The 57671-nt window shown below is 46.5% G+C and carries 39 protein-coding genes and 1 pseudogene; 21 read left to right on the forward strand and 19 right to left on the reverse strand.

Annotated features, from left to right (window positions below):
• Nucleotides 1-588 precede the first annotated feature (588 nt).
• On the forward strand, nt 589-1569 hold the full coding sequence (locus QUB14_RS05810) for a DALR anticodon-binding domain-containing protein (protein ID WP_333215806.1): 981 nt from the start codon (nt 589-591) through the stop codon (nt 1567-1569).
• Between the two features lie 362 nt (nt 1570-1931).
• Nucleotides 1932-3455: an MFS transporter gene (locus QUB14_RS05815; RefSeq protein ID WP_333215808.1), complete on the forward strand. Its 1524-nt coding sequence runs from the start codon at nt 1932-1934 to the stop codon at nt 3453-3455.
• A 77-nt stretch (nt 3456-3532) separates the two neighbouring features.
• Here QUB14_RS05815 and QUB14_RS05820 read toward each other — a convergent pair whose 3' ends face one another.
• From QUB14_RS05820 to QUB14_RS05830, 3 genes are all read right to left on the reverse strand, one after another.
• Nucleotides 3533-4693 carry an ATP-binding protein gene (locus tag QUB14_RS05820; protein ID WP_333215810.1) on the reverse strand — a complete coding sequence of 387 codons (1161 nt, stop codon included), beginning with the start codon at nt 4691-4693 and terminating at the stop codon, nt 3533-3535.
• Nucleotides 4690-5061 (reverse strand): response regulator, encoded by a 372-nt coding sequence (locus QUB14_RS05825; protein ID WP_333215812.1) that lies wholly within the window; start codon nt 5059-5061, stop codon nt 4690-4692. Before QUB14_RS05825 ends, QUB14_RS05820 begins: the two co-directional genes overlap by 4 nt.
• 462 nt (nt 5062-5523) lie before the next feature.
• Nucleotides 5524-6987, reverse strand: a complete 1464-nt coding sequence (locus QUB14_RS05830; protein ID WP_333215814.1) for an ATPase domain-containing protein — start codon at nt 6985-6987, stop codon at nt 5524-5526.
• Nucleotides 6988-7084: 97 nt separating this feature from the next.
• On the opposite strand from QUB14_RS05830, the gene QUB14_RS05835 reads away from it, so the two are divergent.
• Nucleotides 7085-8500 carry an FAD-binding oxidoreductase gene (locus QUB14_RS05835; protein ID WP_333215816.1) on the forward strand — a complete coding sequence of 472 codons (1416 nt, stop codon included), beginning with the start codon at nt 7085-7087 and terminating at the stop codon, nt 8498-8500.
• Between the two features lie 180 nt (nt 8501-8680).
• Here the strand turns inward: QUB14_RS05835 and QUB14_RS05840 are convergent, their stop codons facing one another.
• On the reverse strand, nt 8681-8842 hold the full coding sequence (locus tag QUB14_RS05840) for a hypothetical protein (protein ID WP_333215818.1): 162 nt from the start codon (nt 8840-8842) through the stop codon (nt 8681-8683).
• Nucleotides 8843-8844: 2 nt separating this feature from the next.
• Here QUB14_RS05840 and QUB14_RS05845 point away from each other — a divergent pair, with 2 nt between their 5' ends.
• Complete coding sequence (locus QUB14_RS05845; RefSeq protein ID WP_333215820.1) at nt 8845-10254, forward strand: heterodisulfide reductase-related iron-sulfur binding cluster; 1410 nt, start codon at nt 8845-8847, stop codon at nt 10252-10254.
• A gap of 196 nt (nt 10255-10450) precedes the next feature.
• A pseudogene (locus QUB14_RS05850) lies at nt 10451-10558 on the forward strand (Uma2 family endonuclease); the annotation flags it as partial.
• A gap of 262 nt (nt 10559-10820) precedes the next feature.
• On the opposite strand, the gene QUB14_RS05855 reads toward QUB14_RS05850, so the two are convergent.
• Nucleotides 10821-13061, reverse strand: coding sequence for a hypothetical protein (locus tag QUB14_RS05855; RefSeq protein WP_333215958.1), 2241 nt, complete (start codon nt 13059-13061; stop codon nt 10821-10823).
• 693 nt (nt 13062-13754) lie between these two features.
• On the opposite strand from QUB14_RS05855, the gene QUB14_RS05860 reads away from it, so the two are divergent.
• On the forward strand, nt 13755-14270 hold the full coding sequence (locus tag QUB14_RS05860; protein ID WP_333215821.1) for a phycobiliprotein lyase: 516 nt from the start codon (nt 13755-13757) through the stop codon (nt 14268-14270).
• 25 nt (nt 14271-14295) lie between these two features.
• Here QUB14_RS05860 and QUB14_RS05865 read toward each other — a convergent pair whose 3' ends face one another.
• The 4 genes from QUB14_RS05865 to QUB14_RS05880 form a co-directional block, all read right to left on the reverse strand.
• Entirely contained in the window at nt 14296-14967 is a 672-nt protein-coding gene (locus QUB14_RS05865; protein ID WP_333215823.1) for a hypothetical protein, read from the reverse strand.
• Nucleotides 14968-15169: 202 nt separating this feature from the next.
• The gene (locus QUB14_RS05870) at nt 15170-17701 is read right to left on the reverse strand and encodes a DUF3769 domain-containing protein (protein WP_333215825.1); all 2532 of its coding nucleotides are present in this window, start codon (nt 17699-17701) and stop codon (nt 15170-15172) included.
• A 293-nt stretch (nt 17702-17994) separates the two neighbouring features.
• On the reverse strand, nt 17995-18111 hold the full coding sequence (locus QUB14_RS05875) for a photosystem II reaction center protein I (RefSeq protein WP_039887172.1): 117 nt from the start codon (nt 18109-18111) through the stop codon (nt 17995-17997).
• Between the two features lie 78 nt (nt 18112-18189).
• Nucleotides 18190-20163 carry a hypothetical protein gene (locus QUB14_RS05880; protein ID WP_333215827.1) on the reverse strand — a complete coding sequence of 658 codons (1974 nt, stop codon included), beginning with the start codon at nt 20161-20163 and terminating at the stop codon, nt 18190-18192.
• A gap of 182 nt (nt 20164-20345) precedes the next feature.
• On the opposite strand from QUB14_RS05880, the gene QUB14_RS05885 reads away from it, so the two are divergent.
• The gene (locus QUB14_RS05885; RefSeq protein ID WP_333215829.1) at nt 20346-23927 is read left to right on the forward strand and encodes an alpha-mannosidase; all 3582 of its coding nucleotides are present in this window, start codon (nt 20346-20348) and stop codon (nt 23925-23927) included.
• 15 nt (nt 23928-23942) lie between these two features.
• On the opposite strand, the gene QUB14_RS05890 is transcribed toward QUB14_RS05885, so the two are convergent.
• Nucleotides 23943-24530, reverse strand: coding sequence for a cytochrome b (locus QUB14_RS05890; RefSeq protein ID WP_333215831.1), 588 nt, complete (start codon nt 24528-24530; stop codon nt 23943-23945).
• 147 nt (nt 24531-24677) lie between these two features.
• Nucleotides 24678-24872, reverse strand: coding sequence for a hypothetical protein (locus QUB14_RS05895; protein ID WP_333215832.1), 195 nt, complete (start codon nt 24870-24872; stop codon nt 24678-24680).
• A gap of 296 nt (nt 24873-25168) precedes the next feature.
• Between QUB14_RS05895 and QUB14_RS05900 the strand changes: the two genes are divergently transcribed.
• Nucleotides 25169-29119 carry a PAS domain S-box protein gene (locus QUB14_RS05900; protein WP_333215834.1) on the forward strand — a complete coding sequence of 1317 codons (3951 nt, stop codon included), beginning with the start codon at nt 25169-25171 and terminating at the stop codon, nt 29117-29119.
• Nucleotides 29120-29555: 436 nt separating this feature from the next.
• Here the strand turns inward: QUB14_RS05900 and QUB14_RS05905 are convergent, their stop codons facing one another.
• On the reverse strand, nt 29556-34007 hold the full coding sequence (locus tag QUB14_RS05905) for a tetratricopeptide repeat protein (protein ID WP_333215836.1): 4452 nt from the start codon (nt 34005-34007) through the stop codon (nt 29556-29558).
• A gap of 215 nt (nt 34008-34222) precedes the next feature.
• Here QUB14_RS05905 and rpiA point away from each other — a divergent pair, with 215 nt between their 5' ends.
• From rpiA to QUB14_RS05920, 3 genes are all read left to right on the forward strand, one after another.
• A complete protein-coding gene (gene rpiA / locus QUB14_RS05910; protein ID WP_333215838.1) occupies nt 34223-34939 on the forward strand; it encodes a ribose-5-phosphate isomerase RpiA in 717 nt (238 codons plus the stop codon).
• 330 nt (nt 34940-35269) lie between these two features.
• Entirely contained in the window at nt 35270-36454 is a 1185-nt protein-coding gene (locus QUB14_RS05915; RefSeq protein WP_445251818.1) for an aldo/keto reductase, read from the forward strand.
• A gap of 214 nt (nt 36455-36668) precedes the next feature.
• Nucleotides 36669-37424 (forward strand): Fe-Mn family superoxide dismutase, encoded by a 756-nt coding sequence (locus QUB14_RS05920; protein WP_333215840.1) that lies wholly within the window; start codon nt 36669-36671, stop codon nt 37422-37424.
• Nucleotides 37425-37605: 181 nt separating this feature from the next.
• On the opposite strand, the gene QUB14_RS05925 is transcribed toward QUB14_RS05920, so the two are convergent.
• The 3 genes from QUB14_RS05925 to QUB14_RS05935 all read right to left on the reverse strand — a co-directional run bounded on the left by QUB14_RS05925 (nt 37606) and on the right by QUB14_RS05935 (nt 39931).
• On the reverse strand, nt 37606-38391 hold the full coding sequence (locus QUB14_RS05925; RefSeq protein WP_333215842.1) for an SDR family oxidoreductase: 786 nt from the start codon (nt 38389-38391) through the stop codon (nt 37606-37608).
• A gap of 25 nt (nt 38392-38416) precedes the next feature.
• Nucleotides 38417-39145: a 16S rRNA (guanine(527)-N(7))-methyltransferase RsmG gene (gene rsmG, locus QUB14_RS05930; protein ID WP_333297112.1), complete on the reverse strand. Its 729-nt coding sequence runs from the start codon at nt 39143-39145 to the stop codon at nt 38417-38419.
• Nucleotides 39146-39265: 120 nt separating this feature from the next.
• A complete protein-coding gene (locus QUB14_RS05935) occupies nt 39266-39931 on the reverse strand; it encodes an ABC transporter ATP-binding protein (protein ID WP_006633111.1) in 666 nt (221 codons plus the stop codon).
• Nucleotides 39932-40305: 374 nt separating this feature from the next.
• Here QUB14_RS05935 and QUB14_RS05940 point away from each other — a divergent pair, with 374 nt between their 5' ends.
• From QUB14_RS05940 to QUB14_RS05955, 4 genes are all read left to right on the forward strand, one after another.
• Nucleotides 40306-41322 carry a Sll0314/Alr1548 family TPR repeat-containing protein gene (locus QUB14_RS05940; RefSeq protein WP_333215846.1) on the forward strand — a complete coding sequence of 339 codons (1017 nt, stop codon included), beginning with the start codon at nt 40306-40308 and terminating at the stop codon, nt 41320-41322.
• A gap of 126 nt (nt 41323-41448) precedes the next feature.
• On the forward strand, nt 41449-41901 hold the full coding sequence (locus QUB14_RS05945) for a DUF3531 family protein (protein ID WP_190659407.1): 453 nt from the start codon (nt 41449-41451) through the stop codon (nt 41899-41901).
• A gap of 218 nt (nt 41902-42119) precedes the next feature.
• The gene (locus QUB14_RS05950; protein ID WP_333215848.1) at nt 42120-42551 is read left to right on the forward strand and encodes an NUDIX domain-containing protein; all 432 of its coding nucleotides are present in this window, start codon (nt 42120-42122) and stop codon (nt 42549-42551) included.
• Between the two features lie 223 nt (nt 42552-42774).
• A complete protein-coding gene (locus QUB14_RS05955) occupies nt 42775-43689 on the forward strand; it encodes an Rpn family recombination-promoting nuclease/putative transposase (RefSeq protein ID WP_333215850.1) in 915 nt (304 codons plus the stop codon).
• 142 nt (nt 43690-43831) lie between these two features.
• Here QUB14_RS05955 and QUB14_RS05960 read toward each other — a convergent pair whose 3' ends face one another.
• Entirely contained in the window at nt 43832-48952 is a 5121-nt protein-coding gene (locus tag QUB14_RS05960) for an nSTAND1 domain-containing NTPase (protein WP_333215852.1), read from the reverse strand.
• 119 nt (nt 48953-49071) lie between these two features.
• Here QUB14_RS05960 and QUB14_RS05965 point away from each other — a divergent pair, with 119 nt between their 5' ends.
• Complete coding sequence (locus tag QUB14_RS05965; protein WP_190737057.1) at nt 49072-49473, forward strand: CU044_2847 family protein; 402 nt, start codon at nt 49072-49074, stop codon at nt 49471-49473.
• Nucleotides 49474-49761: 288 nt separating this feature from the next.
• Here QUB14_RS05965 and QUB14_RS05970 read toward each other — a convergent pair whose 3' ends face one another.
• Nucleotides 49762-50127, reverse strand: a complete 366-nt coding sequence (locus QUB14_RS05970) for a phage holin family protein (protein WP_006633107.1) — start codon at nt 50125-50127, stop codon at nt 49762-49764.
• 21 nt (nt 50128-50148) lie between these two features.
• Nucleotides 50149-51240, reverse strand: coding sequence for a redox-regulated ATPase YchF (ychF, locus tag QUB14_RS05975; RefSeq protein ID WP_333215854.1), 1092 nt, complete (start codon nt 51238-51240; stop codon nt 50149-50151).
• Nucleotides 51241-51361: 121 nt separating this feature from the next.
• Between ychF and QUB14_RS05980 the strand changes: the two genes are divergently transcribed.
• The 5 genes from QUB14_RS05980 to QUB14_RS06000 all read left to right on the forward strand — a co-directional run bounded on the left by QUB14_RS05980 (nt 51362) and on the right by QUB14_RS06000 (nt 56121).
• A complete protein-coding gene (locus QUB14_RS05980; protein ID WP_190737053.1) occupies nt 51362-51718 on the forward strand; it encodes a hypothetical protein in 357 nt (118 codons plus the stop codon).
• A 184-nt stretch (nt 51719-51902) separates the two neighbouring features.
• Entirely contained in the window at nt 51903-52172 is a 270-nt protein-coding gene (locus QUB14_RS05985; protein WP_333215858.1) for a hypothetical protein, read from the forward strand.
• Nucleotides 52173-52457: 285 nt separating this feature from the next.
• The gene (locus QUB14_RS05990) at nt 52458-54020 is read left to right on the forward strand and encodes an aminotransferase class I/II-fold pyridoxal phosphate-dependent enzyme (protein ID WP_333215860.1); all 1563 of its coding nucleotides are present in this window, start codon (nt 52458-52460) and stop codon (nt 54018-54020) included.
• 102 nt (nt 54021-54122) lie between these two features.
• On the forward strand, nt 54123-54716 hold the full coding sequence (gene cbiT / locus QUB14_RS05995) for a precorrin-6Y C5,15-methyltransferase subunit CbiT (protein ID WP_333215862.1): 594 nt from the start codon (nt 54123-54125) through the stop codon (nt 54714-54716).
• Nucleotides 54717-55203: 487 nt separating this feature from the next.
• Nucleotides 55204-56121, forward strand: a complete 918-nt coding sequence (locus tag QUB14_RS06000; protein WP_333215864.1) for a phosphatidate cytidylyltransferase — start codon at nt 55204-55206, stop codon at nt 56119-56121.
• A gap of 145 nt (nt 56122-56266) precedes the next feature.
• On the opposite strand, the gene QUB14_RS06005 is transcribed toward QUB14_RS06000, so the two are convergent.
• A complete protein-coding gene (locus QUB14_RS06005) occupies nt 56267-57058 on the reverse strand; it encodes a DUF2993 domain-containing protein (protein WP_333215866.1) in 792 nt (263 codons plus the stop codon).
• Nucleotides 57059-57671: the final 613 nt, after the last annotated feature.

Consider the following 57671-nt stretch of genomic DNA (forward strand, 5'->3'; position numbering starts at 1 on the left):
CATTTTTGTTAACGGTGGTTCAGACGTATCTTTGCTTTTGCTACGCATGGACTCTTGCTCGACAGTTACCGGATTTGACTTCTAGTAGTTCTGCCTTTTAGCCCCGCTTTAGTTTAATGGTTGCTACCCATCCAACTAGGGGTTATGCTTTCACCTCTGCACTTGAGGGGAAGGACTTACCGCACGGCGGTTCACCTCCAAATGTAATCAGTTATCACCAGTCTTATTAACTGGGCTAACCGTCCCATAAGCCTTTCAGCTTATTTTAGGTTAAACGAATCGCACGTACGATACAAAGTGAGACCACCAACCCCCGATCGAGCTTGCACGCTTCTTAACTGTGCTAACTTTTCTTAGTTTTACCGAAAAATTCAATGTAGCAAAAAATACATCAAAATGGTAGAGTTGAGCAAAACATTTGTCGTAAATTATTGTATAGTTAGCAAACAAATCGCTAGAAAGCACATTAATGCGATGTAGCCCCGCCCGGGGGAGGCGATCGACTATCTCTGACCTCAGCAGTTTAACGTACAAGAACAGTGCAAGTGGTAACAGTCGATCGTCGCTGTTACCGTAGGACCGGCCGATATGGATACAGCAAATATCTCGCAGTGCCCGGAAGTTACAGTGAAGTGTTTCTTGCTTTCCAAGTTCCAAAGCGCGATCGCCCAGCAAGAGACACTAGGGGAAATTCCATTAAATCTCATAGGTTGCACCATTCTCAACAATAGGCAAGATGCCTGTTCCACAAAAAGTGAATTTGATTGTGGGGTAGGCATCCTGCCCGCCCATAAAAAACTTATGGAGAATGGTGCAATATTTCCCTTAAATCGGAGTAAAGATAGCGCGCGGGTGCTGTACGTGTCTGCGATCGCCCTGAAATTGGCTAAAACTTGGCAGCAGACACCGCAGACAATCGCGGCACAGTTGGCCGAAACACTCGAACCGCTGTGCTACCCAGATTTCGCCGTTAAAGTAGCGCCGGCGGGAATTATCGAGATGGAGTTGACTGATGCAGGTTTAGCCGTTTGGTTGCAGCGTTTAGCCCAAACGAACCTCCCACTTCCAGAATCTCGAATATTATCTCCTGTTGTGTCAGCCGATCGACTGTTTCCCATTCAGTACAGCCACGCGCGCTGCTGTTCCCTGCTGCGAATGGCCCACCGCGATCGGATAATTGCGATCGCCCAGCCCGATGTGACTACAGCGCCGCAAATTTGGTCCCTAGCGAGTCCAAATCCTATCCCTTGGATTGACGAGGGCGATCGACTGCGGTTAGTGCATCCAGCAGAACGCAGTTTAATATCGCAACTGTTAACAGTGCTAGACAATTTATATCCTACTTTTGATGTAAAGAACCGCGAAAAACCTGTCAATTATTTCAAATTAGCCAATAGTTTGAGCGAAGCATTTCAGATTTTTTACAGCCAGTGCCGAATTTGGGGTAAAGTTAAAATAGAACAGCCCCAACTCGCCCAATCCCGCTTGGGCTTAATATTAGCAACTCAATCTTTGCTGCGATTTATCCTAGAAGAGTTATTGAACGCTCTTGCTCCTTTAGAACTTTGATTTTGTTCCCATTTTTAGCAACCTTTATTCATACCCATAGGTGGGTTTCCGAAAGTTCCCTTAACTTCTTTTATCTGAAAAGCTCTCTATTTGATCTGGTTCACCCTGAAAAATCCAGTAACCTACTGTCGCATATAAAATTTATAAAAACTTAGCTATTTATGGATTAACTATTAATAATGCAATTAAGAACTCTTCTCTAATTTGGGCATTCTTATTTTCCCTAATTTATTTAAGTAATCTTTCTTTTGGCTTTTTAGAGAGGTGATTTTTAGCTTGCCTCTCTGGCTGTCTTACTTAAAATATTTAATCTTATATTATACAATTAAGCTGCGTAGCAGCTCATCTATTGCCTATCCAGTATGCTCGAAACACAAGAAGAAGATTACAGAACGAGTCCTCTCCCTCTTCAGGAAATCCAAGAGGATATAGCCTTACCAGAGACGGTACTTCTGACCACTCCGCCTCTAAAACTTTCCAAACCGGAAACTCGGTCAAGCCTCAGAGCACTAACTTTGGAGAGTGTCTTCGCTACGCTTTTTTACAGCATCATCGGCGGCGCGTTGCTCAGTAATTTCTTGCTGGATTTAGGGGCTGGCCCAGTCGAAATTGGTATGCTCGCCTCCATTCCTCAACTGGTAAATCTGCTCCAACCGTTCGGAGCTTATATAGGAGACCGACTGCAGAGCCGCCACTGGTATTCCCTCTGGATTTTCGGAGTGTCGCGAGTGCTGTGGCTGATTCTCGTGCCAGCAATGTGGTTGGGAGGCTCATTTCAGCTCGCTGGACATCAGGTAGTGCAGTTGACATTGGCAATCATCTGGGTAACTCAAGTCTTAGAATCTTTAGGTCGTGCTTCCTTCTTGAGCTGGTTGGCGGTTTTAGTACCTCAGCGGTTGCGCGGGCGGTATTTTGGCTTTCGCAATAGTGCTGTCAGCTTGACGAATCTCATTGGTGTGCCGTTGCTGGCTCTAGTGGTATCGAACTGGCCCGGTGGAAGGCTCCAAGGTTACAGTGCCATCTTGGTTTTAGGAATTGTGCTTGGCATCATCAGTCTAGGTTGTCAGTTCTTTATGACCGATGTGAACCCAAAGCTTGTACACGTCACGCATTCAGATATAGGCGAAAAATCATCCATAGGGGCAATTTTTAGCTTTCTCAAGGAAGCCAATTTTTTAAAGTTTTTGCTTTACTCTGGCCTATGGAGCTTTGCCGTTAACGTCAGCGCTCCCTTCTTTAACCTTTACTTGCTCGATGACATAAATATAGATGTCAGTGTGGTAACGCTCTACAACAGCTTAGGAGCGGGTGCTAACTTACTGATGCTGGTTTTTTGGGGGAAGCTGGCTGACCGGGTTGGGAACCGCCCGATCATGATAGTAGTGGGAATCTTGGTGGCTCTGACCCCTCTGCTCTGGCTAGAAGCTGGAACGGCTCCAATTTTTATATGGGTGTGGTTCCCGCTGTTGCACATCATCGGCGGTGCAACGTGGGCGGCGATCGACCTGTGCAGTGGTAATCTGATGATGTCGGTGACACCACTACGCAATCAGTCCCTTTACTTTGCGATCGCGGCGGCGGTTCCTGGTGTCACTGGGGCAATGGGAATCACCCTTGGTGGCTTTATCGCCACTTTGACCAATCTCGGTGGCTTGCCAGGGGTGTTTGCCCTCTCAGCCGTCTTACGACTGGCGGCTCTCCTGCCCTTGGTTTTTGTTCGCGAGCAGCGTTCTGTCTCTTTGGGTAAGTTTTGGCTGCTTTTGTTGCCAGCTTGGTGGAGAAGAGTGGCAATTGAACCTGGAGACATCAGGTTTCAACCATTAATAGTTGAACAGTTGGACTGTCTGCCTGAAAGCTCAGGCGATCGGTCTTCAACAGTTGATTGATTGTACGGCACAAAAGGCGCGCCTTAGCTCAGACAACTGCATAGTCTGTAAATTTTCGCATAATCCCTGCATCTAGTTTAAGGCGTTGCAGGCGAGATTTGCTTTTTTCCAGGTTTTGCGATCGGCAGCGTTACGGTAAATGTACTGCCGACGCCTTCTTCACTGATCAAAGTAATTTCGCCACCGTGCAAGTCCACGCATTTTTTAACAATGCTCAGCCCCAGTCCTGTACCGGGAATTCGACCGACATTTTTAGCCCGGTAAAATGACTCAAACAGCCGTCCTTGGTCGGCGACAGGTATGCCAATTCCTGCATCCTGTACTGAAAAAATAGCCTCGGTTTCAGTAACTTTTAATTCAAAGATTACTTCGGTATTTGGGGGAGAATACTTAATAGCATTTGACAGCAAATTGCCCAGAATGCGCCGGAGCAAGCTTACTTCCAAAGACACCATCGCCGATTGACTGTGATTCACAAAAATTAGCGTCACCGGATCGCTTGGAGGTTTCAACTTCAGGCTGCTCTGAAATTCCCCTACCAACTCATTACAAAACTTTGCTAAGTCTAGCGGTACCAAGCAAAACCCGGCTTGTCCTGACTCAACACGGCCCAGCAGCAGAACATCGTCTAATAACTGATCGATACCTTTGGCGGCTGCTTGAGTTTTGTCTAACAGTTCTTGTGTTTTCTCCTCTGTTAAGGTCAACTTGTACTTGGTAAGAAGTTGTGTAGTGCCGATGATGAAATTCAAAGGATTGCGAACATCATGGGCAATCATGTACAGCAAAGATGTTTTCATCTCATTGAGTTCTTGGGCTGTTTGCAGAGTGCGATCGAGTTGGTCGTGAGACAATTTAAGAGTTAAAGACAACTGGCGCGATCGCAGCAAAATCTCCACCCGCGCTTGCAATTCTATCTTCTCGATCGGAGCGATAATCAAATCGTCAATACTTTGCCAAATAAATTGCGTTGCCATCCCTACATCCGAGCGGGATGTAATCAAAAGAAAAGGCAAGCATACCGGGTGTTCTGCCTGTTTTTGGGCTGCTACCCATTGCCAGTGGCGTTTCAGCGAAATACCGTCAATTATCGCCAGGTCAAAAGATTGATTAAATGGTAAAAACTCCTCACTATTTTCTGTTGAGTGTGGCAGCAATACCTCATAGTAAACAGCTAGCCATTCTAACAACAGGCGGCGATTTTCTTTCTGTTCGACAAGCAATAAAATTTGACTCACGCAGGTTCTCCTAGCAAGCTGTGAACAATTCCCAGCAAATCTCTAACGATTAAAGGTTTTACCAACATATTCCGAGCCCCGTGGCAGAGGCTTTCGTGCTGAATGGCAGCGCTTTGTTTAGGCGAGAGTATCAAAAAAGGGATTTGGTGATTTCGCAGTTGTTCGCAGCACTCCCAAATCCGGCGGTCGAAACCAGAAATATCTACTAAAGCCATCCCGATCCTAGCAGGCTGACTGATAGCTTGTGCAACATCTTCAAAGTTATAAGCCGCGATCATCTGGTATCCTTCTTTATTGAGAAATTGTGCTAATAGTTCCAAGTTTCGCTGATTGCGGTCTACGGCTAAAATTATTGAGTTGCCAGTCATTTATCAGCTTCCTGTGAATACGGGTTATACCATTTTAGATTTTAGATTTTAGATTTTAGATTTTAGATTTTAGATTTTACAAGGGGGAGTGACTGATTATATATCGGTTGGGAGGTGGCATAAAGTTGGCTTCTTTTTTGATCTGGTATTAGCTTACTTTTCGGCGAGGGATTACATCGGTTTTCACTTAAGTGAAGTACAGATGATCTGACACAGGACACGGCCGCGTGCCCTGTGCCCCTACTGTATTTCATAGAATTGAAAACTACACTACGATAAAAGTCGAAAAATACACAAATTTACCAATATATTTAAGTTTTCCAGGACTTAGGCTAGTGGTGAGGTGCGCGGTGCGCCCCCTACAGCTAGTGGTGAGGTGCGCGGTGCGCCCCCTACTCATTAGTAGATTCACGACTGCAAAATTAGCTGCACTTGCCCAAAAACAACACGACAAACCCCGATTCAATCTTCATCCGCTCCCCCCTCACTCCACACCGGCGCCGAACCCAAAATGCCGCGCAGCCCCCGTATCGGTTTGCTGACTTTGATGCCGTAGCGAGTAATCTCGAGTTCTCGCAGAGTTCTCTCGAAATTGCTGACTCGTTTTTTAATTACTCCGATCGCCTTGCGGATTTCTGTCCTATTATGCAGTTGGCGTTCCAGATAGCGTATAAACAGAAGATTATCCGCCAAATAGCTAATTCCGATCTCGGTCAGGCGAAAATCTCCGCTAATGGCTTCTACCTCATTAATCAAGATAACGGTGACTCCCATATTCTTCAGATACTTACACAAAGCGTGCAAATTGTTCACCAAATCTTGCCCCTGCATCGAAAGCTGATAGCCAGAAATACTGTCAATCATCACAATCCGCGTCTTTTCCTGCTCCACCTCCTGGCGTACCATACAGGCAAACTGATCCGGCGAGTAGAGCAAAGGTTCCACGGGTATCACCGAAAGACTTCCTTGCCCAATCATCGCCCCAACCGGGATGTTAACTGATTCGCAGCGGCGCAGCAGAGTGGAACTTGACTCCTCAAAAATGTAAACTACCGATCGCTCCCCCCTTCCTGCAGCTTCCTTCATAAACTGAATCCCCACCGTCGTTTTACCCACGCCGCTAGGCCCGCTAATCACCGTCACAGTCCCCCGTTCTAGTCCCCCGTGCAGCAGTTCGTCGATTTCTGGAACCCCAGCAGAAATCGCTTCAGCAACAAAATCCTGTTGAAAGTTGTCCGGAAGCAGTCGCGGAAATACCTCCATACCAGCCTGAGTCAGGCGCAGCGAATGGCGGCCGCTGCGGAAGTTGGAGCCTCGCAGCTTGGTGACAGACATGGTGCGTCCTTCAGGGCGCAGTTCTAAATAAATTACTCCGTCGCTGATGAATTGCAAATCGTCGTCGGGAGCACTTGAGGTGCCTTCGGAGGTAAACACCACCGTCGCCCCCCCTTCCACCAAAAACCGCAGAAAAGACAAAACTTGCTTGCGAAACTGAAACTCATCCGCAGCTAAGTAGCGAAATTGAGTGATTGCGTCCAAAAACACCCGTTGTGGCTTGACAGCTTGGACTCGCTCAATAATCTTTTGTGTAGTCGGTTCTCGCTCAACCTCGGAGGGGGAGAAAATGTCATAAGTCTGAACTTCTGTAAAGAATTCTGAGGATGGGCTCAAATCGAGGAACGCCATCGCTTCCATATCAAAACCGAGACTTGCGGCATTGGCCCGCAATTGCGCTTCGGGTTCTCCTAAAGTAATAAACAGGGGCGTTTCTCCCACAGCCACACCTGCTGCCAAAAAGTGAAAGCCCAGTGTCGTCTTGCCAGTACCCGGGCCGCCGCGCACCAGATAAGAGCGTTGAGAAATTAGGCCGCCACCAATCACTTCGTTGAGACCGGTAATTCCCAGAGAAATTCGGTTTTGAGACATTTGTTTGTTCATCTTTTGAATATCGGGCCCGTATTAATATTTAATGGTTTTAGGCACTGTTTTGATAATTTTTTTTACCGGGCGTCTGATAACCTTCATGAAATCTTTTTCTACCGAAAATTACGTAAGCACACAAGAATTAGAAAGTATTGTTGGGACTGCTGGCATCTGTCGCTGGCAAGATACAGAGCCATTTTGGCAAGAACGGGTAGAAAAAGCAGTGGCCCCCGACACGAAAATAGATTGTACCGTTTACCCGAATACTCAGGAAGAACTGGCGGCTGTCATTGCTTGGGCACAGCAACGTCGCTGTGCAGTCTTGCCTTGTGGTAGCGGCAGCAAACTTGATTGGGGCGGTTTAGTAAAATTAGACTCCGATCCCCCCCAGCCCCCCTTAACAAGGGGGGAGCAAGATGTTGTCAAAGTGGGTCTTTTTAAGGGGGATTTAGGGGTATCTCCTGATGCAGCGGGGCTTGTGGCTGTCAGCACTTCGCGTCTGAACCGGCTTGTAGAACACGCTGTGGGCGATTTAACCGTGACTGCGGAAGCGGGAATGAAGTTTGCCGATTTGCAGCAAATTTTAGCAGCAGCAGGTCAATTTTTGCCGATCGACCCCGCGTATCCGCAACAGGCAACCTTGGGTGGCATTGTCGCTACTGCTGATGCGGGTTCCTTGCGGCATCGCTATCGGGGGATTCGCGATTTGCTGTTGGGAATTACCTTTGTGCGATCGGACGGTAAAATTGCGGTAGCCGGAGGTCGAGTTGTTAAAAATGTCGCCGGCTACGACTTGATGAAACTGTTTACTGGTGCTTACGGCACTTTAGGTGTTATCAGTCAAGTAACTTTCCGAGTTTATCCGCTGCCTGAGTCCTCGGGAACGGTAGTGCTGACAGGGGAAACTAATGCTTTGTCCCAAACGGCTCAAATCTTATTGTCTTCTGCTTTGACTCCGACGGCCGTTGATTTGGTGTCACCTGATTTAGTAGCACAATTAGGTTTAGGAAAGCGCCAAGGATTGATAGTAAGATTTCAAAGTATCGCAGAGAGCGTTAAAGAACAATCAGCCCGCTTGCTGGAAGTTGGCGAAAAGTTGGGTTTGCAAGCAAATATCTGTGGCTGCAATGATGAGCATCAGTTATGGCAAAGATTGCCAGAAACAGTCTGGAATTCTGGCACAAAGTCCGCAATTATTTGCAAAATAGGGATTAGACCGTCGGAAGCTGTAGCGGCAATTAACGAATTGCCGGTACAGGACGCTTTGATTCATGCAGGCAGCGGTTTAGGAGTTTTGCGGTTTGAGGGTGCGACTGCGGCAACGCTGTTGCAGGTACGCAGGGGGTGCGAAGCGAAAGGCGGTTTTCTGACTGTTTTAGCAGCGCCGACTGACATCAAGCAAGAGTTAGATGTTTGGGGCTATACTGGAAGTGCGATCGATTTAATGCGCCGGATTAAACAGCAGTTTGACCCGGAAAATATTTTGAGTCCACATCGTTTTATAAGCGGTATTTAGTTTAAACTTTATAGTCCGGAGTTCTGTTTTTTTTAATTCCGAGTCTGAATTATTGGTGAACCACATTTGTTTTTTAACGAACCGCGAAGGCGCGAAGACCGCGAAGGAAGAGAAATGAAGAGAAGTGTTTGTTTTTTTGACGGATTTAGGCTTGCTATGAATAGCAACCGCGCCTGACTGTTAGGAAGTTCTTTTCTTAATTGCTGAAATATAAGCGGTCGATTGCTTCTGACTTCTCTCATTGATAACTAAATCCTTTTTTCTTCTTCCTTCTTCCTTCTTCCTTCTTCCTTCTTCCCTCTTCCTTCTTCCTTCTTCCTTCTTCCCTCTTCCTTCTGCCATATATGCAAACTTCAGAAAAATCTCCAGTTCCCAGCGACGATTTAAGACCTGCCAAAGAAAGCAATTTTCTAGCACAAAATCCCCACTTAGAAACCCTCGAAATTCCAGGTTTCGATGCCAAGAACCCGCCAGACCCGAAATTAATCGATACTTGCGTACATTGCGGCTTTTGTTTGTCAACTTGTCCGAGTTATCGCGTACTTGGCAAAGAAATGGATTCGCCTAGAGGCCGCATTTATTTAATGGATGCAATTAACGAAGGCGAGGCACCTTTAAACGAAGCAACCTCACAGCATTTCGATACTTGTTTGGGCTGTTTGGCCTGCGTTACAACTTGCCCTTCTGGAGTTCAATACGACAAATTAATTTCCGCAACTCGCCACCAAGTTGCCAGAAATCAGGAACGCACTTTTTCCGACAATGTAATTCGCACTCTGATTTTTAATCTCTTCCCTTATCCTCACAGATTGCGGCCTTTGCTTGTACCGCTGTTTATTTATCAAAAATTAGGACTGCCAAAACTTGTCCGCAAAACAGGTTTGCTGAAAAAAGTATTTCCCCGCTTGGCTGCGATGGAATCAATTTTGCCGAAAGTTACTGTCGATTCTTTCCGGGATAATTTACCAGAGGTAATTCCGGCACAAGGAGAGAAACGCTATCGAGTCGGGATGATTTTAGGCTGCGTGCAGCGGCTGTTATTTTCGCCAGTTAATGAGGCTACTGTGCGAGTTTTGACGGCTAACGGTTGCGAGGTGGTGGTTCCTAAAAGTCAGGGATGCTGTGCTGCTTTGCCGGAACACCAAGGCCAAGCGGAACAGGCGAAAGCTTTGGCGAGACAAATGATTGATAGCTTTGAAAATACTGGCGTTGATTTTGTGATTATCAACGCTGCTGGGTGCGGCCATACTTTGAAAGAATACGGTCATATTTTAGCAGATGACCTGGAATATCGGGAGAAAGCTGAGAAATTTGCTGCTAATGTTAAGGACGTACAAGAGTTTTTGGCAAGTGCGGGAATTACAGCGAAACTCAATCCTTTGATTGAGGGAGATTTGACAATTGTTTATCAGGATGCGTGTCATTTGTTGCACGGGCAAAAGATTAGTTTGCAGCCGCGTCAGTTGCTGCAACAAATTCCGGGGGTGAAGTTAAAAGAACCTGTGGATGCGGCTTTGTGCTGCGGGAGTGCGGGGGTTTACAATATGCTTCAGCCGGAAATTGCTGATGAATTAGGAGTGCAAAAAGTGGAGAATTTGCTGAATACTGGGGCGGAGTTGATTGCTTCTTCTAATCCGGGTTGTTCTTTGCAAATTAAGAAGCATTTGGAGTTGCAGGGAAAGGAAGTTACTTTAATGCACCCGATCGAGCTTTTGGATTATTCGATTCGGGGGGTGAAGTTGCTGAGGAAGTAGTTTTGTAGGGCGGGCGGTGTCTGCCCTATTTTCGCTGCTGAGTGAGATTTTTTTTAATGAACCGCAGAGGGCGCAGAGGGCGCAGAGGAAGAGAGGAAGGAGAAAGAGGAAGAGGTTATTGTTTTGAGTAAGTACGCGCGGCGTAGCTATCCCGCAGGGCATCGCACTTATCACATTTCCCACAAGCTAAAATTCAATCGAAAATTGGGTCAGTCCCCGACTGGGAATTCGCTTTGATTTGTCGGGTGAAGAGTTACAAATTTATCGCCATGACGGGGAACCGTTTGCAAGTTATGAGGATGTTTCTCGCGGGAGCATCTCAGTTTTGTAAAAAGCATTTTTTTTATTGTAGTGCGAGCGTCCCCGCTCGCACTGTAAATGCAAAACTGAGATTCTCCCGTTTCTCGCAGCTTGGAACAAGCCGAACAGCGGGCTGCTATCCTCGCAGAAAGACTGCGATCGATGGGAATTGACCCGGAACAATTGTAAACTAGATTGGGAAAAGAGCGATCGCACTTTTAAATTTTAGCAAAAGTGCGATCGGCATAATAACTAATGACTAATGACTATTCCCCCTCTTCTAACCTCAAAAAATGCACCTGTCCCGAAGCTTCCGCCGCTACAATCGTCACCCCATCAGGTGCAATAGCGCAAGCTTTCAAAGCACTATCTCCCGTGAAACTAGCAACTACTTTTCGACTCAACAAATCCCAAACTTTCAGAGTATTGTCATCCGAAACAGAAATCGCTTTATTTCCCATAGTCGCCACGGATGTTATCGTATCGGCATGACCTGTCAAAGTAAAAGCTTCTTTTCTACTTGACAAATCCCATACTTTCAGATTGGGTTCCCGCCCGCCCGAAATCGCCCATTTCCCATCCGCCGTAACTGCCACAGCATTCACAAAACTATCATGACCTTTGAGAGTGAAAAGTAGATTTTTTACTGCTAAATTCCACAAATCAGCCAAAATATTCTTTTCTTGCCCCAAACTCCAAACTTGCAGAGTTTTGTCGCCGGAAGCCGAAATAATCCGCTTGCTGTCAGGAGTAACTGCTACAGCTTTTATCCCGTCCTCATGACCTGAAAAAGTCAAAAGTTCCTTTCCTGTTTCTAAACTCCAAACTTTAATAGTGTGGTCTCCTGAACCGGAAATTGCCATCGTTCCGTCTGGCGTCACTGCCACAGAATTTACCCAGTCTGCGTGACCCGTGAAAGTAAAGATTTCCTTTCCGGTTTCTAGATCCCAAACTTTCACAGTTTTGTCGCCAGAACCCGAAACTACTCGCTTGCTATCCGCTGTTATTGCGAGTGCTTTTACCCAATCTTGATGTCCCCGAATTGTAAAAATTTCCTGTCCGTTTTTGAGATTCCATACTTTAATGCTGTTGTCTCCCGAACCGGAAATCGCTTTCGTACCGTCCGCCGTTACTGCTACAGCATTTACCCAGTCATCGTGACCTGCAAATGATAGATTTTCTTTGCCTGTTTCTAAGTGCCAAACTTTTAGAGTTTTGTCAGAGGAACCAGAAACTATCCGCTTACCGTCGGGGGTAACAGCCACAGCATTAACTGGGGCGATGTGATTGGTAAAAGTGGAAAGTTCTTCTTTTGTTTCGAGATTCCAAACTTTTAGCGTTTTGTCGCCGGAAGCCGAAATTACCCGTTTGCCGTCAGGACTGACTGCCACAGCTTGAACAAAACTGCCGTGCTTTCCTAAAGTGAAAATTTGCTTTTTTTCTGGCAAACTCCAGACTTGAACTGTTCCGTCGTAACTGCCGGAAATTATTTGTTCGCCGTCGGGAGTAACTGCTACACTTTTTACCCAATCTGCATGGCCCGTGAGAGTAAAAAGTTCTTTTCCGGTTTCTAGGTTCCAGACTTTCATGCTGTTGTCTCCCGACCCGGAAATCAACCTTTTACTATCAGGAGTTACTGCTACGGACTGGACAAAACTGCTGTGACTTTTGAAGTTAAAAATTACTTCCCTGCTTGTCAAATCCCAAACTTTAATACTGCCATCCCAAGAACCTGAAATTACTCGCTTGCCGTCGGGAGTTACTGCTACTGCTTCTACGGCAAAAGTATCGCCGGCAAAAGTAAATATGTCTTGTCCAGTTTCTAAATCCCAAATTTTAATCGTATTGTCCCAAGAACCGGAAATTACTTTAGTGCCGTCGGGGGTGACAGCTACAGCATTGACGTAGGTAAGATGACCTTTGAGGGTGGAAAGTTCTTCTCCTGTTTCTAAGTGCCAAATTTTGAGAGTGTGGTCGGAGGACGCAGAAATTGCCCGCTTGCCGTCGGGGGTGATTGCTACAGCTTGTACCCAATCTGTATGTCCGGTGAGGGTACGCAATAATCTGCCGCCAGGAGGAGCAAAGCTGGGCGTTAGCGGCCGCAGCCAGGGTTTTTTTTGGTGTTTTGCTTGTGCTAGCAGTGCTTGAATTTCGGGACTTTCAAAGCGCATCAAGCGGGCTATTAGTTGGGTGGCTAGTTGGGTTTTATCTGTGGCTAGAATGTGGGCAGACAGCCGAATTGCTTCTTGGATTAATTTGAGTTGGTCGGCTTTTTGGTCTGAGGTAATATCGGGACTTGTTGCTAAATCGTAATCTTCTATTAGCGCCTGTACTCCCGATGCTGACAGCTTGGATTCAATAAAATTGTAATCTGTTAGTAAGCTGTATAATTTTTCGGAGTCTGAAGTCGCTGCTAGCTGACTTGGCAGGATTCCCAGGTAGTGCGTCTGTTCTGCGGGCTGCATTTTATCCAGCCCTTGTGTAAACTCTGTCATAAATTTACGGATGTGTTTTTTAAATGTATACGATCGCTAGCTGCACCCTACCGAAAAGCCGATCGAGAATCTTTTCTCTTGACTTAGCATGACATATTTAAATGCTCTGTGCTATGGGCTTGCTGTCCTCGGTTTGGTGAGGGTTCGATGAATTGCTTGTTTTTTAGTCGGAGTCTGCTTGGAGAATTTTCAAGCAGTGCGATTACAATAAATCGCCGCCAATATAATTCAACTCAGCAATGCCCAATTTACCGATCGATCCACAAGATCTCACATATATCGTCGTTTTTCTTAACATAGCTGGTTTTGGGCGATGATGGTCGCTCGATCAACACTGTCAAAGCTAAAAAATTTCAGGTATCGCAATCCTATTTAAAGTGCGAAAAAGACTTTTTATAACGAAATATGATGGCGGATGCTCTAATTTTGTGTCAAGTCGGCCGCATCAGCGAGGCAGATGTCCCCCTGGTTGGGTTTTGTACCTCAACGGCATCTGCAATCTGTTTCGCCCAAAGCTCTCAGAAAGCTTTGCAGGTGCGCCCCCTTCCTCTAAAATATAGAAAAGGACTTGCACTCTTAAACCGGATTTCTAAACAAAATCATTGGTTTGACCGCTAGGTACGTAGGAAGAAACCGGGTTTCTGACTCCATAGCGCGCAAGTCACGATCGCAAATAAAGCAGTATTGACTTTAGAGACAAATTTCATGGATGTTATCGAGTTTTTCGAGTTAAGTGCAGGTAAATGGTTTTCTCAGCGTACCGTACACAATCTCAATTCTGGGGAATTGCAGGCAGGTAAATCCGACCTCAAAATAGAAATACTGACAGCTAGCGATGCAGCAGTCGTCAAACTTTGCCAACAACACTCGATTAACCCGGCTTCAACTGGGCTAAAGGGCGTTCGGATTAGTTGGGACGGTATTCCCGATCGCGACAAAGCTAAACAAATCGGTTCTACCATACTAGCGATCGTACCAAATCCCGACAATCCCAGCGAAGGCAAAGTGTTGCAAGACAAGGGTAAGGGCCGCTACGTGATGGGCGACGACGTGCTGACATTGATTACAGAATCAGACACCCTTCATGCCGAAGAAAGGCTGTGGTATCTCATGCCCAACCTGCGGTTGCGGACTAGCGTTGTTAAGCAAGCTAACGGTACTGAACAAGCTTCTTTTTGTTCGGAAATTCGGATGGGAGGAAGTCCCAAAAGTGAAGAGTGACAAATAACTATCTAGTTCTCAAAGTTTACACCCTATTTCTGCTTTCTCCCTTCTTTCTTCTGCCTTCTCGGGCAATCGCTTTTAACTTGGTATGAAAATCAGTGTGTTTGACAACTGGGAATGATTTTGCCACAGGTTTGTCCGGTAATTTGTGCTCGGCTTCGGCTCGATCGGCGAGGGCGGTAACAGCCACATCTTCATATACTACAAATTCTGTATTTTCTTTTGTGCGATCGTCGGCTGCAGGTAATTTTCCTGTTTCCTCTGCCTCTGTGTTTGGGACTTTTTCATGAAGCGCCACATCAAGTTGCGCCTCTGAGGGCCCACGCCAATCTAACTCTGCGGCAGTTACTTCCGATTCCTGGTTCGATAAAAGTATATCTTCCGGTGACAGTTGAGCAGCACTTTCCCCCGTTAAATTTTGAGGAAAATTATTGCATACCAAGCGTTCAAACTCGCGATTGAAATGATAGAGAGGTTGACCTATCCGATGCCACATACTCAATAGCTGTTCCACAGAAACAGCCTTGTAGCGCCCTTGATAAAGCGCTTCAACCACTGCTAAACGCAGCCAATAGCCGGGATACTTGGTCAGCCATTCACCCGCCAATTTCTCGGCTTTCTTGCCACCTAGGTCAAAACCGTAGTGAACCAGCAGAGCCGCTGCTTGTGCAGATATTGCCGTCACTTCTGTCATTTGTTGTCTGTTGACTGTTGACTGTTGTCTGTTGACTGTTGTCTGTTGACTGTTGACTGTTGACTGTTATCTGTTATCTGTTGACTGTTGTCTTTTGGTTCCAATTACCCAATTACCAATTCCCCATTACCTATTACCTATTATCACTTCCCCATTACCAATTCCCCATGCCCAATGACAAATGCCCAATTAGCCAATTGAATTAATCGGATAAACGCACGCCTCCTTCTACAGTTCGCGCGTCCCCGGAAAAAGGTTGGGGAGTCCCATTCCAGTTGAAGTCGCTAATTCTAAAAGTCAGGCTGCCAACTTGACGCTCAGGATTAAAACGCAAAATGATTGCGTAGCTGCGACGACTGTATTCTAAAGTGTAATTCGTACTGATTGTTTCCCCGCTTTCTAAATTAATAGCACTTTGAAATCCGACTCGAAAGCCTCCGTAAACTTGCTGGACAAGCCCAAAAGACAGGACTCTCAAATCTACTAAGCGATCGAATAAAAACGGCGAGATACCGTCGCGCCCCACCTGGGTATAAGTCACGTTAAACCCAGTGTAATCGAGGAAAGGGCGGGAGAAATGACCGAACTGCCCTTGAATGCCGACGCTGCCAGCGAGGGAATTTTGTCGATCGCCGCTGCTGTAATAAGTGCCAACTCCCCGGAGTCCCAAGGCCAGTTGCAAGAAAGGAACCACCGGCGTCCGCGTATACCTCAAACCCTGGGTGGGAGTGCGGGGCAGCGGTTCGCCCTCCCACAGGTTGAAGCCGCGGCTCAAGGCGAAGCTAACTTGGGAACGCCCCAGATCGACGCGGTTGTTTTCCCGCACTGGTTCGAGCAAGTCTGGTCGATCGGTGTCAGCATTGATAAATTGATATCCAGCTTGGTAGCTGAGATTGATGCCAGTGCCTCCGAGTTGGATGACTGGGGAAGTGAGCACTGCCCCGAGGCTGCTCTGCACGGTTTGATAGCCCAGAGAACCGTTAAACAGCCGATCGCGATAACTGTATTCTGCTGCCAGAGAGTGAGTGCCGATCGACTGTCGCAGGCGCAAATTGCCCCGAAAGCTGTCTTCCGGCAAGTTCGGGAAATTTTCAAAACTCAGAAATATTGCCGATCCGTCGAGCCTGGTGCGCGGGCCCAGAGAGGCGCCCAACCTCGCTCTGAGCCCGTAGCTGTCGGGAAAAAACGGATTGCCACCGTGCTCTGCCACAATCCGCTGAAGGTAAATTTGCGGCGTCAGAGTCAGCCGCACCGGCCCGTTTTGCAACACCTCAAAACCGCACTCGGCATACAAACCGCCTCTTTCGCCCCCGTCGTAACCAAAAGTCAAACACGGGCCGCTCTGCTGCCGGCTGTCAAACACTTGCCTGCGGGGATACACGGGTATTTTCACCCGGTTGTCGAACACCAAGCGGGGTTTAGTTGTGACCAATTCCTCTGCCGTGGGCGAAATCCTTCTAATCGTCGCCGTCCGGGCCCTGTATTCAAATTCCGGCGGGGAAAACGGGTCGTTAGTAATCCGAATGTTGGTTGCTACCCTCGCGCCGTCTGGCAGCAGTTCGATGCGTTCTGCTTCAAAGCGGACGCGGTTGACCGCGCCGACCACTTGGGGGGCTGCTAGCTGTCCACCGCCACCGATAGTCACTGTAGCAGCTCCGGGGGATTTGACGCCGCGCACGGGCTGCTGGCTGGTAATTCGATCGCTCAGCGGCTGTTCGAGAATCGTGCCAGCACTAATATCTGTCGGCAGTGTGGGCGTCAATTCGCTACCTGCTGCGGGCAGGAATATTTCGCCGCTGGCTTGTTCGACTGCGCCGCTGTTGAGGCCGAGATTGAACTCCATCCGCTGGCCGCGCACTACTTGTTGGCCGCGGGTATAGGCGACATTGCCGGAGGCTACCACTTGGCGGGTGACTAAGTTGACGATCGCTCGATCGGCATCAATCACAGTTTGCCGGAACCGCACAACGACATTACCAACCGCCGTCACAATTTGCTGCTTGTCGTCGAATTCTTGGCTGTCGGCCTTAACTTCAATAGTATCGGCCGGAGTCACCGGAAAAGGCACCGTCCGCTGAGAAGGGGCGGTGCGGACTCCCGGCGGCGCGGCTGGTTTAGGCTTCGGTGTCGGCGCCGCGGGTGTTCTGGGTGCGGGGGCAGTTCCCGGTGTGGGAATGTCGAACTGCTGTTGCCCGCTTGGTGCTGGTTCTGGCGCGGCTTCTGGAACGGGAATCTCCGCAGGTACGGGAGAGTTATCTTCTAACTGCCGGCCTTGGGCCTGATACCAACTTTCCTGCTTTCCGACAACATTCCTCTCCTGTTGTTTCTGCGCCTCTGCGGTTCGTTTTCGATTGCGAATGGCAAGCGCATTTTCTACCGAACCCAATTGGTAAGCAGTAAACGAGGAATCTTTCGGAGTTTCCGCACTTTCGGGTTCTCCCACAGGAGGCCGACGCTGAAATCCCACCACTGCCTCGCCGCTTTCCACTGCTGCTAGGGGGTCGGCGATTTCTGGAGGCTGGTCGGTGGCTGGGGTAGTGCCGAGGAGTGTGGCTGCTGGTTCTGCTGGGGCTGGTGTGGGTTCTGGCTCAACAATATCTGGGCTTGGTTCCGGTATTTCTGTGGGGTTGCTGCGGGTGTCTCCATCGGCGGCCGCGACAGTGAGGGCGACTTTTTTTGGCTTTGCGATGTAGATGATGCCAGGAGGTTCTGGCGGCGGTACCGGATAGGGCATAGTTACAACAGGTAAGTCATCCGATTTTAGATTTTAGATTTTAGATTTTATAGGGTGCAAATTATTAAAAATTTTTGCATCTAAAAGGCAACTGTTTAGACATTAATCTGACATCTAAAATTTGCAGTGGCTTTGGCGCGCCAGAATATGGCTGCTTTCAGAACTTGCTTCCGCCACAAGATAACCTCGCTGCTGGTGCGAGGTCAAGTTTTGTTCAACTAATTTTTGCGGGTTTGTCGGCTGTTGCAGGGGCTGCGGTGACGCGCCCCCAGCAAGCGGCCGGGATAACTTGTTTATTCCATGTCTCTGCGGTTGGGGTTCCGGGCTGGGTCATTGGACAAAAATCCAAATATGAACAGGGAAACAAAAAATAAAACAACTACATTAACTACGATTTTGAGGGTTAGCACTGTGGGAGTCTCCAAAGATGGCATAATACTGAGCTGATTTGCTGCTGTTGCAGCAACTTTTTTATCATAAGCTAAAGATTAGTCAATTTTATCTTTGCTTTTGAGGATTTTTGGCAAGTTGATTTTTGCCCAATTCCACAGTTGCTCGGCGATGTTTTCTAGCCGCAGCATAACTCGATCGAGCCATTCGAGCACTTGTTCTAGCGGGTGCTTAATGTATCCCATCGATTCTGCTTTTGTTTCTAAGTAGTCTCCCTCGGATGGGACGCCTGCACTGGGATTTTTTGGTTCGGCTGCGGCGGGGGTTGCGGCGGTGTATCTGCTAGTTTGCGCGGTGATTGCTGCTGGCGATTGGTTGTTTTGTGCGGTGTTCGGGTTTGTGTTTTTTGGCACTTGGGTTTCCGGCGCGCGCCCTGGGGTTGATTCTGCTGCGAGTGCAGAGCTATTTTTTTGAGTAACTGCTAAATCAGATAAATCAGATGCTGTTTGGGGTTGGCTTTTTGAGCTTTTTGCCAGCAAGCTCTGTTTTAGCTGCCCCAGCAGGCTGTGAAGTGCTTCGGGGTAAGGGGATATTGAGACTGCGGTCGATCGACCTTCTGCCAATTCTCCTAATTCTGCTATTTTCTCCTTGACTTTGGCGCTGCTTTGTGCTGCTGCATGGGGTTCGGAACTTCCGTCGGTTAAATGCTGCGGTGCTGCTTCCCCGAATAAGTCTTGCCAGTTCAGCCACGGTCGATCGACCTCTGGGCTTTTTTGCGTGTTTTCTTGTTCTTGTCGCTGTTTCAAATAATACTGAATTGCGACTGACTTCTCCGTATTATCGCTGGCAGCCGTTTCTTTGCCCAAAAGGTGGTCTACTGACGACCAAATGACTTGTTCGATGTTTCGAGCGTATTTTTCCAGGATGTCGCGGGCGGAAAAATCTAAATTGGTTTCGGTGCCGGATGTGTCAATTTTTACTCCGGGGTTTTCTGTCGGTGCGGCGATTGTTTTTACCGATGGCGGTAGGGTAAATTCTTCCAGGTTGACGGCGGCGCGATCGAGTAATGTAACAAAGGAGAGAGGACTAGCGGGTCGATGATCGAACTTGCTGTTAAAATTAGTTTCTAGTTTTGGGGTATTGCGGTCGATCGAATTTGATGCAGCAATCGAGTGCTGTGCGGTTTTTGCTTCGATCTGGGCGCGGGCTTTTTGGACTAGGATTGAATTGCGGTCGATCGATTTTTTAACTGCGAGGATTGATTCTCCAAACTGATTTCTTTTGAGGGCAACCGGACTCGTCTGAAGCCATGCCATCAATTCCCAAAAACGACGCACCGGCGGCAACTGAGCTTTTTTGGCCGCCGACTCCAAACCGAGATTAAATTTTAATTCTTTTTGGGTAATTTCCCGCCGTTCGGGCCCGCAGTTTGCTACTTCCCAAGTTATGCGACCTTCGAGCAGTTCCTGCTGTTGGGGTGTCAAAATATCTAAAATCTGATTTTCTTTTCCGACCAATACTAAAGTGCGGGCTGGGATAAAACTGGCAATTCCCTCAACTTTCGGTTGCGGTTTTAATCCAGTTTTAGCAAGCGGGAGTTCTAAGACGGAAGTGGTTTGATGCTTTGTGATTTGTCCGCTAAAATTGATTGCCGGATGTAAATTGTTAGCAGTATTTCCCTGATTAATTAACAGCGGGAAGGTGGCTAAAGTTTTCGCGGTTTGCGACGAGTTTAGTAAATTTTCGGCGAGGTTCAAAATTTCGGCGATCGAACTTTCGTCGGAAGTTTCCCCCTGATACCAATTTTGTTGCCCATCGGGATTTTCGTCCCCCACAAATTCTTGCAGTTCCGGTAAATCTACTTTTTGACTTGATTCCCGCAACTGTCGGCCTAGTAGTCGGGAACTTTGCACCAGCAAATAAGCTGGATAAAGCAGGATTTGGGTGGCGGTGAGAGTTGCTTCTTTAATTTGACGCCAAGTTCGATCGCAATTGTCAGCGACTTGGCGGGACTGTTTCGATATAAAATTTAATAGTCGGCTTTGGTATGGGCCGTAGTAACCGTTCGACATAAGTTTAATTATTGAATTCAGATTTTTGATTCGCGCCGGAATTGCTGAATATTGCTGTAAAATCAAAGCCAGATCTTAATCGCAGCTTCAAACCCTCTGAAACCTTTATTTCTTCGCGTCCTTTGCGTCGGGGCGGTTCAATCCGATTTTTGATTAATACACAATTCCTATTTTAGCGAAATATGAGCGCTTCTGTGTCACCTGCTAGCAACAATATTTCTGCCACTGTCGAGAAGTTGCGCCGCCTCAGTCAAGTGGAGGTTCAGTCTGGTTGGAGGTACTGCGATTCTGACTCGGCTGTCTCTTCGGTAAATATTTGTAACAGCCCTGTTGCTGAACTTAACGGCAAAGGACATATTGCTTGGCCGTCTGGGAAGCAAGTTTTGTATTTGGGCCAGCAATTTGTAATTCCTGACAATTTGCACGGCTATCCTGTGGTTGGTTTGCGGTTGCTGCTGGGCTTGACTTGGTGGGCAGAAGATGCTCAAATTTTTGTGAACGGCGAGTTAGTCGGACAGGGAGATTTATTTGATTTTGCCGATCGAGTTTTGTTGAGTTCGTCGGCCAATCCCGGAGATGAATTTTTAGTTATTTTGCGGTTGGTAAGTCCGGGTCACGATAACGGTGCTTTAGTGCGATCGATTTGTTTGTACGAAGCTGCTGACTCTTCTTGTTTCGATCCGGGTTTTGTGGCTGCCGAATTAGAGATTTTGCAAAATTCGCTAACTCAAAATTTAGAAAATGTAAATTCCCAATACCTCTCCACTGAAACAATAGCAAATCGCCCCAGGTTTGTCAAGGGGGAAACGCTGAAATCTGAGATTGATTTGGCGATGGATTTAATTGATTGGTCGGCGGTGCGCGATCGCGAAAAGTTCGATCGCTCGCTGTCTGTTTTGCGGCACAATTTACTGGGATATCTGCGGGCTTTTTCGGGGGATTTAGATGAGGGAACCGCAGAGGACGCAGAGGGCGCAGAGGGAGGAAGAAGAGATGAGGTTTCGGAGGTAGGAGAAAATAGCAATTCTACATCTATATATATAGGAGAAAATGGTGAGCTGGCATCTATATATACAAGTAAAATCTATTTGGTCGGTCACGCTCATTTAGACTTAGCTTGGCTGTGGCCTGTCCCGGAAACTTGGGAAGCGGCACAGCGAACTTTTGAGTCGGTATTGAAATTGCAATCGGAGTTTCCCGATTTAATTTTCTGTCATTCAACTCCCGCACTTTATGCTTGGATGGAAGAACATCGGCCGGACTTATTTGCAGCGATTAAAAAACAGGTGGCGGCGGGTTGCTGGGAAGTTGTCGGCGGGATGTGGGTAGAACCGGATTTAAACTTGATTTCCGCTGAATCAATGGTGCGGCAAGTTTTTTACGGACAGCGTTATGCAAAAGAAAAATTTGGGGAATTGATGCGGGTAGCTTGGCTACCGGATACTTTCGGTTTTGGGTGGCAATTACCTCAGATTTTGCGGCAAGGCGGAGTTGACTATTTTGTGACGCAAAAGTTGCGGTGGAATGATACAACGGAATTTCCCCACGGTGCATTTTGGTGGGAAGGGTTGGACGGTACTAAAATATTTAGCATGATGTCTCCTCCAATTGGCGAAAGTATAGAATCTGTGAAAATGGCAAGTTATGCTTTTGACTGGCAAGTTAAGACTGGTTTGCAAGATGCTCTTTGGTTGCCTGGAGTTGGCGACCACGGCGGTGGCCCGACTCGTGATATGTTGGAGGTGGCGAAACGCTGGAAAATGTCGCCTTTTTTCCCGAAGTTGGAGTTTGCGAAAGCGGTTGATTATTTGTCTTTGATTGAGAGTCAGTTTTTGCCGGAAGTTGCGGCAACTAAGTCCGAAAGCTATGTTCCAGAATCGGACAACCAGGAGAATTTACAGGCGCTAGAATTTTCAAAGAGGTCGGCAATTTCGGATGCAAATCCTTCCATCTCACAACTCAAAACTATTCCCCCCACTCTCCCTGTTTGGAAAGACGAACTTTATTTAGAATTCCACCGAGGCTGCTACACGACTCGCGCCGACCAAAAACGCCAAAACCGCCGCTGCGAAGAATTGCTCTACCAAGCGGAGTTGCTGTCTTCCCTGGCAACGATTTGTACTGGTGCGGTTTATCCGAAATCCGAATTAGAATCTGCTTGGAAACAAATTTTGTTTAACCAGTTTCACGATATTTTGCCCGGTTCTGCGATCGCCCAAGTTTATGCGGATGCTAATCTAGGATGGGTCGGGGTCGATCGCACTTGTCGCGAAATCCTGATAAAATCTTTGGATGCAATCTCGGCTCAAATTTCTCTCCCTTCGCCTCCGCAGCCCGACGCTCAACCGATTTTGATTTTCAATACCCTCAATTGGTCGCGCTCTGAGGTTGTCGCCGTACCGCTTCCGGATTCCGCTGACTCAGCTTGGCAAATTTACGATTTTTCCCGACGGCGATTGGCTTCGCAGATTGTCAGAGGCGATCGAGCGCAATCGCAATCAACACTATTATTCTGGGCAAATAATCTCCCCGCCGTTGGCTACCAGGTGTTTTGGCTGTGTCGCGAAGACGCTCAAACTGTGGATAATGCGTCCGCGAGTCCAGAAACAGAAAAAAAGACAGAGTTATCAAAACTTACATACGGTATAGCACAAAAAAACACAGTTAGTCAAGAAACGCCTTTTGTAGCTGCAGAAATGGTATTAGAAAATGAATTTATTCGGGCAACAGTAGACGACAAAACTGGGGATTTATCCAGCATTTGGGATAAAGTAAATAACCGAGAAGTCCTGAATGCAGCAGGGGGCAATCAACTGCAAGCATTTCAAGACAGCGGCCAATATTGGGATGCTTGGAACATCGATCCAAATTATGAAAAACATCAACTACCAGCGCCGACACTGAAAGATATTTCCTGGATAGCACAGGGAGAAATACGGCAGAGTTTGCGCGTAGTCCGACAAATTGGCAAATCGGAGTTTTGCCAAGATTATATAGTAGAAATAGGTTCGCCGCTGCTGAAAATCAAGACAGTGGCAGATTGGCAAGAAAAGCACGTTTTAGTAAAAGCAGCCTTTGGATTAAATGTAGAAGCAGATTTTGCAACTTGCGAAATTCCCGCAGGTGCGATTCAGCGCACAACCAAGCCGCAAACGCCCGCCGAAAAAGCCAAATGGGAAGTGCCGATTTTGCGGTGGACTGATATCAGCAATGATGGTTTTGGAGTGAGTTTGCTCAACGATTGCAAATACGGTTGCGACCTTCAACCAAATCAAATTCGGCTGACTTTGCTTCGGGGTTCGACTTGGCCGGATGAACAAGCAGATGTAGGAGTTTCCGAATTTACTTGTGCAGTCTATCCCCACAGCGGAAATTGGCAGGATGCAGGTACTGTTCGACAGGGTTACGAGTTGAATTTACCACTGCTAGTAAAGGTGTTACCCAAGTTAGAGGAAAATGGCCACAAGACTCTGCCCGCAGTTGGCAAGTTTTTAGATTTGTCCGCCGAAAATTTAGTGCTGATGGCATTCAAACAATCGGAAGATGATTCTAATGTGTGGATTTTGCGGTGTTACGAATGTCACGGTGAAGAGGCGAAGTTGGAATTAAAGAGCGATTTGGGTTTGGCGATTAGTCAACCTGTCGATTTATTAGAACAACCCATAAATTTGCCTCAGAAGTCAGAGGGCGGCAGCAGTTTCAGAATATCACCCTGGAAAATAGCGAGTTTTGCAGTAAATTTATCAATACCAATTGAGATATAGTACCTCATCGCAAATTTATCCAACCTTTTGAGACTTTGCGAACTTAGTGCGAACAAAATTTGCCAACCTGCGCCAATTAGCTCTCACAACTTTCTTCTGATCTATAATATGCAAAATTACGAACGCTAAAAATGTGTACGCCAGCCAAAAATGCAAACTCCTTCCCAGATCAACCATTGCGGAATTCTGCGGAAACATATCCGGCAAAACAATTCCGAAAAATTTCACATTGTTACTTTTGTAAGAGTTAGAAAGCAAGAAACCAGCAACGGGAACTAGCCACATAAAAACGTACAAAGTTGCGTGCAGAGCAAAATTTTTGTACCATTCCTTTGTAAACTTTGGCAGGCGTTTCGTATATTTTTTCCACCATACCCGCAGCAGAGTTAAAATCCGCCAAGTCAGTAAAGCCATTGTCAGCACTCCTACGGATTTGTGAAAATCGTAAAGGAAGCCTCGAATAAACAATTCTCCTGGCAATCGAGCCATAGAAGTACCGGTAATAAACACCACTAAATAGCAAGCTGACATCGCCCAGTGTAGAGACATCAGTTGTTTGAACGCAGAATTAAGTCTGGGTTTCGCAGCGGGTTGGGTGCTCACTCTTCCTTACCTCCTTAGCGTTTGCTGGACAAGATTAAGTATAAACTCTAGGACTAAAGCCCGTGAGCGATTGGGCATTATAAGATTTACTTAACTTAATTATTGCAAATATTTATTAAGCTGTCAAATTAACTGTATTCACGATCGTCATTCCCAACACAAAACGCTGGTATTGGGGTCGAGCGCCTCCCAAGCAGTTTTCAGGTCGAGTATCCCCAAAGCCACCGCAAAAGCTGACCCGATAATTGCAACCGCCACCCGGTTCATCCGCCGCCCCGGCAAATATCCCAAACCGAATCCGAAGTAGGTCAGTTCCAATACTAGGTATTTGAGTGTTATCATATATACTTAAAACCAGTGATTATCGGTTTTTTTTATTGTCTAGGATGCTAAAAGTACAGACTGGGTAATTGCAGCTAAACCTGCTGGCATTGCAACTAGCGGGAAATAGCGTCTGCAGACCGTGTACCAACTAGAAACAAACACAGTGGTTGGATGGGGAAGCGAAAACCAGGAGGCTGGACAAGTGGTATTTTTGTTACAACTTGTAACTTTTTTCAAACAACAGGTTTAATTTAGTTTCACAAAAAAGTTAAATTCCAGAAAGTAAAATTAATTACAGTCGAGTTAAGCTAAAAGTGTTTGCTAAAAAAAGTCATTCAAGCAACCCCGAAACCAACTATTCTCACTTGCTCGACACCGACGGCGAGTTCGCGACAGCCAAACTTTCGTGCAGCCACCAAGTCGAACAAGATTGGTATGGAACTCTCTATGAGAATTTTCCGGGCATTTACTTCGTTCTCGACGCTTTGGGAAGAGTTTTTTCGCTAAATCAATTCGGCGCGTCTCGCCTTGCCTACAAACCGCAGGAATTAATTTGTCATTCAATTTTTAACATATTTTACTGCCAAGAGCAAGGCAAAATGCAGGCAGAATTTGCCGGATTGGCCCAGCCGGAAAACGGTACGCCAACTCCAAAAATTGCCTGTTGGGAGGGCTGCTTGACTTGCAAAGACGGCAGGATTATTAGGGTAAAAGCAACCGCGCGCGCAATGCCGGCGGTAGATTGGAAAATAGAGGAAAATACCAATGGTCGCTCAATTGCCAATTTCCAACGGCCGGCTGTACTGTTAGTTTGCGAAGAAATTAAGGCTGCTTCGCAGTCACCCACGTTGCTCAACGCGAGAGCAAATTGGCGCAGTCCAACTTTAGCGATCGCAAAATTAGCCAAAAGTCAACTTAAAGAACGCAACAATATAGAAGACTTCATCCGCGAAGTAACAGAAACGGCTGTCAGTATTGTCAACTGCGATCGAGCTAGTATTTGGCTGTATGGCGAAGACACAACGCAGCTTCACTGCATCGACCTTTACGAACAAAATACTAAACTCCATTCCGTACAAATAATCATCACAGCATCCGACTGTCCGGCATATTTTCAAGCTTTAAAATCTGAAAGTGCGATCGCTACTGTGGCGGCAGAAAATGACCCCAGAACCCGAGAACTTGTCGGTCTTTATTTGCTCGATCGGGGCACGACTTCCTTGTTAAACGTACCGATTGTGCTAGCAGGTCAAATGGCGGGAATAGTCAGCGCCGAACGCCAGGGTTCCGACGGGGATTGGACGGAAGAAGAACACGAATTTACCCAAATATTAGCAGACTTTGTATCCTCAAGTTTGTCAGCTAGCGAAAAGTTAAAATTAGAAGCACTGCGGCACGAACAGCAGCAAAACTTGCTGACAAAATACTACGATCAACTAGAGGAAAGAGTAGAAAGACGCACGGCTGAACTCAAAAAAGCTAACCAAAAACTGCAACAAGAAATAATTAAAAGAAAACAAGCAGAAGCAGAACTACGCCTGCAGCAACAAGAACAGCAAATTATTTTTGATTCCGTACCTGCGATGATTTGGCTCAAAGATACCGAAAGTCGCCTGCTGCGAATTAATCAAGCCGCCGCTGCATCGAGAGGTGTGCCCGCAGCTCAATTAGAAGGTAAATCTTTTTATGAAATCTATCCAGACGAAGCAGAACAATATTATTTAGAAGATTTGGAAGTGATCCATTCTGGCCTTCCCAAACAAGGCCAAGTCGAATTGCTACCAACAGCCTCCGGTCAAAAATGCTGGGTGCGGACAGATAAAATACCTTACCGGGATGAAACAGGTAAAGTCGCTGGTGTAATCGTCTTTGCAGTAGATATTACTGATTTAATTAAAGTCGAAAAAGAACTGCGACAATATCGCGATCGCCTCGCAGAAAAAGTCGAGAAACGTACTGCTATGTACAGGCAAGCCATGACCGCTTTGTACTCGGCAAATACGCAACTGCAACAGCTAATTAACAACAGCTCTTCCGGGGAAAATGGCAGCAGCCACTCAGCAGCGCGGTTGCTCGAATGCGAAGCTTATTTTGAAGCAGTTGCCGTGGCTGACCGCGACACAATTTTGAGCGTCAGCAATAATTTTGCCGAACTTTTCGGTTACGAACCTGCGGAAATGGCGGGAATGAGCTTGCTGGAACTACTGTCGCCGAAATCATACAAACAGGCGCCACAAATGATTTCTGCAGCCAGCAATACAGTCTGTGAAACTATTTTTCTCAGGCGAGATGGAACTGCTTTTCCTGCTGACGTTCGCAGCAAATTCGTATTGTGGGAAGGTCGTTTAGTACAGGTGAAAGCAGTCCGAGACCTCACGGAACGCAAATTGACCGCAGCAGAATTAGAGCGATCGCGGTCTTTGCTGCACGCTACCTTAGAAGCAACGGCCGACGGCATTCTCGCGGTTACTACCGCCGGAGAAATGATTAGTTATAACGAAAAGTTAGTTCAAATGTGGGGGATTTATGAAGAAGTTAGAAACTCAATGGATAGAACGGTGCGGCTGGCGTTCCTCACTAAGCAAGTCAAAGATCCGAAAGCTTTTTTGCAGAGAGTTAAAGAATTTTATAGCGATGCGGAGTCGGAAGGTTGCGATATTCTAGAATTTAAAGACGGCCGCACTTTTGAGCGCTACACGCAGCCAATTCGAGTCGGACAAAATATTATTGGCAGGGTGTGGCGGTTCCGCGATATTACCTCTCGCGAAAAGGTGACGGCAATGTTGGGAGATTCTCAAAGGCGCTTTCGGGCAATTTTTGATTCTTCTTTCCAATTTGTGAGCTTGTTGAAACCGGACGGCACTCTGCTGGAAGCTAACCAAACTTCTCTGGATTTCGCGGGAATTAAGCTGCGGGATGTGGCAAATAAACCGTTTTGGCTGTTGCCTTGGTGGGGAGATTCTGAGGAAGTTCAGGAACAGTTGCAAGAGGCAATTTCTCGATCGGCAAAAGGTGAATTTGTCCGCTATGAAGTGGAAGTTCAAGGTGTAAATCGGACGGCAATTATTGATTTTTCTCTCAAACCGGTCGCGGATGAAACTGGCAAAATAGTATTGCTGCTGCCCGAAGGTCGGGACATTACTAAAAGTAAGCAAGCCCAAGTCGCGCTGCGGCAACAAATAGAACGGGAACGCTTGATCGCACAGATTCAATCGCGCATTCGCTCTTCTCTGGATCTACAAGATATTCTCAACACTACAGTAGCGGAAGTGCGGGAGTTTTTGGCAACCGATCGCGTGCTGGTTTTCCGCTTCCGACCCGACTGGAACGGAAATGTGGTGGTAGAGTCGGTTGGAGAAGGATGGATGCCACTGAAGGGGATGGCAATTGATGATTGCTGTTTTGCCACTACTTACATCGGACAGTATTTAAAGGGCCGCATTCGCGCCATAGAGGATATTCACACTTCTAATTTGAGCGAGTGTCACGTTAATTTTTTGGAGACTTGTCAGGTGAAGGCAAATTTGGTGGTGCCGATTGTCCAGCAGGGAATAGAACCTAGGGAAGGTAACGGTTCTTGTCAAGTGCCGAAGTTGTGGGGTTTGCTGATTGCCCACCACTGTTCGGCACCCCGCCAGTGGCAGCAGTTTGACGTGGATTTGCTGAGTCAGTTGGGTACTCAAGTTGCGATCGCGATCGAACAATCTTTACTTTACCAGCAGCTAGCTGCTGCCAACCAGCGACTGGACGGGTTGGCGAATTTGGACAGTCTGACTCAACTAGCTAACCGCCGCCGTTTTGACGAGGTGATCAACCGAGAATGGGAGCAGTCGAGCTCTTTGGAACCGCTATCTTTGATTATGTGCGACATTGACTGTTTTAAACTTTACAACGACAATTACGGCCACCAAGCCGGGGATGCTTGTTTGCAGCAAGTGGCGCGGGCGATCGGGGACGCTTGCACAAGCGCACCCCCAGAACGCCTCTATTTGGCTGCTAGGTACGGCGGCGAGGAATTTGCGGTAATTTTGCCAAATACGGATATCGTGGCTGCACAGGCTGTTGCTGAGGGAATCCGCAGCCGCGTCAAAGCCTTAGCAATTCCCCACATTAAGTCTGTTGTCAGCGATTGGGTGACTCTCAGCATGGGGGTGGCGACGATTTCTGAAGGTCAAAACTCGCCGAAAATGCTGATTGAAGCTGCTGATAAGGCGCTTTATGGAGCTAAGTCTGGCGGGCGCGATCGAGTGGCGATTAGTGATTAGTCAGTAGTCAGGTTATTTTAGATTTTAGATTTTAGATTTTAGAATTGGGAATGACTGATGAAGCTGGTCGTTTGGAGCTTGTCTACAGTTGCATTGTTTTTTCAAACTTGCACCACAAAAAAAGCGATCGCCCTAACTGGCATAAAGTTAGTGCGATCGCCGTACTATGAATCAGCTATTTATCTATCAGACTCGGCGCGGAATTTTTACGCATTTCCACGGATTTTTTTACAAAACTTTACTGGGCGTTGGGTAAAAATATCCAGAAATCGTTTTTCTCTACCTGATATCTCTTTTTTTATTGAACCGCAGAGGGCGCAGAGGGCACAGAGGAAGAGAAGAGAGTAGGAAAGGAGTTCACAAATGATGAGGGGTTGCTATGCCAATGCCCAATGCCCAATGCCCAATGCCCAATGCCCAATGCCCAATGCCCCACCTATTTAGCTAACAGTTTTTCAAACACCTCATACATATCCTCAGCCAACTTTTTAGGATTCCACAAAGGTGCGAGATGTTCTGGCTGTTTAGATTTTACTAAATGCTCTTTCACCGCATTTCTAAAACCAGCATCGCGGCCAAACTTAACTCCCCACTGCGTATATTCCTCCCAAGTCCACGCTGCACCAACATCAAGATTTGCACTTTTGAGAAAAGCGTAACCCATGCGCGAAAGATATTGGTCGCCGGATCGAGTTACCACTGGCAAATTCGCCCACAAAGCCTCTAAGTTGTGAGTCCCGCCGTTGTAAGGATACGAATCTAAAAGCACGTCGGCTACATAATAAATAGCGCGGTGTTCTTCTTCACTTCTGGTTTGCCCTATAAACTTAATCCGACCAAAATCTACTCCCTGAATTTCGCATTCTTGGCGGTAAGTGCTGTGAATAACATCCGGGTCGCCTTGACCTTTGCGGATTAACACACTCTCTGGTACTTCCTTAAGAATTGTAACTTGAGCTCGTACCATTTCGGGATTGGTTTTTCTCCCGGGGGCAACGCACAGATAAGTCATTTGCTCTAAACCAATTCCGAGAGCATTTCTAATCGCCTCTCGATTCACAGGAATGCTTTGCAGTGCGCCAATTGCTACGGAACAAACAGGCAATCTTACTAACTGTTCTAAGTAATTTTTTTCCACACCAGGGGGATGAGTGTGTTCGTCGCAGAGAAAGTAGTGATTATCTGAAATGTAGGGGGCGTCGAATCCCAGCCAAGACACGCAAATCCCCGCAGGATATTGATACAGCACTTCGACATTTGTTGGGACTGTCATCGAGTCTAAGTCTATCAAAACATCCAAGTTGTCTTGGGCTACTTCGGCGAAGATTTCACCGCCATCAGCAAAGCCGTTTGGATATTTTTTAGGCCAGTAAAACTTGCCCGCCATGTCTTCAAACCGCTGCGTAACCTCATCTCGGTGGAGTTTCCCGGTGACGTAAAGGTGAACGTGGGGGGTGATGTGGCTTAATTCGCGAATTAAAGCTTCGCTGCACCAGCCTACTGAGTGGCGGCGGAAGTGTTTGGAAAGGAAGCCGATTTTTAAATGACGCTGTTCTTTTGTTCGGTAATTGGCTAGGTTGCTTCTGTTAACTTGCTGGCGCTGCGGGACGGCTTTTTGGTAGTATTCTTTGGCAATGAGCCTGTAGAAACTGGCATTTTTTTCGCGATTGTCTCGCAGGTGAGAAACTGCAAACAGGAAAATTTCGTAGAGGAGTTTTAGTTCCATTACGCTAAAACTTTCGATCTTTTCGTAGCAGAGGTTTTCGATTTCTTCTAGTTTCTGAATTGCCTGTTTGCTGACACCTGATTGTAGGTAGGAAAAGACATAGGCTGTAGCTGACATGACTAGGGCACTTTCGCCGCAGTTTTCGCAGTATTTGTCGGCTACGCTGCGGGCTCCGGCGAGGTTGGTGGAATGGCTTAGCAAGTCGCACAATTGTTGGTAGGCTTCGCTATATTTGGGGTTGCATTGAATCGCTTTTTCAAAATTGGCGATCGCCTCCAACGGCTTATCTTGTTTCTGAATGTGTCCCATGCGGCAGTAAACCTCTGCCCACTCCGGTTTTAATGCCAGGGCTTGCTGATAGCTGGCTAAAGCTTCTTCCAGCCGCCCCTGCATCGAAAAACAATTGCCGAGGTTAGCGTGAACTTCCGGCCAGTCGGGCTTGATTTTCAGAGTATTTCGGTAATTAGTAATTGCTTCGTCGTACTTGTTTTGCTGTAGAAAAGAGTTGGCTATATTGAAGTGCAAAACTTCTAAGTGCGGCTTTAAAGCTACAGCTTTCTGATAGTAAGCGATGGCGGCGTCGAGATTGCCTTGTTGCGATCGCACGCTGCCGATGTTACCGTAAGCTTCAGCCCAGTCCGGTTTAATGGCGATCGCTTTTTCGTAGCATTCGATGGCTTCGTCGCGCTTTCCTTGGCTGAAAAGTCGATTACCTAAGTTAAAGTGGAAGTCTGCACCGACTAGCTGCGGGTTGAGTTCGGATGTTCTTTTAAAACAGGCGATCGCTGCTTCAATGTTGCCGTGTTGCTGATATACTTTCCCTAAATTCCAGTGAGCTCCCGCTAAATCGGGGCGGAGGGCAATGGCTTGCTGGTAATGGGCGATCGCTTCTTCCAAACGCCCCATTTTGAAATACATACTGCCAATATTGGCCCGCACTTCCGCAAAGTTTGGCTGCAATTCTAGGGCTTGAGAATACGATCGAATCGCAGCTTCATTTTTGCCTTCTGCTTGCAAAGCATTGCCTAAAGTGACGTAAGCGTGGATGAAATCCGGTCGGATTTTTATCGCTTGCTGACAAGCTGCGATCGCCTCTTTAATTTTACCTTCAACTAAAAACTTTTCTGCGAGTTTTTTGTAGGGTTCTACTTCTTGAAAATTGGCAACTTGTCCGCTATCTGGAACATTGAGCGAGGTAACTTGTTCGGAAAGTTCGGCAGGGTTTGTAAAGGGTGTATTTAAAGTTTCAGTGGTGGGCGCTGGCGGCAAATTGATGCTCGAAGGCTGCAAGCCGTAGCCTTCATCTTTGTTGACAGATACTGGTTGCGATTCCCCTGATTCTGTTTCTAATTCGATAAAGTTGCTGTCGGTAGTTTCCCGCTGTTTTTGTGCGAGCAAACTCGATAGTTTTTCAGCAGCGCTGGCATCTCCCGGTTGCTGTTGCAGCACTTTTTGATAGCAACTAATTGCTGCATCTAACTTTCCTTGCTGCTGCAAAACGCTGCCCAACATCAGATTGACCGAAGATAATTGAGGATTAATTGCCAGAGCTTTTTGGTAATAATTTCCCGCCTGTTCCAATTGCCCTAACTTATAATACATACTGCCGAGATTCGCGCTGGCTTCGGCAAATTCTGGCTGAATTTCTAAAGCTTGCAAGTAAGCTTGAATTGCCATTTCCAGTGTGCCTTGAGCGTGCTGGGCATTGCCCTTTGTCAAGTAAGCTGCAGCAAAATCAGGTTTGAATTTAATCGCGAGATTGCAAGAGGCGATCGCCTTTTCAAATTCTCCTTGCAAAACATAAACTTCCGCCAACTTTTTATGAACTTCCGCATCTCCTGGATTTAACTCTAAAGCTTTCTGATAATTCTCGATAGCGCCACCGAGATTACCTGCATCTTTCAGCCGATTTCCCTTTACAAAATATGCTTGAGCTGCTTCTGAATCCACCAACGACTCCGTTATCATTTGCTCTGCCACTCTTACAGTTTTTACACTAATAATATTCAACCATTCTACCCACTCTCGGGCCCGCACAGACCAAGTACACCCTCGATTTATATATTCTACCTGCTGCCTCAGATGATTTTCAGCAGTTGCGCCGCCCGCACCCGTACCCTCATTTAAAACTCCGACTATCGCCTCTAAAAACCGCCTTGTATATCCCTCCCAATCTGGCTTACCCGCCCGCTTCCAATTAGTTATCGATGCAAAATTTTCCACCCCTGACATTGAAACTAGACGGGCAAATCCAGCAGTTGTTTCCGGCAAAGCTGCCAATTCACTCGTCACAATCCGGCAACCGCTGGCCATTGCCTCCATCACGGCAATAGATGAGGTTTCTAAATAGGTATTCGGGTAAGCTAAAACCGCGACTGAACGCAGTTGCCGGACGAGTTCGGGTTGCGGTACGGAACCGACGTACTCGACGCCTTCTGTTTCCTGACACTCGCGGTAAAGTTGACCGAAAAAAAGCTTGTTATCATTGTCGTCTATTTGGTGTACTTTCATGCTTGAAAATACTTTTAATCTGGTTCCCGGGACAGCTTGACGAATTTCGGGAAAGACTTTTAACAAAATATCGAGTCCGCGAAATGGAGTGCTGGTGTAAGCTAGAATGGGCGGTCGAGATTTATGAGAGAGGATAGGAATATTATCGGGGAAAATATTAGCAAAACAAGGTGCGATCGCATTTCTTAAAACACAACTGCGATTGGAGTCAATCCCAAAGCGCTGCTGAAATTGCTGGCGCTGCCAGTCGCTGACAAATACAAAGGCATCGCAAGCATTGATTTCTTGATCATTCTTAAAATTTTCGAGGAATACAAAGCCCGGTTCGTTATGAATCCACAAAATTAATTGAGTGCGATCGCCCAAAAGCGGCTTGATTTCCAGCGCTTTGCCGACTATATTGACTATAACTAAAAAATCGAGCGATCGCAGCAATTCTAAATTAGATTTGTCCCCCACCCTGCGCCTGCAATCAACGCCGCGCGAAATCCCAGACTCGGAAGTATTGTTGAGCAAAAATACCTCGTTTCCCTGTGCAGCCAATGCTTCAGCTAAGTAACAAATAGCCGACTGAGTGCCGCCCAAAGGTTCGCGGTAAGGAGTTTCAATGTTGTAATCCCAAGTGTAGGTATCGATAAATCCGATTTTCATTATGGCAATTATCCGCCGATTTGTGAACTAGATTTTTTTTAATTTAACCACAGAGGGCGCAGAGGGCGCAGAGAAGAAAGAGAGAAGTTCCCACTTGAAATAATTTGCGAGTTCCCTCTCTTCTTCTTCTTCCTCTCTGCGTTCTCTGCGCTCTCTGCGGTTAAATAAATCCATAATAAATGGTATAATCTTAAAACTATTGAGGAGTACCGAAAATGACCACAGAACAAGATCCCGTAAAATTGATGAAACAGCAAGTCGGCTTTGCTGCTGCCGATCGCGTACAATCTGGTATGATTGTCGGACTCGGCACGGGGTCAACTACAGCTTATACTATTCAAGCATTGGGCGATCGCATAAAATCAGGTGAACTCAAAGATATCAAGGGAGTGCCGACATCTTTTCAATCAGAAGTGTTAGCCAAACAGTACGGAGTACCGCTGACAACACTAGATGAAATTGACAGAATTGATGTTGCTATTGACGGCGCTGATGAAGTAGATCCCCACCTCAACTTAATTAAAGGTGGCGGCGCGGCCCACACCCGCGAAAAAGTAGTCGATTACCTCGCAACTCAGTTTATTGTAGTAGTTGACAGTTCCAAAATCGTAGATAAATTGGGTTCGACTTTTCGCGTGCCCATCGAAGTTATACCGATGGCATTAACACCAGTGATGCGCGCCATTGAAAAATTGGGTGGCAAACCAGAACTCCGCATGGGTGTGAAAAAAGCAGGACCAGTAATTACCGATCAAGGTAATATGGTAATTGATGTCAAATTTGATGACATTCCCAACCCGGGAGAAATGGAAAAAAGCTTGAATAACATTCCCGGTGTGTTAGAAAATGGTTTGTTTGTAGACTGTACAGATTTGGTTTTAGTCGGGGAAATCCAAGACGGAAAACCAGTAGTACGGGAGATTTCTAAATAGTCAAAACTGCCCCAGTGGTGGTCAAAAACTCTTTGTGGAACAGGCATCTTGCCTGTTCAGGAGAATGCGACAATATGCGAGTTAAGTTGTTGGGCATCTAAATTGTATTTTTAGGGCGGGCGAGACGCCCACCCCACAAGACTTTTCTTAAATTTGACTATACAATTTAAATGCACTTGGGCTTACCTTGACTTTGATTGTCAAAACTCAGGGGTTTAAACTCCTGTATGACGGAGGAATATTTTTAGGGTGGTTTATAAATCTCCCTCCTAAAAACCAGGCGATTCATCTGTCAACTGTCAACTGTCAACTGTCAACTGTCAACTGTTTATGATGCAATATCGCAGATTCGGTCGCACAGAATTATCCATGCCCGTCTTTTCCTGCGGTGGCATGAGATATCAGTACAAATGGCAAGACGTGCCAGCCAATGAAATTCCCTCAGACAATCAACAAAATCTAGAATCGACGATTAGCTACTCGATTGAATGCGGCATCAATCACATAGAAACTGCTCGCGGTTACGGCACTTCCGAGATGCAATTGGGGTGGATTTTTCCAAAATTTCCCCGCGAAAAGTTGATAGTACAAACGAAAGTTAGTCCCAAACCGAACTCCCAAGAGTTCCGCGACGAATTTGAAAAATCATTAGCTTATTTGCAACTAGAATACGTCGATTTACTGTCGCTACACGGCATTAATACGTGGGAATTGCTAGAGGAGTCTATGCGTCCGGGCGGCTGCATGGATGTGGCAAAAAAGTTGCAAGCAGAAGGCAAAGTTCGGTTTATTGGTTTTTCAACCCACGGCCCGACGGATGTGATTGTCAAAACAATTGAAACCAATCAATTTGATTATCTTAACTTGCACTGGTACTACATCAATCAAATTAATTGGCCGGCTATTGAAGCTGCTAAACGTCACGATATGGGCGTTTTTATTATCAGTCCTTCCGACAAAGGCGGTCAACTTTACAGCCCGCCGCAAAAATTGGTAGACTTGTGCTATCCGTTGAGTCCGATGGTGTTTAATGATTTGTTTTGTTTGTCGCATCCGCAAGTACACACTTTGAGCTTGGGCGCAGCCAAACCTGAAGATTTTAACGAGCATCTCAAAGTTTTAGAATTGTTAGATAGAGCCGATGAAATTTTGACTCCGATATTAGAAAAGTTAGAAAAAGCAGCTATTGATACATTAGGAGAAGATTGGTTTAAGACTTGGCACGTGGGTTTACCAACTATAGAAAATACTCCCGGAGGTATTAATATTTATGTGATTCTGTGGCTGTGGAATTTGGCGCAGGCTTACGATACGATCGACTATTGCAAGATGCGCTACAACCTTTTAGGTAATGCGGGCCACTGGTTCCCCGGCCAAAAAGCCGATCGCCTCCATGAATTAGACTTGCGCCGCTGTCTAGCCCACAGTCCCCACGCTGCTAAAATTCCCGGTATTCTTCAAGCAGCCGATCGGCTTTTTGGAGGCGAAGCCATCCAGCGCTTGTCCCAAGAATAATCTAAAAAAAACCCGGTTTCAAGACAGAAACCGGGTTGGTGAACCGGAGCACGTGAGTTAGTTACGCGCACACAATTAGCCTATACTTGAGAAACTCTCACAACCATCGCCCATCCGTCTCATCCATTCGGGCGATACAACTTTTTTTCTCAACTCACTCCCATTTTGCTTTAATCTGAGATAAAACAGTTAATAATTCACTTAGGTACTTTTTATGACTCTTAAACGCCGAGATTTTTTGTATTTGCTGACTGCTACCGTCGGAGCTATTACCGCAGGTGCTTGCCAAGCGTCAGGAAATAATGTACCGCAAGCAAGTCCAGTTGCAGAAAGTCCAAAAATAGCCCAAACCCCCGGGCCTTTTACACTGCCGCCTTTGCCTTACGAATACAATGCTTTAGAACCGCACATCGATGCGCGGACAATGCAATTTCACCACGACAAACACCACGCCGCCTACGTTAAAAACCTCAACGATGCTGTCAGCAAATACCCGCAGCTAAAAAATATGAGTGCTGAAAATATGCTGCTAGATTTGAGCAAAGTACCAGAAGATATTCGCACAACAGTGCGTAACAATGGCGGCGGACACCTAAATCACACTATGTTTTGGGAAATCATGGGTCCCAACGGCGGCGGCGAACCCACAGGGGCAATTGCAACAGCAATTAAGCAAACTTTCGGCAGTGTTGACGATTTTAAAACAAAATTTAACGAGGCCGGCGCCAAGCGTTTTGGCAGCGGTTGGGTTTGGCTAGTCCGCAATAAAGCTGGCAAACTGGAGATTACAACTACGGCAAATCAAGACACTCCTTTGATAGATGGCAACTATCCAATTATGGGTAACGATGTTTGGGAACACGCTTATTATCTCAAATACCAAAATTTGCGCGCCGACTACTTAAAAGCTTGGTGGAATGTTGTTAATTGGGCGGAAATTAACAAGCGCTACGAAAAGGCTAGCGCTTAGTTCAAAAAAGCTTGTTGTTGCGAGCGATCGCAAACAGCTCAACAACCAACTCTGTTTTAAGTAGGTAGGCGCTGTAAAACGCAATTAAGTAAGTCAACGATTGTAAAATATCCTGAGCATTAAGCGTGGCTGACTTAGCCCTGTTTCCATACTGTTAGATGGTTCGTTTAATTCCACCTACCTACTTATTTTCTGATTCTGCTGTCAAACTCGGGCTGCCCTCAATGTACAATCCACCATCTACCTTTAACACGCTGCCCGCGATGTAGCTAGCTGCATCAGATGCCAGGAAAACTGCTGCTTGGCCTAAATCTTCCGGGCATCCCATCCTACCGAGAGGCATTCTGTTGCTGAACGACTCAAGCAATTCGTCGCTATACCAGCGTCGCTCACCCGGAGTATCAGTCCACCCAGGCTCTAGGATGTTGACCCGAATTTTGTGCCACATCAGTTCATTCGCCATCGAAAGAACGAGGTGATGACAGGCTGCTTTGGTGGTGTTGTAGTCAATCGCACCCTTATACGGAAAATGAGCGTGCGGGGATGAGATATGGATAATCGAGCCTTGGGCCTTCCTTTCCACCATACGGCGGGCAACTATTTGGCAGATGTGAAACACACCATATACCCCTATTTCTAGTGTCCGCTGTAAATCCTCAAATTTAGTTTCTAGCAAAGTGTTTCGGACGCTAGCGATCGCATTTGTCACTAGAATATCGATTTGACCGAGTTCTTGCTCGCACGTATCCACCATCCTTTCGACTTGATCGCGCTGGGAGACATCTGCTTGAATCGCGATAGCGCGACGCCCGAGAGAGTGAATCTGGTTGACTATTTCTCGCGCAGATGTTGGAGAACCGCAATAGTTGACACAAACATCGGCACCAGATTTGGCTAATTCAAGGGCGATGCCAGCACCAATTCCTTTCGAGCTACCTGTGACAAGTGCAATCTTATTGGCAAGCATAGTTAGTATTGAAAAACGGCTATAGCTAGCGCACGGGACGCTCGAACTGCTGTACAACTTTCCGCAAGTAAACGCAGTGCCGCGCCCCCTGACTCGTCGGCGTTGTGAATGCTTCGACTGACTCAACTTTACCGCCCAAATGCTCGATCGCCCTTTGCAACTCCGTTTCTTCCTCCACCGTCCAATTTCCACGGTAAAGTACAGCCAAACCGCCATTTTTCAGCAGAGGCAGCGCGGATTTAGCGCAGAGAGGAGCTGCTCCCACTGCTCGGAGAACTGCTAGATCGTAAGCTTGTTTGTGCTGTGGCCCTCGGGCAATTTCATCGGCTCTGCCCAACAAAGTCGCAGCATTTTCTATGCCTAAAGACGGCAAAACTGTTTCCAAGAAATCAATTTTCTTGCGAGTAGAATCGAGCAAAGTAACTGATAGTTGCGGCAGGGCGATCGCGATCGGCAGACCCGGAAAACCCCCACCCGTCCCAATATCAATAACTTTCTGCACCGACTCGGCGGCCACTTCTGGATTTTCCGCTGAATTATGATTAGCTGGCAGCAGTCTTGCAATTCCCCGCAGAGAATCCCACAAATGTTTTTCCCAAAACTCCATCGGCTCAGTAATTCGAGTTAAATTCAAGGAGCGATTTCCCTCGACAATTAACTCATAAAGTCGCTGAAATAGTTGTTGCTGCGACTCATCCGGCTGCCAATTCAGCGTTTTTTGCCACAACTCGTTCATCTGGGGCAACACAGACATTTTAATCTCATTTATCATCTAGTTCTATTCTCACTTTTTTCTTGCTGTCCGCTTAGGCGGACTTCGTTTGTCTAGACGCGAATTCTATTCGCCGGTCAACCATTGGCAACGCCATAAAAATCAAACGCAACTCGTTTCCTTAGCTTCTAACTTAGCCCGATCGACCTCCAGCAAATCCCCGTGGTCTAAAGTCCAAAATTTATCGGCTACACTCAACAAATCGCTAGCATCGTGAGTAACAATCAACAAAGTCCAGTGACTTTTCAACTTACTCAACAAGCTTACCAACTGCCGTCGCATCGACCAATCCAAACCCGCCGTCGGTTCGTCCAAAAGTAGCAAATGCGGCTGCCGAATTAGCTGCACCGCCAGGGCTACCCTCCGCTGTTGTCCGCCGCTCAAAGCGTGGGGGGAAGCCCGCAGCGGCAAATGTCCGAGTCCCACTTCTGCCATTGCTGAGTTAATTTGTTCTTGTCCCAATTCAGGATGTCCCAACCGCAATTCTTCTAAAATTGTGCCTCCGCAAAAATGCCTTTCTGGAAACTGGAACACTAAACCTCCTAACTGTTGCAAGTGTTCCGGTGTTAATTCCTGTTCGCGCCAGCGGATGTCGCCGCTAGTTTTTTCTGCTAAGCCTGCTAATATTTCTAATAGCGTACTTTTGCCTGAACCGCTGCGGCCCACAATCAGCCCCATTTGCTGCGAGGGCAGTTCTAAGTTAATATTTTTCAGAATAGGATTCGGACAGGCGGTAGGATGATATACTAAGTTTTTTAGATAAAGCATTAACGCAATTGGTAATTGGGGAGAAGGAAGGCACTACACGAATTTTGACAAGGATACACGGATTAATTATCCAGCCTCAGCGATTTGTTTCTAGCTTGGGCCGATCGCACACAATTATTTTACATAAATCTTTACAAAAATTTCCTTTTTTTTCAGGATGGGTGTTGGATTTTTGTGTTTTTTCATGGTATATTTTAATAATGGGAATCTGTTCTTTAATATATTATACAAGTCACACTTCCATTATTAAAATATACCTCAACAACCACAAAAAATCAAGCAAATTTCACTCTTTTTTTGGTCGCGGCCCGAGAGTTTGAGAATTTAACTCTCTTGTTTCTAGTTTACAGTATATTCCACTCAGAGAATTGACGATGACGAAAACCCCTTTAGCATCGCTTGGCAAGCAAATGTTAAGTTCTAAACAGACAGTGCGGGCGCTCCCTTTCGCACTCGCGATCGCCCTCAGCATCTGCATTAACTCCGCATTAGCAGGCGATCCCTTTCGCACAAGCAACCCGCAGGCGATCGGGCCCAATACCGAAACCGCTTTCAAAACAATGTTTCAGCAAGGAAACTACAAACAAGCAAAAACTCAAGTTCAACAAGCACTATCAGCCGAACCAAACGAACCGCTAGTCTATGCGATGGCAGCCTCGCTATCATACATCGAAAAAGACTTCAACTCGATGAATTCCTACGCGCAAAAAACCCGCGAACTCGGCGAAAATTTGACGAAAACTAATCCATTGCGCGGCAACATTTACACAGCAGCAGGCCACTTTCTAGAAGGGGCGAACATTATAGCCAAAGAAGGAACAGCAAAAGGCGCGCCCCAAGCTGTGAGTAAATTGCGAGTAGTATTTCAATACCTAGAGGCCGCCGACAAAATAGCTCCCAATGACCCCGAACTCAACCTGATCAAAGGCTACATGGACTTAATGCTAGCCAAAAACCTACCCTTTTCCAACCCCGACGAAGCAATTCAAAGACTCGAACAAAAAGCCTCTCCCCGCTACTTAGCTTATCGTGGCGTGGCCGTCGGCTATCGAGACTTGAAAAAGTACGATCGCGCTTTAGAATTTGCCAACAAATCCTTAGCAGAAACGCCCAACAATCCCGAAGTTCTCTATCTAAAAGGACAAATCTTGTTTTCCCAATCCCAGGGGAAAGACGGCAACAAAACCTTACTTGAGGAAGCCCGAAAAAACTTCGACGCCGCCTTAGCAAAACCCGATCAACTGCCCCGCAGTTTAGTAGCCGAAATCTTCTTTCAGCAGTGCAGAACCCGTAACCGTCTCGACAGCAAATCTCGCGCCTGCGACCCCATGCGCGATAAAATTAGAGATGCAGATGGAGTCTGGGGGCCGGCAGCCTTACCACCACTTTAAAAAGAGTCAGAGGGGAAGTCAGAAGTCAGGAGTCAGGAGAAAAATTCTCCCTCTCCCTCTCTCCCACTTTTCCTCTCTCCCGCAATCCCATTCCTGCAATTCCATTCCCTTTCTTTGATAAAATTGATGCAAGTAGAGTTTCGCGAGTTTAACCCCTTTGACCTCTGGATTTGGCTGAAGTTCAGCAACGTGCCTTCAAACGGTGAAAAACAGTATGTTGAAGAAGTGTTTGACTCTTGGTTTTTCTTGGGAAAACTCGGAGGATTTAATGCGGAAAATTTGCAAGTTCAAGATGAAGGCTTAGATATCAGTGATATGAATTACGATGTTAATCTAGCCGACCAAAGTATGATGGCTTTGATGCACAATATGGGAGAAATGGAGTATCAAGGTTCTTGGGCTCGCTGCTGGTTTGATTTGGGTACTAGCGATGCAATTGGACTCGATGTTTTGATTAATGTTTTCCAGCAACTCAGCAAAGAATTCGTAACGATTGAAAAACTAATTATCGGCGGTGAAAATATAGACTGGCCAATTGAAAATAGGAGGAGCAGAGAGGGTTTTGCCGCCGATAATTAAACGTGGGCCCCACACGGATGACACGGATACACTGATAATGAGTGATGATTCCTGGCTAATATAGGGCTTACGCACGGGTAGTCATTAACCGGGTTTTCTGCATCATACTTCGTTACACCCCGCATCAACGGCAAAAAACCTGCTGGTTGGGCGAAGTCGGAACCCGGTTTCTTTTGTTTTGGTGTTGATGCGTCATGACTGATGACTGATAACTAATTATGCAAAAAGGTACAATTCGCGTAATTGTTTTAGGACTAATTCGATCGGGCGATCGCATTTTCGTGTCAGAATGCGAAGATCCGGTCCAACAAGACACATTTTACCGAGCTCTGGGCGGTGGCATAGAATTCGGAGAACACAGCATCGACGCTTTGCAAAGAGAGTTTCAAGAAGAAATTAAAGCCGAGTTAACAAATATCAAATATTTGGCTTGTTTGGAAAATTTTTTTATTTTTAATGGCCAAGCCGGACACGAATTAATACAACTATACCAGTGCGATTTTGTCGATTCCAAATTTTATGAATTGGATAGTCTGGATTTTGCAGACGGAGATGGGGAACATACTGCATTTTGGATGCCGATCGAGCGCTTTCGATCGGGCGAATTGCGCCTAGTTCCAGATAAATTTATCGACTACTGCGAAAGCTGATGCAGTAAGAGTTGACAGTTGACAGTTGACAGTTGACAGTTGACAGTTGATAGTTGACTATTACCAATTATATCATGTCCGCTCGATTCCCTCCGCTTCGCTTCGCCCGCGATCGATAAGGTTTGATCGCGGTCGCTCGACCGAACATGATATTACAAATTAGCGGGTGGATCTTACCTAACTGAAAAAGGCTATAATCGATCTTTTTAAGTGCAAATCTTTCATGCGACGAGATTCAATTTTCTACAAACTGTTCCGTCAAGCGCCAACTTTGCTATTCGCTCTACTGGCTACAACTCCAGCAAATGCTGCCAATTATCGCTTTGACTCGGTGGCAGTCAAAGAACCTAAATTTGAAATTGACGGCGTATTCTTGCCACCAGAATCAGATGGTGCAGGCATCGTCTATTTTTGTGAAGTTCAGTTTCAGAAAGATGAACAAATTTACGAACGGTTGTTTGGCGAATCGTTTTTATATTTTTACCGCAATCGCAGTCGTTATAGCGATTGGCAAGCTGTGGTGATTTATCCATCTCGCAGTATTGAACAAAGCGATGTTTATCCTTATCGAGCTCTGCTCAACAGCAATCAAGTGCATCGGGTGTGCTTAGATGAGTTGGGGGATATTCGCGCCTTGCCTTTGGGAATTGCGCTGATGGTGTTGACGACTGTCGAAGAGGCTCAAGCGCCAGCAGAAGCAAGGTATTTGCTGGGCAGAGTGCAGCAAGAAGTTCCATCAGAAGCAGGTCGTGACATAATAGAACTATTAGCAACTATTATGTCGTACAAATTTACATCGTTGAGTCGAGCCGAGGTGGAGTCGATGTTGGGAATTACATTACAGGAAACGAGATTCTATCAAGAAGCTAAGGCGGAAGGACTGCTGGAAGGACTGCTGGAAGGACTGCTGCAAGGGCGGCAGCAAGGACTGCAGCAAGGACGGCAGGCAGAAGCCTGCGCGCTGATTGTCCGACAATTAACCCGTCGGTTACGACAAGAATTGTCTGAGGAAATGCGCGTGCGCGTTGCTAATCTTCCCTTGCCGGTACTCGAAGATTTGAGTGAGGCGCTGTTGGATTTTACTACTGGGGAGGATTTGCTGGCTTGGCTGGAGGCGCGGCAGTCGGAAAGTCAATAATTTGATGAAATTGTCAGGGCGATCGGATTTCCGTCTGCATGACAAGTGCGCTCGCATCTCCAAAACAAAAGGGCGTTAGCGTAGCTTTCCGCCCCCGAATCGCACTTGATTTATAAAAATACAGGCTTTGATTTCCCCACTACTAATTAAGTAGCTTCTTCATTTCTTCAGGTGTCAAACGATTATTCCCAGCTTTGAGGGTATTAATCAAGCCTTCACGCTTGAGTTTATCATCCTTATATGTTTCATTTTTGTCAGCCCACTTGAGAAATGCCTCAAAGTCTTCAATCGCTCCTTTATTATTACCCGTTAACGCCCTGGCAACACCGCGACTATCGCGAATCCATCCATTTTCACGATCGAGTTTCACTGCATTTTCGCAGGCCAACATTACGTCTTTGGCATAGCCATTCAGGCTACCGAACCAACAGAGGGTATTCCCCCAAGAATTGGCTGTAATTTTTAGAGTGGGATCGAGTGTTTGGGCTTCTTTATAAGCAGCTATTGCTTCCTTGACTTTGCCCTCCCCGACAAGGCTTTCTCCTTTATAAAGAAAAGATAAAGCTAGCAATCTCTGCACTTTTGCTTTTGGATAGAATTTTTGGGCTTGTTTATAAACGGCTATTCCTTCCTTAAATTTGCCCTCCATCACAAGGCTTTCTCCTTTGGCAAGAAGAGATGAAGCTGCGAATCTTTCCGCCTTTGTTTTTGGGTCGAAGTTTAAACTCGGATCGAGCTTTTGGGCTTCTTGAAACTTAGCGACTGCGCCCTTAATATTCTCTTTTTTGGCTAAATTTATGCCTCCATCTACCAGAAAAGAAGCCGAAGATGGAACGTCATCGCAAATTTGGCGATCGGGGTCATCTTCTGCCATACCGTTATTTGGGTTTTTCAGGTATATCCGCACCCAATCACAACTGCGCTGCAACATATCATCTAGATTCAAATTCCACAGAATTACTGTATCGTCATCACTTACAGAAGCAACTGTCTTACCATCGGGACTGAAGCTAACAGCATTTACTTTGTTGGTATGCCCTGTGAGAGAAAAAATTGATCTGCGATAAAAGCTCCCATCTCTAGCTTTCGATATCTTGACGGTATTGTCACTACCGCCATAAGCAATCATATTCCCATCAGCACTGAAAGTGACGTCCTCAAATGAACTGCCATGTGCAGATAAATTCGTCCCTTCACCATCGCTGACTCTCCATAGATTGACTTTACCGTCCCAACTGGTAGAAGCAATTGTCTCCCCATCTGGGCTAAAAGTGACGCCAGTAACTGCATTTTTATGTGCCTTCTTGAAGTTGATAGGTTTAGTTTTATCGCCAACATTCCAAAGATAGATGTTTTTCTCCTCATTTGCAAAAACAACTGTCTTTTCTTTGGGGCTGAAGCTAACGTCAATAACTGGTTTGCTCTCGGTTTTGAGGGTAGTAATTAGAGTGCCATTTAGCTTCCAGAGTTTGACAGTTCCGTCCTGACTAGCAGAAGCAATCATCTCCCCATCGTGGCTAAAACTAATACCATTAACCCTATCGGTATGTCCCTTGTCCTTGAGAGTGGTAATTAACTTGCCATCGCTGACTCTCCAAAGTTTGACGGTATTGTCACTACTGCCAGAAGCAATTGTCTTCCCATCGGGACTGAAATTGACACTCCAAACATCAGCTTGATGCTCGGTGAGGGTGTGAATTGGAGTGCCATCCCGCTGCCAAAGTTTCACTGTATTGTCATGACTTGCAGAAGCAATTATCTGCCCATCTGGACTGAAACTGATGTCTTTAATATCATTAGTATGCCCAGTGAGGGTAGTAATTAAGCTTTCATCATGCTTCCAGAGTTTGACGGTATTGTCCCCACTTGCAGAAGCAATCGTCTGCCCATCCGGGCTGAAACTTACGTCTAAAACCACATTGTTATGCCCAGAGAGGGTGGTAATCAGGCTACCATCCCGTTTCCAAACTTTCACGGTATGGTCGTCACTTGCAGAAGCAATTGTCTGTCCATCTGGGCTGAAACTGACGCCCTTAACCCAATCGTTATGCCCCGTGAGATCGTTAATAAAGCTACCATTTTGTTTCCAAAGTTTGATAGTGTTATCTCTACTTCCAGAAGCAATTGTCTGCCCATCGGGGCTGAAACTGACTGCCAAAACCGTATCTTTATGCCCGGCAAGGTTAGCAATTAAGCTACCATCTCGTTTCCAAAGTTTAACGGTTTTGTCATTACTTGCAGAAGCGATTATCCCATCGCGGCTGAAACTGACGGCATTAACTACATCGGTATGTTGAAGGTTCCTAATAAACGTGCCATCTCGTTTCCAGAGTTTGACTGTTTTGTCGTTACTAGCAGAAGCAATTATCTGCCCATCACGGCTGAAACTGACGGCATTAACTACATCGGTATGTTGAAGGTTCCTAATAAATGTGCCATCTGGTTTCGAGAGTTTGACTGTTTTGTCTTTGCTGGCAGAAGCAATCATCTGCCCATCGGGGCTGAAACTGACGGCATTAACTTCAGCTTTATGTTGAAGGTTCCTAATAAATGTGCCATCTCGTTTCCAAAGTTTGACTGTTTTGTCGTTACTTGCAGAAGCAATTGTCTCACGATCCGGGCTGAAACTGATTTTAGTAACTGCACCGTCATGCCCAATGAAACGGTTTTGCTCTTTTACTTCGTATGCACTCTGAGACAAAGCCGTTAATACCTGCAACTGGGCGTCAGGTTCTGCTTTGCCTGAGTTGATTAACTTCGGCAGTTTTTTCGCTACTTTTAAGTGTCCTATGAGTTTGTCCAGTTGCGAAGTCGCATTGGCGCCTGCGATTTCTTCCCTGAGTTTGGCATTGTCGTAGAGCGTTTGGACTTGGTTCCACTGGTTCAAAGCAAACAAAGCTGCTAGGGTTACCACAACTGTAGAAAATAGCGCAACTCCGGTTCTTGCCTGAGCTGTTTTGCGTGCCTTTTCTTCGGCTTCGAGTCTGGCTTCTGACTCCTTTGCATTTTGCTCGGCCAAGTGACGCGCGTTTTCTTCGGCTTTGAGTCTGGCTTCTGACTCTTTTGCCAGTTTTTCTGCAGCTTCTAGCTTTTCCTTGATGATTGCTTCTTCTTCTTGAAGCAGGCGCTCTCTCTCGGCTTTACTCGTTTCAATCAATTCTCGAGCAACATCTGAAAATATCACCGCATCAGCATCATTCTTCAAAAAATTATCCGCCTCGATTAATCTCGCTCCTTGCAACAGAAAAGCCATATCTCTAGGCTTGCCATAAAATTCCCAATCTTTAGCAGCTTGTTCAATTTTGTGCTTGATTCTGATTGCATCTCGGCTTTCATTTACCCACTCGCGCAGTTGTGACCAATGGCGAATCAGACTCTCGTGGGCAATATCGACTACGGGGATTTGACTCGATTCTGCTCCTTTCTCCAGTAAGGTACTGGTGACTACTAAATTGGCATCCGCCAATTTTTTCACCACTTGATTCACTAAAGCCACCGATTGCTGGGATGTAACTAAATCCTTTTGCAAAACCCGCCTGCGCGTATCCTCTGTTCCTTCTCCTAGTTGCGTCAGTTCCAGAAAAATTTGCTTTGCCGTTTTTTGCTCATCTGGTGAAAAAGATTCATAAACCTCGGTGGCACGTTTTTGTAGCGTTCCCTTCACCCCGCCCAGTTTTGTATAAGCGGCAATTGTTAATGTGTTTTCCTGCCGCTTAGCCCACAATCGGGTCAGCGTGTATTGCAGGAGAGGCAAGCTTCCCGGAGCGCCATCCATATCATTAATCATGCAGGCGGCTAATCCCGGAGCGATTTTTAATTTCACTTGTTCAGCAGGTTTAGTAATTGCTTCCTCTAACTCCTTTTGTTCCATCGGCATTACTGTGACCAAATGTTCTTGAATTTTGGTTGCAAGTCCTGCGTACTCTTGCTCTGCACACTTGCCAAAGAAATCGGCCCGCATTGTTAGTACCAGACAAAGTTTATTATCCGAGCGTTCTACAGCATTCAGCAAACATACAAAAAACTGCTGTCGTAATTCGCTGTTGTTACACAGGGTAAATGCTTCTTCAAACTGATCGACCACTAACACTATCCGCTCGGCTTGGGTGGCTGTAATCAGGAATTCTAATCCTTCTAAGGGGTTCTTTTTGAACAATAGCTGGAGGTTGGCTAATTCCGTGGCGCGAGCAGCCTCTGATAGATTTAGATCGATAAATGCCTTGGCTAAATTATCAAATGGACGCTCGCCTGGGGTAAAAATATGGATGCGCCAGCGATCGCTTCCTGAGAACCACCGTCCCAACTTGAGCTGATACAGCAACCCGGCTCTGACAACACTAGACTTGCCACTTCCAGAAGCCCCCAAAACAGCGAGAAAATTCCCGTAGCGCACTTTATCTAAAAGCCGAGCTGTGAGATATGTTCGTCCGTGAAAATAGTTGGCATCTTCTTCTTTACAGTCAAAATAAGTCAACCCTTTGTAAGGACAGATATGTTCCTCGGGATCAGAATCTGGCTTTGTAATTGGTGCGTCGTTATCGCTGCGAGTGAAATTGATTGCTTCACCAGAGTTGTGACAAATCAGATGCTGCGGGAAGGAGTGACGTTGCCGATTCAAGAAATCTGCCAAACTGTGGTTTGTCACCCTTTCATTTCCCTGGGGTTTTAGCCCTTCGAGCAAGGCGGCTGTTAGCACGCTATGGTTGCTACCTATTCCTTCACACGTCTGCTCAAAGTCCCGCGAGGCAATAAAACAGCGATCGCGCGCTTTCCCTACATACCCCGGATCTGCTTCGGCAATATTGAGGATTTCCCCGCTATAGCAACAATCCAACCAAATAATCTGCTGTCGCACCGGACTTTTTTCCAGCAGTCGGCGCAACCATCGCAAAGATAAACCCCAGTTGCCTAAGTCGCGATTCACATCGCTAGTTGCCAAAAACCCTTCCTGAATGCCTCGATTTTTCCGCAGTCCATGTCCGGAAAAATACAACAGTGCCGTATCGGGAATCTGCTGACTCTCTGGCTTAAACAGTTGGACAATCGCCTCTTCTAACTGATCCAGCGTGACTTCGGTTTTCTTACCGACGCGAGGGGTTTTATTTTGGTTATCCTTGACTGCCGGTAGTCGCGTTACTTTAAAGTCTCCGTATCTCTCTAGAAGTTGTGCGATCGCTTCGGCGTCTTCGGAAGGCGCTTGCAAGTTCGCTAATCGATCGAATTGATATGTATTAATCCCAACTACCAAGGCGTCTCGGCTCATAGTAATAAGTCTTCTGTCTCAAATATATTACTCACCAATACAGAATTTATACTTATTATCCGGAGAGACTTACTGAGTGCTGGAAATTATTGATTACTTGCACTTCCCGGAGTTTACCTATGACCGAAATTACACCGATCGAGCTGGATGACGGTACAATTATTTGGATTGAAGCCGCAGAGGATGTCACAACCGCCCCAATTGAAGTTACAGAACCTACAGAGGAAGAGGAAGAAGAGGGACTGAGTGGCAAAGGGGAGTTGAGTCCTTCTGCGATGCAAAAGCAAGCGGTGAAAAATTTTCAGGCGATTCAAAGTACAATTCGCGCTTATACCAATTACACTTTAAATGCGTTTAAACAGGTTGCGATCGCTAACGTAGATAAAGTTACTCTAGAATTCGGCATCAAAATTGGCGGTGAAACAGGCATTCCCTACGTAACAAAAGGAACAGCAGAAAGTAATCTCAAAATTACAGTAGAGTGTTCGTTTCCTAATCCACTGGAAACTGAACCAGAATAGATAAGTACGGAATACCCGCTATAAACGATCGCCATTAATCAAATCATTACGATAACTTTATATTCTTTAAATGTGCGATCGTTAATTGAGGTATGTCCAGAAATCTTTGTTGGGGCTAACAAGTTGGGCGAAGTGAAACGGATGGTTCGTTCCTGGGCCCAACCGACAACTACAACTAATTACAACTGAATACTGTAAGGTGCGTCGCCATCAACTATCTACTTCTGAAACTTGAAAATATCCCAGCGACGCACCCTACAAGTAAACTCGCCCACTCCCTATCTTTATCTACCTTACACTAGGTAGCGTACTCAACACCTGATAGAGAAGAGAGTTAATAAAACCGAGGGCGATCGCCCCCAGCAAAGCACTCCAAATTCCCCACCGCAAGCGGAATCCATCCACTAGCCAAGCCGCCAATCCAAAGATAGCAGCATTGATCACAATCATAAACAAGCCAAAAGTTACCAACACAAATGGAAAACCCAAAACCACAAACAGCGGCCGCACCAAAGCATTCAGCAATCCAAAAACCGCCGCCGAAATCATCGCTTTTCCAAAAGTGTCAATATCTACCCCGATGGGCAACTTGGAAATGATAAAAAAGCTCACAGAAGTAACCAGCCAAGCAATTACCAGCGAAATGATATCCATGTGCCAATCTCCTTAAAAAAGCTAAACATTAAACCGGAACAACAGCACATCCCCCTCTTGTACAACATACTCTTTTCCTTCACTGCGAACTAAGCCTTTTTCCTTAGCCGCATTCATCGCGCCCGTAGCAACCAAATCTTCATAAGCTACTGTTTCGGCCCGGATGAAACCCCGTTCAAAATCCGAGTGAATCACCCCTGCAGCTTGCGGTGCTAACATTCCCGCGATAATCGTCCAAGCGCGAGTTTCCTTTGGCCCGCTAGTAAAATAAGTCCGCAAGCCCAATAATTCGTAAGTAGCTCGAATCAGAGATTTCAAGCCCCCTTCTTTTACCCCGAGAGATTCTAGGAAATCCGTTCGTTCTTCCTCGGATAACTCCACCAATTCTGACTCAACTTGCGCCGAAACTATGACAACCTTAGCATTTTCTTTAGCTGCTACTTCTCGCACTTGTTCGACATAGCTATTTCCTGTTGCTAAATCGTCATCAGATACGTTAGCAGCATAGATAATTGGTTTGTTGGTCAGTAATTCCAAACCTTTAACTAATTCAGCTTCTTCATCTGTGAAATTGTACTGCCGCGCCGGTTTCCCCGCATTCAAAACCTCGACTAATTTTTCGAGTACATCCACTTCTGCCTGAGCTTCTTTATTGTTGCGGGCCAGCTTGCGAGTGCGATCGAGCCTGCGTTCAATTTGAGCTAAGTCTGCTAAAATTAATTCGAGATTGATAATGTCAATATCTCGCTGGGGATCAACAGAACCTGCAACGTGAATAATATCATCATTGTCAAAACAGCGGACAACGTGGACGATCGCATCTACAGCCCGAATGTGAGACAAAAACTGATTTCCCAGTCCTTCTCCCTGACTCGCCCCCTTCACCAAACCCGCAATATCCACAAACTCCATGCGCGTCGGCACAGTTTGCGCGGAATTGGAAATATTGCTCAGCACCTTCAACCGTTCGTCTGGCACTGCCACAATACCCGTATTTGGCTCGATCGTACAGAAAGGAAAATTAGCAGCAGTCGCCTTGGCATTAGCAACCAGAGCATTAAACAAAGTAGATTTGCCAACATTAGGCAGTCCGACAATTCCGGCAGTAAGCATAGCTATTTAGAAACATATCACTGTTTCAAAATATCATAAGCAATAGCAATATATCTGACTTGTCCCTTCTAAGTTCTAAAGCTAAGCTTGAATAAATATCGAACTTGAGGTAGATGGCTAAATGATTAACAAGTTGTTAAGCAAAGTAACGATCGCTGCGGGGCTGTCGCTGCCCCTGTTAGCGCTGACAGCAGCTAGCGTTTTCGCTCAGATGGTCAAAATTTCGGTGGTTAACAACAGCGGCAAGACGATGACAGCCGTCTATATGTCTCCTCCCGATAAGGATACTTGGGGAGAAAACGAGCTAGAGGCCCCCATTGCCGATCGGGAAAAGGCAGATTTTGAGTGGAATCAAGCTGACTACGGTGGGTCGGAGGCGGGCTGTGTTTTTGATGTCAGGGCCGAATACTCGGACGGCAAATCCACTGATTTGCCTTCTGTTGACCTTTGTAAAGAGACTGCGCTCAACTTCAATTAATCGATAATTTAGGCAAAAACCGAGTTTTTTCAAGTCTGATATTCAACAAAATGATTGGGGACTTGGGAGAAACCGGTTTTTGCGATCGACCTCACAAACAATCTTAAATTTCGCGATCGACTAAAACATAATTTATACAGGTTCAGGGATTGTCTGAGGAATAGGCTCCGGCACTGTCTGAGGAATGGGAGAGGGTACAGTTTCCGGCACCGGTTCGGGAATTGGCTGCGGAATTGGCGCAGGTACCGGTTCGGGTACTATCCCGGGAATCGGTTCGGGTACCGGGCCAGGCACCGGTGGCGATGCGGGTATAGTCGGCAGCCCCGGTTCGGTACTGGGAATCTGCGGGCCTGGAAACGGACTAGGGTTGGGAAAAATCATGTTAGTTTTTAACTCGCTAATAGAGATGTTCCAAAAACATTTTGTCGCCACTTCTAGCTATATTTTAAAATAAAAATAACTGAGTTGTGGTATTGTTTTATATCATAATTATAAACTAAAGGTGGCTGCGGACACATCTATCTAAATAGCTATAATTAACTATTACGGGGGCCTAAAATTATGCCTTTGGCATTAAACTAAGTAGGTGGATACAAATAAACATTACATGGGGAGGGCGCGTGAATAAAGCAATAAACTGCCTGAGAGTAAAGATACTGGCTCAACCCGCCCCTACCAGATATTAGGGTTTTTTCAGCTCGCTCTACTTAGATATCAAATACAGCAATCAAGATTAACCGTGTCACCAGCAAACTCTCAAACAAAAACTCCCCTATTAGATGCTTTGCGCGATCGCACAAATCAGCCACACGCCCCATTTTATGCCCCCGGACATAAACGCGGACAAGGAATCTCTCAACCCCTAATTGACTTATTCGGTGCGACAGTATTTCGTTCGGATTTGCCGGAATTGCCGGAATTAGATAATCTCTTTAATCCAGAAGGTGCAATTGCCGAAGCTCAAGACTTAGCCGCCGCAGCATTTGGAGCCCAATCAACTCGGTTTTTGGCAAACGGTTCGACTTGCGGAATTATCGCCGCCATCTTAGCAACTTGCGGCCCAGGAGATAAAATTATCTTGCCTCGAAATATCCACTCATCGGCGATTTCAGGTTTGATTTTATCCGGTGCAATTCCAATTTTTGTCAGTCCAGAGTACAACCCGGATTGGGATATTGCCAACAGCATCACCCCAGAAGCCACAGCCTCCGCATTAGAACAACATCCCGACGCCAAAGCAGTAATGATAGTTTACCCAACCTATCACGGCGTCTGCGGGGATTTGCGGGCGATCGCCCAAATTACCCATCAATACAACATACCGTTATTAGTAGACGAAGCCCACGGCGCGCACTTTAACTTTCATCCAAACTTGCCAGAACCAGCACTATCAGCCGGCGCCGATTTAACAGTACAATCAATCCACAAAACCCTCGGTGCAATGACACAAGCCTCGATGCTGCACCTCAAGGGCGATCGCATCGATATCCAAAAATTAAATAGAGCATTGCAGCTAGTACAATCTACCAGTCCCAGCTACTTATTATTAGCATCCCTAGACGCAGCCCGCCAACAAATCGCACTCCACGGCGAACAGTTAATGACCAAAACTTTACACCTAGCCGAAAAAGCGCGATCGCGCATCAGTCAAATCCCCGGATTATCAGTTTTAGAACCCTTAAATACACCCGGTTTTGCAGCATTAGACCGCACCCGACTAACCGTAAAAGTATCCGATTTAGGAATCACAGGATTTACAGCCGATGAAATTTTGCACTCTCAACTCGGCGTCACCGCAGAATTACCAATGCTGCAACATCTAACATTTATTATCAGCTTGGGAAATACAGAATCAGATATTGACAATTTAGTTAAAGCTTGTAATTTTTTAGAAGGAAGAAGGAAGAAGGAAGAAGGAAGTTCGGCAACGGATTCTGTAACGGATGTAACGGATGTCAGGAAGAAGGAAGAAGTCCGAAAGAAGAAGTCCGAGAGAAGAAGTCCGATGTCCGATGGAAGATTGGCCCACTCTCCCACTCTCCCACTCTCCCCCTCTCCCCCTCTCCTTTCCCCCCGCGAGGCCTTCTTTTTCCCAGCGGAAACAGTACCTGCAGACAAAGCAGTCGATCGACTCAGCGCCGAACTCATCTGTCCCTATCCCCCAGGAATACCAGTCCTGATGCCCGGTGAAATCATTACCCCAGCAGCCGTTGACTACCTGCAACAAGTCCTTGCCGCCGGCGGCAAAATCACAGGTTGTAGCGATAGAAACCTCCAAACTCTCAAGGTTGTGCGACAGTAAATATTAAGGCTTGGAGGAAATTGGCAGAATTTCTACTAATTCTTCCACGAGTTCCAACTGCCGTCTTGCTTCAATCAAAAATCAAAAATCAAAAATATAACTATGCTTTGGCCCTACGTCACTCCAGGCATCCCGGATGACTTATTTGAACGTTTACCGGGAATTCCCATGAGTAAGCGAGAAGTCCGACTGCTGTTAATCTCCCACCTGCGGCTGAAAGCAGATTCAGTGGTGTGGGACATCGGTGCAGGTACTGGTACGATCGCCGTAGAAACAGGTTTGCTGTGTCCCAAAGGTCGGATTATTGCCGTCGAAAGGGACGAAGAAGTAGCAAGCTTGATTCGCAGAAATTGCGATCGATTCGAGCTCGACAACGTAGAAGTCATAGAAGGCAGTGCCCCGGAATGCCTGGAAAACCTGCCCCAACCCCCCCACCGAGTCTGCATCGAAGGAGGTCGCCCCATTAAGGCCATTCTCCAAGAAGTCTGGCGGTACTTGCAACCCCACGGTAGAGTGGTCGCCACAGCCTCGAATTTAGAAAATCTTTACGCCCTTTCCGAAGGATTCGCCGAGTTACAAGTCCGCAACATCGAAGTAGTCCAGTCCGCCGTCAACCGCTTGGAGACTCGCGGCCTCAGTCAAACCTTTGCCGCCGTCAATCCCATATTTATTCTCAGCGGCGAAAAGCTCGATTAGAAGTTAGTTGACAGTTGAGAGTTGACAGTTGTTATTGGTTATTTGTTACCAATCCCCTTCCAGGGTCTGCCTCCAATGCCCCATGTCCCATGCTTTTAGCCGCTATGCCCATTCCTAAATGTAATTCTTAACCTTTTTTACGTTCAATTAACCTTCATACTTAGAATAAGGGCGACCCTAGCTGGATTGACCCCCTGAGTTGAGATTTTGGATCATCGCCAGTTGGGTATTGGGCTTGGCTGTGCAAGGGAGGAAAACGTACCCTAATAATCCTTACATCCTTGCATCCTTGCGTCGAATGACACCGCCCAAAAACGGATACAAGCCGCCGACAATCGTCGTGAGCCACCCAAAATTTTAGACCCTAGTTCAATCTCCCAGATTCATCTGTGGAGTAAATCTAGAATCTAAAATCTAAAATCTAAAATCTAAAATCTAAAATCTAAAATCGAATTACCCACCGCCGTCTGCAAGAGAAATTCATTTTATGCCTTGGTCTCGTATCCTGAGTGGAATAGTTGCGATCGCCCTTGCTTTGGGAATGATTATTATGGGGGGATGGTACTTCACCGTCGGCTTTGGAGTTATCGTCTACCTAGGTCAATTGGAATATTTTCAATTAGCCAGGGCTAAAGGCATTGCACCCGCTGCCAAAACTACCTTAGCTGTCAGTCAAGGGCTATTAATTACTGCCGCCCTAGCACCGGAACTCGTAGATGCCATGTTCCCCTTAGCGGGAACCTTAATCTGTTTCTACCTGTTATTCCAACCTAAATTATCGACGATCGCCGATATTGCCTCCTCAATTTTAGGATTGTTCTACGGCGGTTATTTGCCCAGCTATTGGATACGGCTGCGAGTCGGCCTCGACCCAGCCAATCTTGCTACAACTGGACTGGGGCAAGCAGTAGCAAGCAATTTGCCGGTTAACATTTACGCGCGGCCATCTTGGACAACTTCTAGCCATATATCTTTAGGATTGACTTCGCTGCTGCTGGCTTTCCTGTGCATCTGGGCCGCTGACATTGGGGCTTATTTTGTGGGCAAATTCTTCGGCCGCACTAGCCTGTCCCACATCAGCCCCAAAAAGACTGTTGAAGGTGCCGTATTTGGAGTTTGCGGCAGCATCGCCGTGGCCGTCGCTGGGTCTTGGTATTTAAACTGGCCGGGGTGGCCGTATACTGGGGCTGCTTTTGGTCTGTTGATTGGCGTTGCTAGCCTGTTGGGAGATTTAACTGAGTCGATGATGAAGCGAGACGCCGGTGTTAAGGATTCGGGACAGTTGATCCCCGGTCACGGTGGCATTCTCGATCGCACCGACAGTTATGTTTTTACCGCACCGTTAGTCTACTATTTTGTCACTTTACTGTTGCCGGCGCTCGACTCTTACCTCATCGCCCGCTAATTGCCAATTGCGAATTGCCAATTGCGAATTGGTGTTTAACTCATGGAAGGCCGACCGCGTTGCGGGTCACGTAAGCGTTGCGATCCGCACCGAAAGCCCTCTCACGCACTCAAAACTTCTTCCCCCTTCCCGTTGCTCTTCCCCTCTAAGGCAAAACTCTAATTCCTCCCCGACAAACAATTTCCCCCGGACTCAAAATCAACTCTTCAATGTCAACTTCCGGCCCAAAATCAATTTTAAAACCATTGAAATCAGTGCTCTTTAATTCTCCATCCATTTCGATTTCTGGTTCTTCAAACATCAATTCGCGACCGCTGGCTATCCGCAAACCAGTCCGCAATACAAAAGGAATTTGCCTACCGCCAGCGCGCAAAATTGTCGCCGAAAGCGTCAACACACCCGCCTCAATTACAATTTGCGAATTTTTCAACTTCAGCAACTTTTCGCTATCTGTCAGCGGCAGCATAGGCAGCAAAAATTCGCTCAAAGCATCAGCAAGCAAAGGCGCTTTCAGTGACGCATTCAAATCCGCCTGACAGAGCCTCAAAACGCCTGTCACGGGAACGGATTCCAGGAGGCGCAGGGGTTGGCCTTTGAGAGCTTGACCGAGGTTGATGCGAATGCCACAGCCCTCTATGGCAACTTCAGTTAGGTGTAGTCCTTTATACACAGCACCGCGAGCAGCAGCCGTGACTTTGGGGATCGCACCGCTGAAGATTTGTCGATCGCTCCCCTCAATTTTCACCTTCAACTCGTCCACCTGCTGAACTTGCGATCGCAGCCACAACTGCACCGCCGGAGACAGAACCGCGCTCGCGATCCGGCTGCCTTGACTAGGCGTTGGTTTCCCCGGCTCCTCGCCGAGATTAACAGTCCCACCAGAGTCACCAGCCCCATCTCTATTGTCAAATTGAAGAGAGTTTCGATCGACAGTCATAAACAATTTCAGAATATAAACCTTAATATTCAAGCACAGAAATTTAACTAGAACTTGCACATCCGGCCTCAAAAACGCCGTTTCTGCACAGATATACCGCTGTCAACCTCTGATTTTCCTTAGAAACCGGGTTGATGAACACAAGTCCGATTAACTCCAAAACCAAGCAGAAATCTGGGATCGGCAACGCCAGAAGCAGAAAAATTCTCACCTTTTCCCCCTTGGGATATTGGGGTAATTCACGAGTTGTGCGATCCCCATGAAAAATTCGCGATCGAGCGTATAAATTTAACCAGGAGTACGGGATTTATGGTAGTGTTGGTTTATGGTCGGGTCAGACCCAAACCTTTCAAACCGGCCGCAAACCAACGGTGCAAACCTGTGCCTGCCGCGAGTCTTTTCCTCGTAGTTTTTGCACAGCATTCAGGGTAATGCCATCAGGACAATCTGCACCGGGCACAAGGACAATCTGCACTCTTGGCGGGCGTCCTGTAATAATTGGTCAGCATTATAATTTATTCCCAAGCAGGAATTGAGCATTGCTAGTACGGTTAATCAATTAACCGTGTCGTGTTTCCTCCCCACCGTTGGCTCGTTGGGGATTTCCACACTC

The sequence above is a fragment of the Microcoleus sp. B3-D2 genome (genome assembly GCF_036705345.1).
Classification (GTDB): Bacteria; Cyanobacteriota; Cyanobacteriia; order Cyanobacteriales; family Microcoleaceae; genus Microcoleus.

What these genes read in the sequence shown, in the direction of transcription:
- QUB14_RS05810 (WP_333215806.1), top strand. Translation starts at nt 589, where the DNA reads ATGGATACAGCAAATATCTCGCAGTGCCCGGAAGTTACAGTGAAGTGT.
- QUB14_RS05815 (WP_333215808.1), top strand. Translation starts at nt 1,932, where the DNA reads ATGCTCGAAACACAAGAAGAAGATTACAGAACGAGTCCTCTCCCTCTT.
- QUB14_RS05825 (WP_333215812.1), bottom strand. Translation starts at nt 5,061, where the DNA reads ATGACTGGCAACTCAATAATTTTAGCCGTAGACCGCAATCAGCGAAAC.
- QUB14_RS05830 (WP_333215814.1), bottom strand. Translation starts at nt 6,987, where the DNA reads ATGTCTCAAAACCGAATTTCTCTGGGAATTACCGGTCTCAACGAAGTG.
- QUB14_RS05835 (WP_333215816.1), top strand. Translation starts at nt 7,085, where the DNA reads ATGAAATCTTTTTCTACCGAAAATTACGTAAGCACACAAGAATTAGAA.
- QUB14_RS05840 (WP_333215818.1), bottom strand. Translation starts at nt 8,842, where the DNA reads ATGGCAGAAGGAAGAGGGAAGAAGGAAGAAGGAAGAAGGAAGAGGGAA.
- QUB14_RS05845 (WP_333215820.1), top strand. Translation starts at nt 8,845, where the DNA reads ATGCAAACTTCAGAAAAATCTCCAGTTCCCAGCGACGATTTAAGACCT.
- QUB14_RS05860 (WP_333215821.1), top strand. Translation starts at nt 13,755, where the DNA reads ATGGATGTTATCGAGTTTTTCGAGTTAAGTGCAGGTAAATGGTTTTCT.
- QUB14_RS05865 (WP_333215823.1), bottom strand. Translation starts at nt 14,967, where the DNA reads ATGACAGAAGTGACGGCAATATCTGCACAAGCAGCGGCTCTGCTGGTT.
- QUB14_RS05870 (WP_333215825.1), bottom strand. Translation starts at nt 17,701, where the DNA reads ATGCCCTATCCGGTACCGCCGCCAGAACCTCCTGGCATCATCTACATC.
- QUB14_RS05880 (WP_333215827.1), bottom strand. Translation starts at nt 20,163, where the DNA reads ATGTCGAACGGTTACTACGGCCCATACCAAAGCCGACTATTAAATTTT.
- QUB14_RS05885 (WP_333215829.1), top strand. Translation starts at nt 20,346, where the DNA reads ATGAGCGCTTCTGTGTCACCTGCTAGCAACAATATTTCTGCCACTGTC.
- QUB14_RS05895 (WP_333215832.1), bottom strand. Translation starts at nt 24,872, where the DNA reads ATGATAACACTCAAATACCTAGTATTGGAACTGACCTACTTCGGATTC.
- QUB14_RS05905 (WP_333215836.1), bottom strand. Translation starts at nt 34,007, where the DNA reads ATGAAAATCGGATTTATCGATACCTACACTTGGGATTACAACATTGAA.
- rpiA (WP_333215838.1), top strand. Translation starts at nt 34,223, where the DNA reads ATGACCACAGAACAAGATCCCGTAAAATTGATGAAACAGCAAGTCGGC.
- QUB14_RS05915 (WP_445251818.1), top strand. Translation starts at nt 35,270, where the DNA reads ATGATGCAATATCGCAGATTCGGTCGCACAGAATTATCCATGCCCGTC.
- QUB14_RS05920 (WP_333215840.1), top strand. Translation starts at nt 36,669, where the DNA reads ATGACTCTTAAACGCCGAGATTTTTTGTATTTGCTGACTGCTACCGTC.
- QUB14_RS05925 (WP_333215842.1), bottom strand. Translation starts at nt 38,391, where the DNA reads ATGCTTGCCAATAAGATTGCACTTGTCACAGGTAGCTCGAAAGGAATT.
- rsmG (WP_333297112.1), bottom strand. Translation starts at nt 39,145, where the DNA reads ATGTCTGTGTTGCCCCAGATGAACGAGTTGTGGCAAAAAACGCTGAAT.
- QUB14_RS05935 (WP_006633111.1), bottom strand. Translation starts at nt 39,931, where the DNA reads ATGCTTTATCTAAAAAACTTAGTATATCATCCTACCGCCTGTCCGAAT.
- QUB14_RS05940 (WP_333215846.1), top strand. Translation starts at nt 40,306, where the DNA reads ATGACGAAAACCCCTTTAGCATCGCTTGGCAAGCAAATGTTAAGTTCT.
- QUB14_RS05945 (WP_190659407.1), top strand. Translation starts at nt 41,449, where the DNA reads ATGCAAGTAGAGTTTCGCGAGTTTAACCCCTTTGACCTCTGGATTTGG.
- QUB14_RS05950 (WP_333215848.1), top strand. Translation starts at nt 42,120, where the DNA reads ATGCAAAAAGGTACAATTCGCGTAATTGTTTTAGGACTAATTCGATCG.
- QUB14_RS05955 (WP_333215850.1), top strand. Translation starts at nt 42,775, where the DNA reads ATGCGACGAGATTCAATTTTCTACAAACTGTTCCGTCAAGCGCCAACT.
- QUB14_RS05960 (WP_333215852.1), bottom strand. Translation starts at nt 48,952, where the DNA reads ATGAGCCGAGACGCCTTGGTAGTTGGGATTAATACATATCAATTCGAT.
- QUB14_RS05965 (WP_190737057.1), top strand. Translation starts at nt 49,072, where the DNA reads ATGACCGAAATTACACCGATCGAGCTGGATGACGGTACAATTATTTGG.
- QUB14_RS05970 (WP_006633107.1), bottom strand. Translation starts at nt 50,127, where the DNA reads ATGGATATCATTTCGCTGGTAATTGCTTGGCTGGTTACTTCTGTGAGC.
- ychF (WP_333215854.1), bottom strand. Translation starts at nt 51,240, where the DNA reads ATGCTTACTGCCGGAATTGTCGGACTGCCTAATGTTGGCAAATCTACT.
- QUB14_RS05980 (WP_190737053.1), top strand. Translation starts at nt 51,362, where the DNA reads ATGATTAACAAGTTGTTAAGCAAAGTAACGATCGCTGCGGGGCTGTCG.
- QUB14_RS05985 (WP_333215858.1), top strand. Translation starts at nt 51,903, where the DNA reads ATGGGAGAGGGTACAGTTTCCGGCACCGGTTCGGGAATTGGCTGCGGA.
- cbiT (WP_333215862.1), top strand. Translation starts at nt 54,123, where the DNA reads ATGCTTTGGCCCTACGTCACTCCAGGCATCCCGGATGACTTATTTGAA.
- QUB14_RS06000 (WP_333215864.1), top strand. Translation starts at nt 55,204, where the DNA reads ATGCCTTGGTCTCGTATCCTGAGTGGAATAGTTGCGATCGCCCTTGCT.
- QUB14_RS06005 (WP_333215866.1), bottom strand. Translation starts at nt 57,058, where the DNA reads ATGACTGTCGATCGAAACTCTCTTCAATTTGACAATAGAGATGGGGCT.